At 42.8% G+C, this 57,671-nt stretch carries 52 protein-coding genes (1 of these 52 running past the window's edge); 31 read left to right on the top strand and 21 right to left on the bottom strand.

What is annotated here, in order from left to right:
• Window positions 1-178, bottom strand: the 5' end (the start) of a protein-coding gene (locus R7044_RS00260) for a CreA family protein (protein ID WP_005397614.1). Its footprint begins 293 nt before the window's first position; only the first 178 of its 471 coding nucleotides appear in the window; its start codon is at window positions 176-178; its stop codon lies beyond the left edge, outside the window.
• Window positions 179-323: 145 nt separating this feature from the next.
• Here R7044_RS00260 and R7044_RS00255 point away from each other — a divergent pair, with 145 nt between their 5' ends.
• Together R7044_RS00255 and R7044_RS00250 are read left to right on the top strand one after the other, a co-directional pair.
• A complete protein-coding gene (locus R7044_RS00255; RefSeq protein WP_005376378.1) occupies window positions 324-833 on the top strand; it encodes a hypothetical protein in 510 nt (169 codons plus the stop codon).
• A gap of 195 nt (window positions 834-1,028) precedes the next feature.
• Complete coding sequence (locus R7044_RS00250; protein ID WP_047103569.1) at window positions 1,029-1,697, top strand: HAD-IA family hydrolase; 669 nt, start codon at window positions 1,029-1,031, stop codon at window positions 1,695-1,697.
• A 430-nt stretch (window positions 1,698-2,127) separates the two neighbouring features.
• Here the strand turns inward: R7044_RS00250 and R7044_RS00245 are convergent, their stop codons facing one another.
• The gene (locus R7044_RS00245) at window positions 2,128-3,558 is read right to left on the bottom strand and encodes a methyl-accepting chemotaxis protein (protein WP_005376380.1); all 1,431 of its coding nucleotides are present in this window, start codon (window positions 3,556-3,558) and stop codon (window positions 2,128-2,130) included.
• Between the two features lie 314 nt (window positions 3,559-3,872).
• Between R7044_RS00245 and R7044_RS00240 the strand changes: the two genes are divergently transcribed.
• The 3 genes from R7044_RS00240 to R7044_RS00230 all read left to right on the top strand — a co-directional run bounded on the left by R7044_RS00240 (window position 3,873) and on the right by R7044_RS00230 (window position 6,057).
• On the top strand, window positions 3,873-4,046 hold the full coding sequence (locus R7044_RS00240) for a hypothetical protein (RefSeq protein ID WP_005376381.1): 174 nt from the start codon (window positions 3,873-3,875) through the stop codon (window positions 4,044-4,046).
• 81 nt (window positions 4,047-4,127) lie between these two features.
• Complete coding sequence (locus R7044_RS00235; protein WP_017634181.1) at window positions 4,128-4,730, top strand: ACP phosphodiesterase; 603 nt, start codon at window positions 4,128-4,130, stop codon at window positions 4,728-4,730.
• Window positions 4,731-4,797: 67 nt separating this feature from the next.
• Window positions 4,798-6,057, top strand: a complete 1,260-nt coding sequence (locus R7044_RS00230; protein WP_005376383.1) for a DEAD/DEAH box helicase — start codon at window positions 4,798-4,800, stop codon at window positions 6,055-6,057.
• Between the two features lie 27 nt (window positions 6,058-6,084).
• Here R7044_RS00230 and R7044_RS00225 read toward each other — a convergent pair whose 3' ends face one another.
• Both R7044_RS00225 and R7044_RS00220 read right to left on the bottom strand, forming a co-directional pair.
• Window positions 6,085-6,873, bottom strand: a complete 789-nt coding sequence (locus tag R7044_RS00225) for an EAL domain-containing protein (RefSeq protein ID WP_017634180.1) — start codon at window positions 6,871-6,873, stop codon at window positions 6,085-6,087.
• A 187-nt stretch (window positions 6,874-7,060) separates the two neighbouring features.
• Window positions 7,061-7,693 carry a hypothetical protein gene (locus R7044_RS00220; RefSeq protein WP_005376385.1) on the bottom strand — a complete coding sequence of 211 codons (633 nt, stop codon included), beginning with the start codon at window positions 7,691-7,693 and terminating at the stop codon, window positions 7,061-7,063.
• A gap of 183 nt (window positions 7,694-7,876) precedes the next feature.
• On the opposite strand from R7044_RS00220, the gene R7044_RS00215 reads away from it, so the two are divergent.
• From R7044_RS00215 to R7044_RS00205, 3 genes are all read left to right on the top strand, one after another.
• Window positions 7,877-8,119: a DUF2164 domain-containing protein gene (locus tag R7044_RS00215; RefSeq protein WP_005376386.1), complete on the top strand. Its 243-nt coding sequence runs from the start codon at window positions 7,877-7,879 to the stop codon at window positions 8,117-8,119.
• 174 nt (window positions 8,120-8,293) lie between these two features.
• On the top strand, window positions 8,294-8,833 hold the full coding sequence (locus tag R7044_RS00210) for a cytochrome b (protein WP_017634179.1): 540 nt from the start codon (window positions 8,294-8,296) through the stop codon (window positions 8,831-8,833).
• Entirely contained in the window at window positions 8,830-9,399 is a 570-nt protein-coding gene (locus R7044_RS00205) for a YceI family protein (protein WP_017634178.1), read from the top strand. The genes R7044_RS00210 and R7044_RS00205 overlap by 4 nt, the downstream gene beginning before the upstream one ends.
• 137 nt (window positions 9,400-9,536) lie before the next feature.
• Here the strand turns inward: R7044_RS00205 and focA are convergent, their stop codons facing one another.
• The gene (focA, locus tag R7044_RS00200) at window positions 9,537-10,988 is read right to left on the bottom strand and encodes a formate transporter FocA (protein ID WP_017634177.1); all 1,452 of its coding nucleotides are present in this window, start codon (window positions 10,986-10,988) and stop codon (window positions 9,537-9,539) included.
• Window positions 10,989-11,289: 301 nt separating this feature from the next.
• Here focA and R7044_RS00195 point away from each other — a divergent pair, with 301 nt between their 5' ends.
• Both R7044_RS00195 and R7044_RS00190 read left to right on the top strand, forming a co-directional pair.
• Complete coding sequence (locus R7044_RS00195; protein WP_005376369.1) at window positions 11,290-12,195, top strand: LysR substrate-binding domain-containing protein; 906 nt, start codon at window positions 11,290-11,292, stop codon at window positions 12,193-12,195.
• 227 nt (window positions 12,196-12,422) lie between these two features.
• On the top strand, window positions 12,423-12,905 hold the full coding sequence (locus tag R7044_RS00190) for a DUF1097 domain-containing protein (protein ID WP_017634175.1): 483 nt from the start codon (window positions 12,423-12,425) through the stop codon (window positions 12,903-12,905).
• A gap of 153 nt (window positions 12,906-13,058) precedes the next feature.
• Here R7044_RS00190 and R7044_RS00185 read toward each other — a convergent pair whose 3' ends face one another.
• Window positions 13,059-14,693 carry an ATP-dependent endonuclease gene (locus R7044_RS00185; RefSeq protein WP_017634174.1) on the bottom strand — a complete coding sequence of 545 codons (1,635 nt, stop codon included), beginning with the start codon at window positions 14,691-14,693 and terminating at the stop codon, window positions 13,059-13,061.
• 268 nt (window positions 14,694-14,961) lie between these two features.
• Here R7044_RS00185 and R7044_RS00180 point away from each other — a divergent pair, with 268 nt between their 5' ends.
• From R7044_RS00180 to R7044_RS00170, 3 genes are all read left to right on the top strand, one after another.
• Complete coding sequence (locus tag R7044_RS00180) at window positions 14,962-16,704, top strand: bifunctional metallophosphatase/5'-nucleotidase (protein WP_017634173.1); 1,743 nt, start codon at window positions 14,962-14,964, stop codon at window positions 16,702-16,704.
• A 622-nt stretch (window positions 16,705-17,326) separates the two neighbouring features.
• Entirely contained in the window at window positions 17,327-18,346 is a 1,020-nt protein-coding gene (locus R7044_RS00175; protein WP_213907029.1) for a TerC/Alx family metal homeostasis membrane protein, read from the top strand.
• Window positions 18,347-18,625: 279 nt separating this feature from the next.
• Window positions 18,626-18,817, top strand: coding sequence for a hypothetical protein (locus R7044_RS00170; protein ID WP_005376351.1), 192 nt, complete (start codon window positions 18,626-18,628; stop codon window positions 18,815-18,817).
• A gap of 185 nt (window positions 18,818-19,002) precedes the next feature.
• On the opposite strand, the gene R7044_RS00165 is transcribed toward R7044_RS00170, so the two are convergent.
• The 4 genes from R7044_RS00165 to R7044_RS00150 form a co-directional block, all read right to left on the bottom strand.
• Entirely contained in the window at window positions 19,003-19,560 is a 558-nt protein-coding gene (locus tag R7044_RS00165) for a PhnA domain-containing protein (protein ID WP_005376350.1), read from the bottom strand.
• A 289-nt stretch (window positions 19,561-19,849) separates the two neighbouring features.
• Window positions 19,850-20,059: a YgdI/YgdR family lipoprotein gene (locus R7044_RS00160; protein ID WP_017634171.1), complete on the bottom strand. Its 210-nt coding sequence runs from the start codon at window positions 20,057-20,059 to the stop codon at window positions 19,850-19,852.
• 136 nt (window positions 20,060-20,195) lie between these two features.
• The gene (locus tag R7044_RS00155) at window positions 20,196-22,604 is read right to left on the bottom strand and encodes a VolA/Pla-1 family phospholipase (RefSeq protein WP_225455277.1); all 2,409 of its coding nucleotides are present in this window, start codon (window positions 22,602-22,604) and stop codon (window positions 20,196-20,198) included.
• 20 nt (window positions 22,605-22,624) lie between these two features.
• Entirely contained in the window at window positions 22,625-23,860 is a 1,236-nt protein-coding gene (locus R7044_RS00150; RefSeq protein ID WP_005376347.1) for an outer membrane protein transport protein, read from the bottom strand.
• Between the two features lie 422 nt (window positions 23,861-24,282).
• Here R7044_RS00150 and R7044_RS00145 point away from each other — a divergent pair, with 422 nt between their 5' ends.
• Window positions 24,283-25,311: a site-2 protease family protein gene (locus R7044_RS00145; RefSeq protein WP_021035977.1), complete on the top strand. Its 1,029-nt coding sequence runs from the start codon at window positions 24,283-24,285 to the stop codon at window positions 25,309-25,311.
• Window positions 25,312-25,386: 75 nt separating this feature from the next.
• Here R7044_RS00145 and R7044_RS00140 read toward each other — a convergent pair whose 3' ends face one another.
• Window positions 25,387-26,175 (bottom strand): M48 family metallopeptidase, encoded by a 789-nt coding sequence (locus tag R7044_RS00140; RefSeq protein ID WP_017634168.1) that lies wholly within the window; start codon window positions 26,173-26,175, stop codon window positions 25,387-25,389.
• Window positions 26,176-26,376: 201 nt separating this feature from the next.
• Between R7044_RS00140 and R7044_RS00135 the strand changes: the two genes are divergently transcribed.
• The 5 genes from R7044_RS00135 to cutA all read left to right on the top strand — a co-directional run bounded on the left by R7044_RS00135 (window position 26,377) and on the right by cutA (window position 29,422).
• Window positions 26,377-26,811 carry a hotdog fold thioesterase gene (locus R7044_RS00135; protein WP_005376340.1) on the top strand — a complete coding sequence of 145 codons (435 nt, stop codon included), beginning with the start codon at window positions 26,377-26,379 and terminating at the stop codon, window positions 26,809-26,811.
• Window positions 26,812-26,817: 6 nt separating this feature from the next.
• Window positions 26,818-27,051 (top strand): DUF3389 domain-containing protein, encoded by a 234-nt coding sequence (locus R7044_RS00130; protein ID WP_005376338.1) that lies wholly within the window; start codon window positions 26,818-26,820, stop codon window positions 27,049-27,051.
• A gap of 79 nt (window positions 27,052-27,130) precedes the next feature.
• Window positions 27,131-28,840 (top strand): SgrR family transcriptional regulator, encoded by a 1,710-nt coding sequence (locus tag R7044_RS00125; protein WP_033907082.1) that lies wholly within the window; start codon window positions 27,131-27,133, stop codon window positions 28,838-28,840.
• Complete coding sequence (locus tag R7044_RS00120) at window positions 28,824-29,075, top strand: hypothetical protein (protein ID WP_005376334.1); 252 nt, start codon at window positions 28,824-28,826, stop codon at window positions 29,073-29,075. The genes R7044_RS00125 and R7044_RS00120 overlap by 17 nt, the downstream gene beginning before the upstream one ends.
• A gap of 14 nt (window positions 29,076-29,089) precedes the next feature.
• A complete protein-coding gene (gene cutA / locus R7044_RS00115; RefSeq protein ID WP_005376332.1) occupies window positions 29,090-29,422 on the top strand; it encodes a divalent-cation tolerance protein CutA in 333 nt (110 codons plus the stop codon).
• On the opposite strand, the gene R7044_RS00110 is transcribed toward cutA, so the two are convergent.
• On the bottom strand, window positions 29,384-29,980 hold the full coding sequence (locus tag R7044_RS00110) for a DUF2238 domain-containing protein (RefSeq protein WP_005376330.1): 597 nt from the start codon (window positions 29,978-29,980) through the stop codon (window positions 29,384-29,386). The two genes, cutA and R7044_RS00110, sit on opposite strands and share 39 nt — an antisense overlap.
• 242 nt (window positions 29,981-30,222) lie before the next feature.
• On the opposite strand from R7044_RS00110, the gene R7044_RS00105 reads away from it, so the two are divergent.
• Together R7044_RS00105 and R7044_RS00100 are read left to right on the top strand one after the other, a co-directional pair.
• On the top strand, window positions 30,223-31,062 hold the full coding sequence (locus tag R7044_RS00105; protein ID WP_205391180.1) for an isopenicillin N synthase family dioxygenase: 840 nt from the start codon (window positions 30,223-30,225) through the stop codon (window positions 31,060-31,062).
• A gap of 128 nt (window positions 31,063-31,190) precedes the next feature.
• Window positions 31,191-31,811 (top strand): DNA-J related domain-containing protein, encoded by a 621-nt coding sequence (locus R7044_RS00100; RefSeq protein WP_005376328.1) that lies wholly within the window; start codon window positions 31,191-31,193, stop codon window positions 31,809-31,811.
• Window positions 31,812-31,890: 79 nt separating this feature from the next.
• Here R7044_RS00100 and R7044_RS00095 read toward each other — a convergent pair whose 3' ends face one another.
• The 4 genes from R7044_RS00095 to tesA all read right to left on the bottom strand — a co-directional run bounded on the left by R7044_RS00095 (window position 31,891) and on the right by tesA (window position 37,596).
• Window positions 31,891-33,546 (bottom strand): ABC-ATPase domain-containing protein, encoded by a 1,656-nt coding sequence (locus R7044_RS00095; RefSeq protein WP_225455276.1) that lies wholly within the window; start codon window positions 33,544-33,546, stop codon window positions 31,891-31,893.
• 71 nt (window positions 33,547-33,617) lie between these two features.
• Window positions 33,618-35,531 carry a sensor domain-containing phosphodiesterase gene (locus R7044_RS00090; RefSeq protein WP_047101140.1) on the bottom strand — a complete coding sequence of 638 codons (1,914 nt, stop codon included), beginning with the start codon at window positions 35,529-35,531 and terminating at the stop codon, window positions 33,618-33,620.
• A 180-nt stretch (window positions 35,532-35,711) separates the two neighbouring features.
• Window positions 35,712-36,911, bottom strand: coding sequence for an enoyl-ACP reductase FabV (gene fabV, locus R7044_RS00085; RefSeq protein ID WP_205391178.1), 1,200 nt, complete (start codon window positions 36,909-36,911; stop codon window positions 35,712-35,714).
• Between the two features lie 82 nt (window positions 36,912-36,993).
• Window positions 36,994-37,596 carry a multifunctional acyl-CoA thioesterase I/protease I/lysophospholipase L1 gene (gene tesA, locus R7044_RS00080; protein ID WP_005376324.1) on the bottom strand — a complete coding sequence of 201 codons (603 nt, stop codon included), beginning with the start codon at window positions 37,594-37,596 and terminating at the stop codon, window positions 36,994-36,996.
• Here tesA and R7044_RS00075 point away from each other — a divergent pair.
• From R7044_RS00075 to R7044_RS00065, 3 genes are all read left to right on the top strand, one after another.
• The gene (locus tag R7044_RS00075; protein ID WP_047101137.1) at window positions 37,595-38,287 is read left to right on the top strand and encodes an ABC transporter ATP-binding protein; all 693 of its coding nucleotides are present in this window, start codon (window positions 37,595-37,597) and stop codon (window positions 38,285-38,287) included. The two genes, tesA and R7044_RS00075, sit on opposite strands and share 2 nt — an antisense overlap.
• Window positions 38,287-40,743 carry an ABC transporter permease gene (locus R7044_RS00070; protein ID WP_205391177.1) on the top strand — a complete coding sequence of 819 codons (2,457 nt, stop codon included), beginning with the start codon at window positions 38,287-38,289 and terminating at the stop codon, window positions 40,741-40,743. Before R7044_RS00075 ends, R7044_RS00070 begins: the two co-directional genes overlap by 1 nt.
• 352 nt (window positions 40,744-41,095) lie before the next feature.
• Window positions 41,096-42,535, top strand: coding sequence for an FAD-dependent oxidoreductase (locus R7044_RS00065; RefSeq protein WP_138940264.1), 1,440 nt, complete (start codon window positions 41,096-41,098; stop codon window positions 42,533-42,535).
• A 28-nt stretch (window positions 42,536-42,563) separates the two neighbouring features.
• Here R7044_RS00065 and R7044_RS00060 read toward each other — a convergent pair whose 3' ends face one another.
• Genes R7044_RS00060 through R7044_RS00050 form a run of 3 tightly spaced genes read right to left on the bottom strand, consistent with a single transcriptional unit; the run spans window position 42,564 to window position 44,934 of the window.
• Window positions 42,564-43,499 (bottom strand): biotin-dependent carboxyltransferase family protein, encoded by a 936-nt coding sequence (locus tag R7044_RS00060; protein WP_005376316.1) that lies wholly within the window; start codon window positions 43,497-43,499, stop codon window positions 42,564-42,566.
• Window positions 43,496-44,179 (bottom strand): 5-oxoprolinase subunit B family protein, encoded by a 684-nt coding sequence (locus tag R7044_RS00055; protein WP_005386313.1) that lies wholly within the window; start codon window positions 44,177-44,179, stop codon window positions 43,496-43,498. Before R7044_RS00055 ends, R7044_RS00060 begins: the two co-directional genes overlap by 4 nt.
• Window positions 44,179-44,934 carry a 5-oxoprolinase subunit PxpA gene (locus tag R7044_RS00050; protein ID WP_005386314.1) on the bottom strand — a complete coding sequence of 252 codons (756 nt, stop codon included), beginning with the start codon at window positions 44,932-44,934 and terminating at the stop codon, window positions 44,179-44,181. The genes R7044_RS00055 and R7044_RS00050 overlap by 1 nt, the downstream gene beginning before the upstream one ends.
• A gap of 319 nt (window positions 44,935-45,253) precedes the next feature.
• Between R7044_RS00050 and R7044_RS00045 the strand changes: the two genes are divergently transcribed.
• Both R7044_RS00045 and galE read left to right on the top strand, forming a co-directional pair.
• On the top strand, window positions 45,254-47,212 hold the full coding sequence (locus R7044_RS00045; RefSeq protein ID WP_225455275.1) for a diguanylate cyclase domain-containing protein: 1,959 nt from the start codon (window positions 45,254-45,256) through the stop codon (window positions 47,210-47,212).
• Between the two features lie 54 nt (window positions 47,213-47,266).
• Window positions 47,267-48,283, top strand: a complete 1,017-nt coding sequence (gene galE / locus R7044_RS00040; protein WP_005386320.1) for a UDP-glucose 4-epimerase GalE — start codon at window positions 47,267-47,269, stop codon at window positions 48,281-48,283.
• 335 nt (window positions 48,284-48,618) lie between these two features.
• Here the strand turns inward: galE and R7044_RS00035 are convergent, their stop codons facing one another.
• Window positions 48,619-50,757, bottom strand: coding sequence for a TonB-dependent hemoglobin/transferrin/lactoferrin family receptor (locus R7044_RS00035; RefSeq protein WP_054575183.1), 2,139 nt, complete (start codon window positions 50,755-50,757; stop codon window positions 48,619-48,621).
• A gap of 231 nt (window positions 50,758-50,988) precedes the next feature.
• Between R7044_RS00035 and R7044_RS00030 the strand changes: the two genes are divergently transcribed.
• Window positions 50,989-51,876, top strand: a complete 888-nt coding sequence (locus R7044_RS00030; protein ID WP_017634152.1) for a LysR family transcriptional regulator — start codon at window positions 50,989-50,991, stop codon at window positions 51,874-51,876.
• A gap of 77 nt (window positions 51,877-51,953) precedes the next feature.
• Here R7044_RS00030 and R7044_RS00025 read toward each other — a convergent pair whose 3' ends face one another.
• Complete coding sequence (locus R7044_RS00025) at window positions 51,954-54,587, bottom strand: bifunctional acetate--CoA ligase family protein/GNAT family N-acetyltransferase (protein ID WP_064369252.1); 2,634 nt, start codon at window positions 54,585-54,587, stop codon at window positions 51,954-51,956.
• A gap of 236 nt (window positions 54,588-54,823) precedes the next feature.
• On the opposite strand from R7044_RS00025, the gene R7044_RS00020 reads away from it, so the two are divergent.
• The 4 genes from R7044_RS00020 to yciH all read left to right on the top strand — a co-directional run bounded on the left by R7044_RS00020 (window position 54,824) and on the right by yciH (window position 57,360).
• On the top strand, window positions 54,824-55,393 hold the full coding sequence (locus tag R7044_RS00020) for an SPOR domain-containing protein (RefSeq protein WP_005390018.1): 570 nt from the start codon (window positions 54,824-54,826) through the stop codon (window positions 55,391-55,393).
• A 149-nt stretch (window positions 55,394-55,542) separates the two neighbouring features.
• Window positions 55,543-56,532 carry a D-alanine--D-alanine ligase gene (locus R7044_RS00015; protein ID WP_225455274.1) on the top strand — a complete coding sequence of 330 codons (990 nt, stop codon included), beginning with the start codon at window positions 55,543-55,545 and terminating at the stop codon, window positions 56,530-56,532.
• Between the two features lie 128 nt (window positions 56,533-56,660).
• Window positions 56,661-57,047 carry a DUF3319 domain-containing protein gene (locus tag R7044_RS00010; RefSeq protein WP_005376294.1) on the top strand — a complete coding sequence of 129 codons (387 nt, stop codon included), beginning with the start codon at window positions 56,661-56,663 and terminating at the stop codon, window positions 57,045-57,047.
• A 1-nt stretch (window position 57,048) separates the two neighbouring features.
• Window positions 57,049-57,360 carry a stress response translation initiation inhibitor YciH gene (yciH, locus tag R7044_RS00005; protein ID WP_005376292.1) on the top strand — a complete coding sequence of 104 codons (312 nt, stop codon included), beginning with the start codon at window positions 57,049-57,051 and terminating at the stop codon, window positions 57,358-57,360.
• The last annotated feature ends 311 nt before the right edge of the window (window positions 57,361-57,671 follow it).

Raw genomic sequence — 57,671 nt, 5'->3', positions numbered from 1 at the left:
TGAAATCCGCTTCGATAGAGGCGATGTGACATGTGACACCTGTTACCACCTCGTCTTTCAACTCACCGACTTTGATGTCTTTCAAAGTAAACCAACCGAGCCCCACGTCAGCAACATCGTTATCTGAACAACCAACTAGAGTAGTAGCAAGCAATGCACTTAACAGCATCTTTTTCATTATTTTTGTCCTTAACTAGGAAAGATATTGATGAAATCTATCAGAGGTTTGCACCTAAAACAAAATTTAGCCACGGAAAGGTCTATGTGCGCTAGGTTTGTTGCGGGCTTCATGCTAATGTACTGCTCTAAACGAAGGTATCAAGATGAATGAACAACAGTTAGCCAGTATCGAGCGTAAAAATACATGGCTGTATGATCTGGTCGAAGTTGAATTTCCGACACCAGAGAGTTTGAAAGGGCGCGATGTCTATTTCAAAACGCTAGAAAAAGCAACCTATCAAGTAGTCGACAAAGACACATTACTGGAAAGTGACTCTGAATTTAACCCCGACGATATTTTTCTGGTCGATTTTCATCGACTGACCATTATGTTCTCTATCTTGCAATCTCAGCGCTGGGAACAGCAGTATGATAAAGATATGATCATTGAATATCTGACACAGATTATCCTCACGCCAGATTTTGAATTATATGTTGGTTTTAAATCTGGAGTCCCAATTGGTGCTGCTATTGTTAGCCATCTCGAAGGAAATACACTCATCTCTGATGTTGCTGTTTCTGAATCAAAATACAAAAGCTCGTTTGTGGCTGATCTGGCTAAAAGACTAAGCACCGAGCAAAAACTGTTAGACTCAGTGGTTATCGAAAACTAACTTACACATCAATGTGCATAAAAAGTAAAGCAAGATGACGTTGGGTGATCTTGCTTAGAAAAACTGTAATTGCTCCCTTCTATTTCCATGAAATGCCAAGCTCGTCGTTTCAACAATCCCAAACTCAAATAAGATTAATCCAAACATTCTTAAAATCAGCTTGGGCTTGAGCCTTTAAGACGTCTGGAGATGGCTATGGCAATTACCAATATTAAGTGCGTGATATTTGACTGTGATGGTACGTTGGTCGACAGCGAAAGACTGTGTTGCCAAGCGCTCGTCAATGTATTTAACCAGCATGGGGCTGAGTTAACGATGGAAGAGTGCGTTTCTCACTTTAAAGGAGGAAAGCTCGCTGACATCCTTTTAGATACTAAAGAATTGAAAGATATCAAAGTCCCAATTGATGTTTTAGAGCCGCAATACCGAGAAGAAGTCCAGTCTCTTTTTGTGCGTCACTTACAGCCGATGGATGGCGCAAAACGATTAATTCAGTTTTTGGATTCGCATAATATCGAATATTGTGTGGCGTCTAATGGACCTAAAGATAAAATTGAATACGCTTTGGAGTTAACCGGTTTACTCGATGCTTTCCGAGGGAAAGTGTTCTCGGCATTCGATGCGAATAGTTGGAAGCCTGAGCCCGATTTAATCATGTACAGTGCTATGAGCATGGGCTTTTTACCAAGTGACTGTCTTTATATTGATGACACTCCTAAAGGAGTTGAGGCGGGACTAAACGCCGGTATCAAAACGGTGCAGTTATTTAATGGTGAAGCTATCAATCGTGTTGATGACGAGCGTGTAATTCGCATCCATCATTTAGATGAATTAAAAGAGCAGCTGTGTGGCTGCTCTGTTTGACCTATTAATGGCAAACCGGACTTAAGCTGTGGATGTGCTTAAGTTTAGACTGTAGGTAAGGCGTTTGATGTAGACATTGGATAGATGAGAAGTTTTTTGTATGAAATCCGCAAGCAGCGCATGTGAATTTCTCGCCATCCGATGAAATGAGATATTCATCTCCTTGGCAGAGTGGGCAATTCAGGTTCTCTATGTCTTTTGTGTCTTTGTAATTATTCATATTGTTTTCCAGCAGCAAATTGGAATTGGCAAGATCAAGCATAGCGGAACGCTTTGTTTAAGAACATTATTTCATCCGGTACAGCGAGAACTTGAGATTCACTTCAAATATCCACTTGGATGTCGTAGAAAATATCGAAGGTAATAGTTGAACACGGCTTAAAGAAAAGGGCTCCTTAAGGAGCCCTTGTTGATCATAAGTTCCACAACGTTATGCGGTGCGGTAGCGTTGTAATATCTCACCAAGAGAAACGGAGGCTTGCGTGAGATTAGCGACGCCAGCGGTAGATTGCTCCGCCACTTCTCTGATTGTGCTTGATTGACTACGAATTTCTGAAAGTTCCGATGCAATATCGTTAGCAACTGCGCTTTGTTCTTCAGCAGATGTGGAAATCTGAATGCTCATGTCCATTAATGAGCGTGCTGACTCGGCAATAGAGGTAACATCATGGCCGATTTCATCAATAAGCTGGCTGCTGGTTTGAGCTTGCTGAACGGTTCGGTTGGTGATTGAAGCAATGTTCTGGCTCTCAATTTGAAGCTTCTCAATCATGGCTTGGATCTCTACTGTTGCCTGTTGAGTTCTGCTTGCTAATGTACGTACTTCATCGGCAACCACTGCAAATCCACGACCTTGTTCACCAGCACGGGCTGCTTCGATTGCTGCGTTTAGCGCCAACAGATTAGTTTGTTCTGAAATGGCGTTAATCGTTGTGATCACGTCATTAATCTGCGTCGTATTCTCGTTTAAATTGGTTACTGACGTAGAGGCTTGTTCAATATAGCTAGATAACGTCTCTATCTCGCCAATCACGTTTTGTACACGGCTTCTGCTTAGTTCGATCTTCTGGGCATCTTGGTCTGACTGCGTCGTTGCTTGTTGAGAAATACTTGATACCTCCTTTGCAGAGGCTGTCATTTCTTCCATTGCCGTCGCGACTGAATCAAGCGTTTGATATTGATGAGATATCTGGGTTTCACTCAACTGCATATCTTTTTCGAATGCAGAAGATGTCTCACTCAACATCGTTGCATTATTTTTAACACTATTAACCAGTTCACTTAAGGTATCCATAGACTTGTCTAGCGCACAGCCGATGGTACCGAATTCATCTCGACCAGGATGGAAACCAAGACGAGAGGTTAAGTCACCGTCACCAATTTTTTCGGTTGTTGTATATAAAACCCACAGAGCTCCTCCGATAAACGTTGCCACCCAGTAAGAGAATAGGGCAAAAGGAATAACCCATAAGAAGCTGAGTAATAGTGACGATAGAGCTGATGATTTTAACGATTCGTATTGTGTGGACACATTTTGAGTCAGCTTAATCACTTCTCCAGAATGCAACTTGGCATAAGCGGTGACAGACCCATCGACAAAAGAACTCTCGCTTACGCGGTTCGATTTCGATACGCCGTCAATTTCTGTAGCGCGGTTTGATTGAGCATCAACGATACCAGAAAGCTTCGCTTCGCTCGCCGAGATGGCTTGCTGCTCAAATTGTTGTATTTCATTGAAGTAGCGGCTTCCAGCCACTGAAGTGAGGGCTACTAAAAACAGTAGGAATATAACCCACATTTTGTCGTTGATAGACATCTTGATAAACAGCCTGTCTATCGTTCTAAACTCAACTTCTCTCATTTAAAGCTCCATTAGAGATAAAAGATATTGACCAAATCTATTGCTATATCGAAACAAAATATGCGAAGTTAATCAGCAAAATATGTAACGAAGACTAAATTTAGTTTAAGAAATGAGATCTAAGGACGCCTATAACAGTATGTTATATCTTTAAATTGACATGAATGTTGATAAAAGAGTCATTTTTCTAAAGTGTTAAGCGGATATGAAACCTAATTGCAATCGTTTACTTTTGATTATGCTCATAGGTTTTTAAATCTTTACTTCTCGCTGTCATGAATGTGTCATATAAAGACTATAAAAAGGAGTTGCTGATGTGGATATGGCAAGAGTCAGGCCGTCAGCAAGTAAAAGCAAGAGAGCTTAAAATAAAGGAGGTCACAATGAGCGACCAATACCAAAACGATGAGAGCCTAGAGCTGCTAGATGCGCTTGAAATTGGCATTATCTTGTCGGAATACGTTGGCTCAGACAACGAAGCCGAATAGCGGAACACTCTCATCTCGTCGTAATTGACGTTATACTAGGTTCATGTCACACCAAGCCCTAGAGGCCAAAACTGGCGTCGAATGAACTTTCTAGCCCACCTGCATATCGCAGAACATAGTAACAGCCATTTATTGGGAAACTTGCTTGGAGACTTCGTAAAAGGAGATCCAAGCAAGCTGTATGATCGCGATATCTCAAATGGCATCAGATTACATAGATTTGTTGACCGTATTACTGACCATCATCCAATCGTCAACGAATGTAAGCCTCATTTCACTGGTGTTGCGAGACGTTTTGCGCCTATCGCTTTAGATATGTTTTGGGATCATTGCCTCGCAAAACACTGGAACGACTTTCACTCCGTGTCTCTCGAACACTTTGTAAAAACGGCATACGAGAGAGTAAACCGAGAGGTTCATGAACATTTGCCGCCACGTTTTTTGGTGCTCCACAGCAGAATGTGGCATGGCCGATGGCTTCAATCCTATCAAGATCTAGACAATATAGAATTTGCACTACATCGGATTTCGCAAAGAAGCCCTAGAATGGCAGACTTAACCACAACATTTAAAGTGATTGAAAGTGATTACACCGAATTAGAGGAGAAGTTCTCGTCACTTTATCGAGATGTTTTGCGCCAGTCGTATGATTTTCAGCAACAGCTTAATGACTCAACTCAATGAGATAGAAAAGTAGTATGGCTTTAGGGGCTCTGGTAAACTCTGCGCTCCAAAAATAATGAGGTTACACATGTCTGTTAATTTTGCTGATTTAGGCATCGAACAAAAGCTAATCGAGACGCTAGGCAATCTAAATATCGTGACGCCAACACCAGTGCAAGAAAAGTCAATTCCACACGTCCTTGCAGGAAAAAACTTACTTGCTGCTGCACAAACTGGTACGGGAAAAACGGCTGCGTTTGGTTTACCTATCATACAAACCGTTCAGCAAAAGAAACTTAACGGCACACCTCAAGCATTGATTTTGGTTCCAACACGCGAGCTTGCACAGCAGGTATTTGATAATTTGAATCAGTACTCGGCAGAAACAGAACTTCGCATTGTGTGTGTTTATGGTGGTACAAGCATTGGCGTACAAAAGAGAAAGTTAGAAGAGGGCGCTGATATTTTGATTGCCACGCCAGGCCGCCTTTTGGATCACCTGTTTAATGGTAACGTAAACATCTCTAAAACCGGTATGCTCGTGTTAGACGAAGCCGACCGTATGTTAGATATGGGATTTTGGCCTGACTTGCAGCGCATCTTCCGACGTTTACCTGCAGAGAAACAGATCCTATTGTTCTCTGCGACATTTGAGAAGCGAATCAAAACTATTGCGTATAAACTCATGGAATCGCCAGTTGAAGTCGAAGTTTCACCAGCAAATACGACTGCTGAAACGGTAACACAAATGGTTTATCCAGTGGATAAAAAACGGAAACGTGAATTGCTAGCGTACTTAATTGGCTCGCGGAATTGGCAGCAAGTGCTGGTATTTACAAAAACGAAGCAAGGCAGTGATGAGTTAGCGAAAGAGCTCAAGTTAGATGGCATCAAAGCGGTTTCTATCAACGGCGATAAATCACAAGGTGCCCGCCAAAGAGCTTTGGATGAATTTAAACAAGGTAAGGTACGTGCTTTGATTGCAACCGATGTGGCAGCACGAGGGTTAGATATTCAAGAGCTAGAACAAGTCGTGAACTTTGATATGCCATTCAAAGCAGAAGATTATGTCCATCGAATTGGCCGCACTGGAAGAGCAGGAAAGTCAGGTTTGGCGGTTTCTCTGATGAGTAGAGATGAGGAGTACTTGTTGCAAGCTATCGAGAATCTGCTTGATCAACGCTTACCCCAAGAATGGCTGGCAGGTTTCGAACCAAGTCTTGTAGAAGAAGTTGAGCCTGAACAAAATGGGGGTGGGCGTCGTCGTAGTCGTTCATCTGAGAAGCGTAAGCTAAAAGCAAAATTGGCGATTCATAAGAATCGTGGTAAATCACGTAGCTCTCGCTAAACCGCGCAAACTTTTGCTCTTACATAGTCAGGCTGTTTTTGCCTCTTCATAGGCGTCTAACGTTTGGGGGATAGCAAGTAGGTACCCTTGATACATATCGAAACCGAGCTTTTTCATTAAGCGAAGTTGATGCTCGGTTTCAATTCCTTCGATAACGGTTTTAGAGCATAACGCTTTTGCGAGTGATAATGCATCGTTAAGCGCTTTAAAATCACCGTTTTCATACCTTAGCAATAAAGAGCGATCCATCTTGATTATATCTGGGCAAACGCTTCTCACTCGCTCAGTTGTCGATGCATTGACGCCATAATCGTCAATCGCTAATTTAAATCCTTCAAGACTTAACTCCCGAGCAGCTTGAGACAAAGAGAGTTCATCCTCCACCTTCAATTCAAGTAACTCCATGACGATTTGTTCATTCATCAAATGCGATTCATAAATGGTTTGTTTTAGCAGTCGGTTATACGTGATGTCTTTGACTAGTATCTCTGCCGCTACCGGTAATACATTGAGAAACAATTGTTTTGTGTGAAAACGAGACTGAGAGAAATTTTTGATATGGATTAGGCGACTTAAGCGTTCAACATTGAGCAAATCTTGAGTGGGAGTCGCTTTGGATTGGAAAAACTGATCTGGCCTAACCATGTTGCCATTGGCATTGCTAATTCTTACCAGTGCTTCAAGGCCAACGATGGAAATATCGTTCTTATATATGGGTTGAAAGACACTGCGGAGAGTGAAGTTCGCGTATTTCGCAATATACTGCCCGTCGGCTTGTTTCCGGATGCAACTAAGTAGTTGCGAGATGCTCATCATTGTTACCACAACCTAAATCAATGTCTCAACATCAGCGTTATCGCGCTAATTTTTCTATTTCATTGGCAATGAATCTAAGTGTGCTCATTAACTCAAGCAAGAACGATGGTAATGGATGGGTAGTTTTGTCGAGTGATATCAAACAAATTGATGAAATAATTGATAATCTCAGCACTTCAATTTGATGCTACCATTGCAGTACGGCATACAACTGCAAATATTTTCTGACTAACTGCTGTTTGTTCGAACGCCGTAAAGGATGCCCAAACTTAATGTAACAAGGGCTAATACCGAATCGAGTGTCCAACGATTGCGTGAGTTGCGACTCGCTGGTGTACAGTGTGATTCCTTGTTCTGTGTATTCGTTGATCTGATCGGGTAGTTCACCCATCCACCAATGAAGCAATTCTCGGCTCGTTTTGCTGCGACTTATCCAATGATCACAAACCAAAAAGAGTAGGTCATTAGGCTGTAAGGCATAGCCATATTCACTCTGCCATTCCGTAATTGATGAGAGTAAGTTTTCCCGGCAAGATTTTCCGGCACTGACCATATGGTGACTCAGAACCCAGACAGTGCCGATGTCGGATGAAATTCGATAGTGATGGGGAAGGTCTGGAGAATCCAACACTTCGATTGGCTTTATCACGCAGTTGTATCCAAAGTGACGAAAAGTATGTTCCATCCTTCTTGAAAACGCGAGACCAAGATGATGCTCACTCATGCCTTGGTTATGCACCGCAGGGTAATGCTTTTCACACAGCTTAAGACAGTCGTCTTGAAAATCATTAACACTTTGAATAACTAGGTCGAGTAGCAAAGAATATCCCTTAATAATTACAAAACGAACTGCAAAAGGTTAGCATAGTCTTTTGAGAATAGACTAATTTACTTCGGCAACTTCTTGATCTAAACACCAAATTTCTCACAAATGACCGTGTTTAATCTTTAATAGAGCAACACGAAAGAAGCAGAAGTTGAACAAAAATTTGAAAGGGAAAAAATGATAAAGCTAGAACGCGCACAAAAAGAGGCGTTGGCCACCGCCATTCAAGATTACATGCAAGACGAGCTAGATGTTGAAATTGGCCAGTTCGATAGTGAGTTTCTAATTGATTTTATTACAGAAAAACTAGGGGTAATTTATTATAACAAGGGTGTTGAAGATGCTAAGTTACTGGTTGAACGCAGAATGTTAGAAGTTTCCGAAGAGCTGTATGAGATAGAACAAGAAATTAAGCTGTAAGTTTCAGTTTTACAAACGATTTAAAGTTCCTTCAAAAAATTCGAACAACTTGATAGATACGGTACCATTGGCTGGATGTAAATGATGGTAAATAATCTGTTTCATATGACGTAAATAGGTTAATGTAGTGTTTCTTGCTCAGCATTAACTTAGGAATATATCTAGGAACTTGAGATGGATACACTGGTAAAGAATTACAACCTTACTGCACGCGTGATGCATTGGTTATCAGCGCTGTGCATTATTGGTCTATTTGCAGTGGGTTTGTGGATGGTCGACCTTAGCTATTACAGCGAATGGTATCGAACTGCGCCGCATTACCATCGCTCTGTCGGTATTTTACTCGCTATTTTAACTTTGGCACGCATCGTATGGAAACATGTGACGGCGTCACCAAAGGTAGAAGGCAAACGTTACGAAGTGCTTGCTGCTAAAGCAGCGCATGGTGTCTTGTACCTACTATTGGTCACCATCTTTGTTTCAGGTTACCTCATTTCAACGTCTGATGGACGCGGCATCGAAGTGTTTAATTGGTTCACCGTGCCAGGAGCGGGAGAGTTATTCCCAGGCCAATCAGATATTGCAGGTGAGATTCACTTCTATGCAGCTTGGGCAGTCATCCTGATTGCAGGTTTACATGCTATTGCTGCACTAAAACACCACTTTATCGATAAAGACAACACATTAAGAAAAATGTTAGGAGCTTCAAAATGAAAAAGTCACTTTTCGCTACAGGATTAGCTATCGCTATGGCACTGCCATTTGGTGCGCAAGCTGCAGATTATGTCATCGATACCAAAGGTGCTCACGCTTCAATCAACTTTAAAGTTAGCCACTTGGGTTACAGTTTCATCAAAGGTCGTTTCAATACATTTTCTGGTGACTTTTCTTTTGATGAAAACAACATTGCTGACTCAAAAGTAAATGTTGTTGTTGATACAACCAGCCTAGATTCAAACCATGCTGAACGTGACAAACACATTCGTAGTGGTGACTTCATCGATGCTGGTAAATACAGTGAAGCAACCTTTACGAGCACAAAAGTGGTTGATAAAGGCAATGGCAAACTAGATGTAACTGGTGATCTAACGCTACACGGTGTTACTAAGCCTATTACTATTGAGGCTGAATTCGTTGGTGCTGGCAGTGACCCATGGGGCGGCGAGCGCGCTGGCTTTGTTGGCAACACTCGCCTAGAGCTTGCTGACTTTGACATCCCAGTAATGGGTGCTTCAAGCTACGTCGATATGGAACTTCATATCGAAGGTATTAAGAAGTAATTAGTTCCTTTTAGATACACTAAAAGCGCTCTTCACTTGAAGAGCGCTTTTTTATTATCTTAATCACATCACTAACATCGATAAACCAGTCAGTGATAGCGATTGAAAGCCAATAGACGTTGTAAATGTTTAGCGAATTACGCTGTTTCTAACTCACTTTTTTCCACTAAGTTTAAACGCTCACCAAAAATCGGGCGTAGTGCTTTTAATACTTCAGTACGAGTAACCACCCCGACCATCTGCCCATTTTCAAGCACAGGAAGCACTTGTGGCTTACTTACTTTGATACTTTTAGCGCGTTCTTCGAGAGACAAAGACGTCAAGCGAGTGGCAATACCCATACTGCTCGCTGGGTACAACTGCTCTTTATCGATACATAGGAATTCCACAACATCAACGAGGCGATCATCAGCGTCAATTGCGACCACATCTCTGCTCATGATGTCGACGACTTTTTGGTCTTTCACCGGAATGTAGTCCTCACACCATAGTTCTACCATCACATCGTGAGCAGAGAAGAAGCCAACTAATCGATTTTGTACGTCTACAACAGGTGCGCTAGTTACGTTGTTATCAAGTAACACATCCAGCGCGGCTGCAATTGGCGTTTCTGCACGAATGGTGACTGGTTTTGGGTTCATAATGTCTTTAACAAAAGAGGCATTTTTCATGGTGAAATCCTTAACTGACGACAGTGTTGTAGTTGTAGTGATAGAAGAAATATTCGCTGCTTTTAGTTCTGGTCGGCGAAAAATACACCAGTTTGAAAGGCCAACTAATACCGCTCCGCCGACGATGTTGCCAAGCGTGACAGGAATTAAGTTAGCGGTAATAAAGTGGCTAATGTTTAGGTCTGTGTATTGTGACGCGGGCACACCGACAGATGCCCAAAAAGATTCAGGTGCAAAATTCGCGATAACAATACCAAGTGGAACCATAAACATGTTCGCAACACAGTGCTCAAAACCGCTGCTGACAAACATTGCCACAGGCAAAATTGTCATTGCTGCTTTTGTCATTGCATTTGCAGAACTAAATGTCAGCCAAATCGCTAGGCAGACCAACAGGTTACAGAGAATACCGAGTGCAAACGCTTGAATGAGAGTGTGGTGAAGTTTGTGTTGTGCGATGTTAAGCGCATTTAATCCCCATTGACCGCCATCCATCTGATAAAGACCAGCAGCAGTAACCAGCGCAAGTAGGAACATCGCACCAATAAAGTTACCAACGTAAACTTTGCCCCAGATCGAAAGCATCTTACCGAACGATATTTGCTTATTGGCCCAAGAAATACTGGATAGGACGGCGCTGGTAAATAATTCACCACCGCAGATCACTATGAGGATCAATCCCATGCTAAATGCGAGTCCACCAGCTAGGCGGCTCAAGCCCCAACCAGCGCCCGTACTACCGGTGGTCACCGTGATGTAAAACAAGAATGCTAACCCGATGAACGCGCCGGCCATAATGGCGAGGCTTAATGTCATACTGCTGGTTTTGTTTGCCTTACTTAACGCAAATTTTTCCGCTTCAACCATCATCTCTTTTGGAGAAAAATACTGGTGATTTTGAGAACTGGTCACCGCCATATTGACTCCTTAATTTGTAATCGCATAAAAAATCCTTGGTTATTAACTCAAAAATGAAATTGTTGTTTTTATTAAGAGCCTCAATGACTTCGGTTTCAAAACCATTGAGGCTTGCGGTGTTCCCGAACCGCGTACTCAGAATAGGGAGAGCGGTTAGTAAGGTAAAATTGATAATATTTAGAAACCTCATCAAATTAATTGATAACTTTACGGGGCTAGGTAAAATGAACTCTATTGCTTATTGGGGCATGCTTTAACAATTGTGGGAATTGGGAAATACCCACTAATAATGGAGGACACTTTGCGCTACTCACTTAAGCAATTAGCGGTTTTCGACGCAGTTGCAGATACCGGCAGTGTAAGCCAAGCCGCAGAAAAATTGGCTTTGACACAATCAGCGACGAGCATGTCGCTTGCGCAATTAGAGAAGATGCTTGGCAGGCCGTTGTTTGAGAGGCAAGGCAAGCAAATGGCGTTAACCCATTGGGGGATGTGGTTACGACCAAAGGCAAAACGCTTGCTACAAGATGCATTGCAGATTGAAATGGGCTTCTATGAGCAACATTTATTGAGTGGTGAGATTCGTATGGGAGCGAGTCAAACCCCAGCAGAGCACTTAGTTCCCGACCTTATCAGTATCATTGATAATGACTTTCCAGAAATGCGTATTTCTCTCGGTGTACAAAGTACAAAAGGGGTGATTGATGGGGTATTAGATTACAAGTATGACTTAGGGATTATTGAAGGGCGCTGTGATGATAACCGTTTACACCAAGAAGTATGGTGTCGTGATCATCTTACTGTTGTCGCAGCTTCTCATCATCCTTTTGCGCGTAATCAGTCTGTTAGCCTTGCGCAGTTAGAGCAAGCGAAGTGGGTACTAAGAGAGCATGGCTCTGGCACACGAAAAACATTTGATAGTTCTATTCACCACCTTATTGAAGATTTGGATGTGTGGCGCGAGTACGAACACGTTCCGGTGTTACGTAGTTTAGTTGCTAATGGTCAGTACCTTACTTGCTTACCGTATTTAGATGTAGAGCGATATATAGAAGCAGGTCACCTTGTGGCATTAAATGTACCTGAGTTAAAAATGGAAAGGACGCTTTCATTTATATGGCGTTCAGATATGGCAGAAAACCCATTAGTCGACTGCATTAAAAGAGAGGGGCTGCGAATGATGAAAGGGAAGCCTTCAGTTCTTTAAAGGTTGATTAAATATGCCTACGAGATGAGTTGGTTTATTCCCTAAATCTGTTGATTTATCGGTTGCGTCAAACTTTTAATGTAAATTGTGAAAATAATAATATCTTATTGTGATCAATATCACCGATAAGCTGGGCTGATGTATCTAACATGTGTCCTTGATTTCAATGTATGAAGGCAGTTATTGAACCATATAGGTACGATAATAGCCGAGCAGGTATGACTACCATGACGACACTTTTAGCTATTTCTATCACTACTGGAATTTTATCTGGCGTATGGGGTTGGATCGCCATCTCTTTAGGTTTGCTTTCTTGGGCTGGTTTTTTAGGTTGCACGAGCTACTTTGCAGCGCCAACGAGCGGATTGAAAGGACTAGGTATCAGCTTAATCACCAATATGACAGGCGTATTCTGGGCAATGGTAATTATTCACGGTTCCACTTACGTGGGGTTGGAAATTATTGGCTATGTGATTACCGCTATTGTGGCATTCTTCATGTGTATTCAAGCTAAACAGGCTTGGCTCGCGTACATCCCTGGTACTTTTATTGGTTCATGCGCAACATTTGCGGCTGACGGAAACTGGCAACTTGTCATTCCATCGTTGTTGCTAGGTGGTGTGTTTGGCTATCTAATGAAAGCGACAGGGCTATGGTTGCATACGAAATCAACCGCTACTTCTTCTTCGCTTGCTGAGCAAGCACAGTAGTGAACCCCCGATCTTATTGGTATCCACTGTGTATTGAGTTTTATCCCTCTCAATACCCTTAATCAAAATTAATGATGTTTGATACAAGCACACCAAATTGGTGTGCTTTTTTTGTATTATAAGACAATACGTTGAGTGTAAAATACGCCTAACTCATGTATTGCCGTTGGCCATGGTAACAACGCGTTTAAGTGTCCAGCGCAGAAGAACAGGAATACACTCCATGCCTTTCTCTTCACAATGAGAAACAATAGCCAAAGCTAAGTCCGGTTTTGCATGTTTTTTCAAAACACGATTTACGACTTTTTTAGCAGGGATAGGGTGGTCATGAGGAACTTTGATGATGTCCTTAAAGAAAAGTTCAAAACCATTGTTGTACAGAAAGTGCTCGATGTCTCGGTCGGGTAACTCCGTAAGCCGATGCCTTTCCTGATCATGGTCGAGCTGTGCTCGCACTGCATGCGCGTACTTTTTCCCTGCTGGGTCGCCATCGGTAACGACATGCCAATCAATACCAAACTCTTTTGCTACTTTGATGAGTGATTTTAGACCTGATTGAGCAAACTCAACGATTTGAACCCCTTCGGCAGCCAAGTCATACCCGCATTGACGAGCCAGTTCATGAAAAAGCCAAACTTCGGTTTCGCCCTCAACAAGTAACCAGCACCGTGCAAATAATGCTCCTGAACGATGAAAACGAATATGGAAACCAATTCGGCGCAACTCATCTCGACCAAACTTTGTTGAGTTTAAACTCTTAGCGATGGTTCTGTCTGATAGCCGAATTAAACGTCGAATTGAATACAGTGGAACAGAACCGAGTAACGTGCCACTGTTGGTGGTTAATATCTTTTGCATTGGCAACAATTGCAATAAGGACCACGCTCTCGCTAGATGAGTTGGATGCAGTCGACCTTCTGGATCTTCAATGATCAGTATTGGTCTCGCACAGCGCCTTAAATCGGTGGGACCCTTAGCTTGAAGATAGGCATTGAGTAACCCCATTAAAAGCAAGCGGCTTTGTTTGTCATTGGTTTCTTTCAAGAACTGACTCAAGCCTTTATCAGAGGAAGGGCTTGTATAGAAAAGACCATCACGAGGTTTGCGTGGGTTGCCTTTACTGACACTTCTGAACGCGAAATAGTGTTCAACAAGCGTTTGCATTGAGTCGAGGCTACTACGAATCTCACCTTTATTCACATGGCCAGGCATAGCCAATAAGCGTCGACAGGTGTTGTTGATTCGTTTTTCAATCCGAGCATTTTTACCATCGCCGTTGACATGGTTTAAATCTGGGAAGCGTCGGGAGTCACGTAGTCGAATTACAGGATGAAGTGTCATTAACTCAATAGCGAGTTTCTCTGAGTGGTGAAGTTTTTTGGGTTTGCCGTTATGATCCAAAAACGCGTACTTTGTATTAATGCCGTGCTCATCGCGAGACGCACTAATACGGTAGTAAATGACTTGCTCACCATCTTCGTTGGTGCACCATGTAGGCTTTATGCGTCTGTAGCGTCCCGCTTTTACTTCGTTTTTATCCTGTGCTTTAAAACAAACAATGATCTGTAAGTGTTGTGTTTGTGGATGAGAAATTGAGTAGTCAACGTGAAAATCTTTCAGTTTGAATTGATACAATGAGCCATTGGCAGGTAGTGCGATGGAAAGGGCATCGAGCAATGATGATTTGCCCCACGTGTTTTCACCGATGAGCGTGGTGAGTTCGTCAAAAGAGAGTGAAAGGCGTTTGATGCCTCTAAACCCGGAGATTTCGATGCGTTCTAGTCTCATCTCAATCCTCCTTGCAATTATTTGAATTATCGAGAGTTATTTTGCTACTCCTAAGCATATATGAATTCGGAATTTTTGAGTTAAGCTCAGTTCACAAAATTACGAGAGCCTCTTACTGAATAGAGACCGTTACAAGCGAGGCTTGCTTTCAAAGCCGGGGGACAGCATCGTGATCACTTAAACATGAAATCCTAAATCGCAGTTTCATAAAATTCATGATTCTGTCATGATTCACTTCTTATTATTATAAGGAATGAAAAAAGAGAAGATGAAGATGAATAACAATCATAAGCCAGTGAGAATCAAACTGGCACACATCAATGACACACATTCCTACTTTGAACCAACGTCATTACAGTTAAAGCTTAAGATAAACAATGAACTCACGCTAGAACCCTATGTCAGTGCTGGCGGCTTTTCTCGTATCGCAACCAGAGTCGAGCAGTTAAGAGATGATGCTCAGCGCCAAGGTCATGGGATGTTGTTCCTCCATGCCGGAGATTGCTTCCAAGGTACGCTGTATTTCTCACTATTTAAAGGCAAAGCCAATGCCGACTTATTGAACGCATTAAAGATTGATGCAATGGCGTTAGGTAACCATGAATTAGATATGGGGAATGAGCCAGTTGCATTGTTTTGCCAACGTACTCAGTTCCCATTGCTTGCTGGCAACTGGGATTTATCCAATGAATCACTTAAAAAACCTCACCGTATCAGTGATTGTAAGGATGTATATAGTTACCAACCGGATACACAGAGCGCTCAATACATTGTTAAAGAATTCCATGGTGAGCGGGTCGCGATTTTCGGATTATCCATAGATAAAATGAGCGACATCGCAAACCCTGATGCAGACACGCCTTTTCACTCAGCACTTGAAACCGCCAAGGCGACCGTAAAACAAATCCATTCATCAGGTATAAAAAATATTATTCTTCTGAGCCACTTAGGTTATGAAGGTGATTTAGAGTTAGCTGAGCAAGTCGCAGGTATTGGTATAATTGTTGGTGGACACAGCCACCGGTTGCAAGGTGATTTTTCATCAATAGGGTTAGGACAAGACGATCCCTACGGTATCAAAATTAATGATACCTATGTGGTGCAAGCGGGTTTCCATGCTTTGACAATGGGGCACTGCGTCATTGAGTTTGATGAACACGGTAAAGCAACGATGTTGAGTGGACAAAATGAACTGTTGCTTGGTCGACGTATTTTTTGGGACTCAACGCTAAACCAACAGCTCGACCAAGGTGTATTCGAAACCGCGTGCGACTTCATCCATGGTCAACCGAATGTCGTGGTTTGTAAGAAACACCCGGAAACTCAAGCGATCCTGAGCGATAAATATATTCCTCAGGTCAGGCAGTTACAGTCACAAGTCATTGCTAGTGTTGACACCAAAAAGCGTCATGTGAGAATTCCCGATGAATTTGGTGAGAGTGAGTTGGCTTCCTCCGTTGCCCGATCATTTCTGCACTGTTTAAACAAACGTGGATATGACGTTCAATTTGCAATTCATAATGCGGGTGGCGTGCGAACCTCTTTGAACCCTGGCAACATCACAGTGGCAGACATTGCCGGACGGCTGTTGCCTTTTGCCGTTCCTATCGGCTTTTACGATGTAAAAGGCAACGCTATTCGCCGTGCACTTGAAGGCGCGATAAATAATGCACTCAACAATGGCGTAGAAGGCACTGGATCTGGCAGTTATCCGTACACTTACAATTTAAACTTCGAGTACCACGCAGATGCCCCAAAAGGTGAAAGAGTTCAATCATTAGTGATTTTTGATGGTAAACAATGGGTAGGTGTTCAAGATGATGTTTGGTATCGAGGGACTTCTTCTGCCTATACGATGAAAGGGAAAGAGGGGTACGACGCATTGCAGGAGATGAAAGGAGAAGGGCGTGTGACCAGTTTGTCCATGGCTGATTGTTTTATTGAACTCCTGACCGATGAGCCAAACTGTTTGAATCAAAGTCACAAACTTTACACAAAGCGACGTCGATAATAGATATTGGTATTGATTTTGCTGCTCTCCACTTACTACATGGGTTGATGAGGATGGCAGTATGTGGAATAAAGATTGGGCAGATACGGCAGTCGTGGTTGCCTGGATCGCAATTTGGTCAACACTGGTCTACTTTGTGCCTCTAAGCGGCTTTTGAATTGCTAAGAATGTGGATGCTACAAAAGGGAGCAGTAATGCTCCTTTTTTGTATCTATCTTCCCCGTTAGGCCTCTAACCAATGAAGAGTTTGTCTTGAGCCATTTGCTGCTTTTTGTCTGTTTACTATAGTTGCGGTGGTTGAATCCATTTCTTTCTTTTTATAGTGCTTCTTGATTTTTAATAAGAATTTTATTTCGATAAGACAAGGTTTTTTTGTTGGAAAGCCTGACGCTCGGCGTTATTATGTCGACGTTTGGGGAGTAGTTAGCGCAAGTTTACTTATCGTCATCTCGTTAAGCATCAGCTTATCCGGTAAGTAAAGGTGTTACGTGGTTTATTCACATCAACACTTCAACGAGACCAACGCATTCATTGACTAGCAGCACATAATCGTTATGTGGCTGTTGGTTGTTATTGTATGCGGAAGGTCACCAAACGAAGTCCTTCCGCCATGGGAGGAAATATGTCTCTTATCGAAAATACCACCCAATTGAGCCAATCGGTGCCTCTTCAAGAATCATTAGCGATGTATGGTGCTTTTGGTTTATTTACCCTTGTTCTTGTTACGCTTGATATCTATCAAACACGTGGTGGCGCTATCACGATGAAAAAAGCCATCGTTTGGAGTGTTTTTTGGTTCTTGCTTGCCTTTGTTTTTGCAGGTTCTATTTATTTATTCTGGGACTTTTACGCGCCACATAGCGCTTATACGAACGACAAAGCAACGATTTCATTCTTAACTGGTTACTTACTAGAGAAGTCGTTAAGCGTTGATAACTTGTTTGTGTTTGCCATCATCTTTGCACAATACAGTGTGCCGGAGCATTTGCGTCCGAGAGCATTGCTTTTGGGGGTGATAGGTGCGCTAGTTTTACGCGCTGTCATGATTGCGGTTGGTGCTCAGTTACTTGCACAGTATCATTGGGTATTGTACTTATTTGCTGCTTTCCTTATTTGGACAGGTGTTAAGCTAGCTCGCGACAAAGGCGAAGCAGAAGAAGTTAATCCATATCCGGAGCAGTTGATTCGAAAGGTATTGCCAGTTACAGATGACTACCAAGGAAATCACTTAATCTTAAAGCAAGCTGGTAAGTGGGTGGCAACACCGATGCTGATCGTTGTTGGTGTCATTGCAGTAATGGACGTTATGTTTGCGTTGGATTCTATACCAGCTATATTCGCGGTAACGCGAGAGCCATTTTTAGTCTTAGCCGCGAACGTATTTGCATTATTGGGTTTGCGATCGCTGTACTTTGTTCTTCAAGCAATGTTAGACAAGTTTGTATACTTAAAACCAGCATTATCAGTAATCATGATGTTTATCGGGGTAAAAATGCTATTGGTTGGAACAGAATATGAGATTCCGACAACATGGTCTCTCACATTTTTAGTTGTTGTGATGACATCGGCAGTGGTGGCATCACTCCTAAAAAATAAAGCGAAGCGTCAAACTAGCGTTAATATTACTAATCAAAAAATATAAAGTAAGCACTAAAATCAAAAGAAATAACGAAAAATATTGTTAAATATATGTTATTGCTTAAGGAGCGATTATGCAGGTAATGTTCAGTTATTCAATGTAATTACAGCAATTGTGATTATTTATGCCGTTATTATTCATTTGTATTTTTGAGTTTTGTAATGAGTTTGTTTTATTAGAAATTCTAATTTGAATGGGTAAAATTTGTCATTTCTTAAACAATAAGAAACTGACTAATATACAACCAACTAAACAGACTACTGCTTTTAAAGAGAGGCAATCATGGCACAAGCAATGCAAATGACAAATGTAGCTTTACCAACCTCTATGGATAAGAAAACCTACGCGGTTAACTTCAAAGGACTGATTGCTCACTTACTGGACATTCTATTTGTAGATAACACTGCGCCACGCAGTTACTACGCAGAAGACTTGTCAGCACATATTCAAAAAGACATCGGTATGTACCGTTAATATTGAAATAGTGTAAGAAATACCGGCCTATGAGCCGGTATTTCTTTATTTGTAAAACATGCCTACTCAACCTACGCCCTAGAAAAGAAACACTCTAGAGGAGGTAGACATGATAGTAGATTAAGTGTTGTATAGAAAAACGGGGCACCATTGGTGCCCCGTTTTGACATGACTGAAGTGCGATATTACTTCTTGCGGCAGTATTCTGCGATCACGTACATCGACTGACCACCATTTGCCTTACCCGAAACTAGCTTTGGATCATCGCCAAGGCTAATACCACGAATCACTGTACCTTGTTTGATTACTTGGTTAGTGCCTTTTACTGGTAGGTCTTTAATTACTGTTACATCGTCACCTTTCTTAAGTTCAGTGCCGTTACAGTCAACCGTTTTATCGTCAGCAGACATCCCTTTCATTGCCCAGTTCATTTGCTCTTCTTCCATGTACATCATGTCAAGAGCATCTTGAGCCCAGCTTTCTGTGTTTAGGCGAGTGAGTTGGCGCCATGCAGTCACTTGTACAGCAGGAACCTGGCTCCACATGCTTTCGTTTAGACAACGCCAGTGGTTAATGTCTTTTGGCTCATCGATCTCACCCAGACACTTATCACAAACCATGATGGCAGTATCAACCGTCACATTACCGTGAGGTGGGACAGCGTATGCAGTTAGTTGAGATTCAGAAGAACACAGTTCACATTTTGACTCGCAGCGCGCAAGCAGAGTAGCTTCAATAGACATAAGGACTCACCTTAGTAATGTTATTTTGTGGCGGTATTATCCACTTTATCCTGAGAAATAAAAGGGTGTTAGCGAATTAAAGACTAGATTTTACAATACTCCAACCTGATTAAGGTGAAGATGTAAAATATTCGCTAAATAAATAATACGGAAGTATAAAAGACACTATTAATTGTTTTGGCTTATGAATTAGTTGTGTCAATTTCTACAACGATTACAAGCTTAAAAGAGGTAAATTTAGAGAGAGGGTGGCTAGAACATAGCCCTCTAATTTACAGAGGGCCTGTCGTTAACGTTCGACAATCTGGACAATTTGCTCTTTTGAAATACTCATTTCTTTACCATCCATGTCTTCATATTCGTACATACCCGTTTCCTCGTTCAGGTCTGGTTTACCGTAAGAGGTAATAATTTTCCCTTCATTTGTCGACATCAGATATTGGCTACTTCCGCATGCAGAAAGAAGTAATACAGTGGCAATAACAGTCAATACGCGCATAGAGTTTTCCTTTTAAACAAGTGAGTTAGGCAAAGACATCGATTTAACTATAGCAGAGGAAATATGAGTGGGTTTGAATAGAATTGAAATGAAAAAGCCCAGTAGAAACTGGGCTTTGGTAGGAAGGGTGTTGCGATTACTTCAAAACAGAAGTGTTAGTGACACCTGTTAGTGCGTCATCCATTAAGAAGTCAGTGTTTTCCATCTGCATCTCTACATGATGATCAATATCAGACAAAGTGCCATTTGGCGAAGCAAAAGTACTGTGCGATGCAGTAGCATTAAACTGTACAAAGCTCGCAGTTGCATTCACAGTAGTGTCCGTACTGTTCACAGTCTTCAACCCTAGCTTATTAGCAAGCGGTTCAGTACCCGCGAATGGTGCATTTGGAACGCTGTTTGGTACTGTGCTATCGCCATCCACTTCTGTCATAAAGAATGGTGTCGTTAGCGAACCAGATGCCACTAAATCTGAAGCGTTTGTGAACGGATCGACAGTGTCTAGTGTAGTCTGTGCTGCATAGATAAATTGTGAGAAACCTGCTTCTAGCGCTGCTACTTGAGCTTCCGTTGCCGCAGCCTCAAATGCTTCGTAACATGTTTTATCTTCTAGATCCGCACATGATGCATCAGCGTAAGTCGCATAGTCTTTTGATGCTGCATAAGCGAGGTTATGTTTGATCTGAGGGCCGTAATTGTCTGAACCCAGTAACAAATTACCAATTTGTCCACCAGAGTTCTGTACTGATGCAGAACTAAAGGTGTACAGCGCATCGGCAGTAGGGCTGCCCAATGTATTGTTTGCTGCTGCGACGGCAGATGTAGCTACAATACCGCCAAGTGAATGACCTAGCATTTTGACCTTTGAACCCGTCATTGGGTTGAAGCCTTGCAGAGGACCTCCAGCTAAAAGACCGCCTTGAGCAGATACTACCAAGCTAGCGCGCAAACCTAACACATCCAGAACACTTTGACGTAGGTTGTCACGCGCAACGGCTAAGTTGGAAAGATTTAGATAAGCCAGTACATTCGCATTTGCGGAACGTTGTTCATCTAAGCTGCGCGTACCATGAATAGGTAAGTCAATAGCGATAACTGCCACACCTGCTTTTACCATATTGAACGCGAACGCGTACGCATTCTCTTTCGCTGAGGTGATGCCGTGTTGATAAATCACAACGTCTGTCGCGACGCCAGATTTAGGTGTGAAGACCAGTACTTCGACATCTTCAACCGATTTCACTACGGGAACAGGCGAGTAGCGAGTAATGATACGCTCACTATCAAGCTGGGTACCATCGGTAAGAGTAAGCTTAGCTCCAACAAGTTTTAGCTGCTCTGTAGGATCTGTAGCAAGCTTTGTCACATCAACAGGATCATTTGCAAAAACGCCTGTTGATAGCTGCTGAACCATGTTTGCTTGCTCGTTCGGATCCGCTAATGCTGCGCTTAGCTTCGCTAGGCTTGGCATCGCAGATACCATTGGTTGCATGTTCCAGCTTGCGCCTTTTTCCAGGTAATGAGGCAGTCTTACCACACCTTGTGTCACGCTTACATCGGCACCTGATTGCATGTAAAGGCCTTTAATTGCCGTTTTAGCTGCGTCTAGATCGCTAATGTATTTACTAAAGTCATCGTCAGAGTCTAGCGCAGTGCTAAAGTCTTGGGTTTCACCGAGCGTTATTGTGTAGGCCGTTGATAAGTCAACTGAACCTTCGTTTGAGTCATTTTTGTAAACGGTATTTAGTGTGTTTGCGCCAGTAGAAAAACCAGTAGCGGTTACTCCTTTGACTGCCGCTAACGTATCACCTACAGACTGGGTACTGAACCATGAGGAGTAAACGATGTCGTTAGGATTAACTTGAGCTAGACCAAAAATGCCTTCAACCGCCTGAGTGACTGCTTGAACAGAAGCAAGGTCGCCAGTTTCATAAACGATTTCTTTCGATTTACCTGTCGCATAACTGGCTGATGTACCAATTGGCTCACCATTCACGTCAGTAACATCTTGTGTAACCGCAAAAATGTACTCGCTTGACTCATCAAGTGCAGCCAAGAACTGGATGTATAGAGAGCTACCTTTTGCTTGAACTACGTAGTCCTGATTCTGAACGAGTACCTCTTCGATTGGGTTAGATTTACCGTCCCACTCGGTTAAGCGTTGGTTAATCTTGATGACTTTAACACCAGACGACAGCATGCCCGTTGCAAAACCGTCGCCGTTGAAGTTAAGAACGATTGGCATAGACGTTGACCATCCATCCATCGTGTTCATTGAGGCTCTAGGGTTGGTTAAAGCATCATCGCCATCAGTTGGCAGACCAAGCGTACCATCGCTTGAGTCCATTAATAAGTAAGACGGTGCCGGTACATCTGCGTTCGCTCCTTGAAGCGTAAAACTGATGGATGTTTCGCGATCAAGCAATGCTTGGACTTCATCTTCAAATTGAACTTTGTCGGAAGTACCAGAACTGGAGGTATCATCACCACAACCAGCAAGAAGGATTGCAGAACAAAGCATTGATAATTTAAACGTGTGTTTCATTGGTTTACTCCGTAATCCCATTATTTGAAGGTGTAGTTCATCTGTACCGCGCTGATGTAAGCAGTACCTTCTGAGTCAAACTTAATCTCTTCACCCAGAGCATTTGTCTCAGTGAAAGAGCCTGATTTACTCTTAACAAGTGCAAAGCCTGCATCGAAAGTTAAATTCTCACTCATTGCGTAAGTTAGGCCCGCGCTGTACCAAAAACGGTCACTGTCAGGAATACTCAATGTCGCTTCACCTGCTTGTTCGTCGTACGCAAAGCCTGCACGGAATGTCCAGTCTGTATTAAGTATGTAAGTTGCACCAATGGAGTAGCGATTGTTGTCTTCATATTTCTCAGGTTTAAAGAAACATACTCCGTCATTACATTCGTTACTGGTCGCTTTTAGTTCTTTAAATGTGCTCCAGTCGGTTTGTTGCCAGCCGTAATGTACAGCCCATTGTTCATTCAGTTGATGGAAAGCCGATAATTCGATAATTGAAGGGAGAGAGATTTTTAAACGGCCATCAACTTTTGGTGATGAAGCTCGACCAGAGTCGTAACTACTAAACTCACCGTCATCAAAATCTAGATCAACCTTAGAGCGGTAGCCAAAGCCAAAACGGTTGTTTTCATTTAGCTCAAATAAAGCGCCGACATTCCAACCCCAAGCGAAAGTTTCACCTTCCATGCCGACAAGGTTATCGGACTTATTACCACCTAAAATACCGGCGAGTGCGCCTTTGTGGCGAGTCAGCTCTGCTTCAGCGTATACGAGGTTGATACCACCACCGACACTGAAAGACTCGTTGATACGGTAAGCGACATTAGGGTTGATGTTTACTGAAAGTAGGGAAGTGTCACCCGCCATATCACCTGCGGAAATATCATTTGGATAGTCAGTAGCAACACCGTATGTTGTGAACATACCGATACCCCAAGCCCAGTTATCATTGATAGGGCTGATGTAATAACCTGCTGGCACGATCTGTAAAGGGGCGACATCTTTCGCGTGTTCATTGTTTACAGTGTCGTACACATCGACTTCAGGGTCGATGATAGATAACGCGCCCGAAAATTGAGCTTCTTTGAAAAGTGTCATTGCTGCAGGGTTACGAGCAAGGACGCTGGCATTATCTGCGACAGCCCCTTCACCTGAAAATGCTCGACCAAGACCAGATGCCGAATGTTCAGCTACCTGGAAGCCCGCTGAGTGGGCATTACACGCAAACAATATTGAAATTGTAAGCAGAGAGCAGTGCTTCTTGTTCATCCTTGACCCTCCTAGGGTGTCATAATGCTGGACCGAAGTCCTTGTAATTGTTGTGTGGTACTTACACCAATTGTTAATACGCGAAATACAACGGTGATGTAAATGCAATGTTAATTGTATGTTTAATAACTTGTCAAAGTTTGAGCGTATTTTGCGTTTTAAATATGATGCATAGGTCAAACGATGGCTTGTAAGGGCATGTATTATCGTTATATTTTTGAAGAGAATGGTACGACCAGAATTGTTTTACGAGCTTTATAGTTAAATAACGATCAAATCAAGAGATAGCTCGCTTTGCTGTTTCTTCACTTCACAGGCATAATTCGCGCTCGCTATGTAGTTATTCAATAGACGCAATAGGAACCGCATTGGAATTACTGAATGTTGAATTTTTAGGTCGTTCGCTAAGGCTCGAAGGATCGATGGCTGGGTGGCAGCAGTTATATTGGGATAATACGTTGGTGTCTCAAATCGATGCCAGTGACAATACCGCAGAGACTTGTCTACACCAGTTTAAGCTCTCTGCGGGTGAGGAAATCCTGAACTGTCATTTAGAGTGTTCTTTAACATGGCAACCGTTTGAATTGAGTTACAAGGTCACAATTAACGGTGAGCTCGTCAACGAAGGTTGTCGAAATGAAAAAGACATCGAGCGCCAAGTGCCAGAAGTTACGCCACCATCCGAAAAGCGTTTAAGTGTAATAGGCCTCGTATCTCTTGGGATGAAAGCACTTAAAAGTGCGAAAGTTATTAAAGTGGCGTTAGCGTCTGCAAGTCTCGCTGCATATTCTTGGCTATTTTCCATCGAGTTCGCGCTAGCGTTGATCGCTTGCTTGGTTTTTCATGAATATGGTCACATTAGAGCGATGAAGTATTTTGGAATGAAGACCAAAGGGATCTATTTGATTCCATTCCTAGGTGGTTTGGCGCTAAGTGACGAAAAGATAAACACGCGCTGGCAGGATGTGGTTATCTCAATCATGGGACCATTTTTCGGTTTAGTACTTAGTATAGTTTTTACTTTGCTTTATTGGATGACTGGTGAGGTGATCTTCGCTGGGCTTGCTGTGTTTAACGCCTTGCTAAACCTATTTAATCTGCTGCCTATTTTACCATTAGATGGTGGCCATGTGCTCAAAAGTATTACCTTCTCAATGAATACTTGGGTCGGGTTAGTTGGCAGTATTGCGACCGCTTTATTAGGCATTTTTATCAGTTACTATTTCGGTCTGACGTTGCTAGGGTTTTTATTGTTAATGGGAATGTTGGAAGTGGTGATGGAATGGAGAGCTCGACATCAAAGCCATTTATTGCCATTAACCCGTTATGGGCAACTATTTTCACTTGCTTGGTACTTGGTCTCTGTCGGAGGTTTTGTTTCTATCATCTGGTATTTTGCCACTCTCGGAGATAGTTTGTTAAGTTTGCCGCTACAGATATTGGGCACTTGATTAGAATCATTAAAAAGCTCCCTAGGGAGCTTTTTTATTTGGCAAGCTTAAGTAGTAGACGATAGTAGCAATGAATTAGCCACATCTTGGTGCTTTCGCGTTATACGCAGGCAGCTTATTTATGGTTGCTTGTAAATCTTTAATGCGCGTACTGTGCGATGGGTGGGTTGAGAAGAATTCAGGTGGTTGAGAACCACCTGATGCAGCACTCATATTTTTCCATAAATCGACACTTTGACGTGGGTCGAAACCTGCTTTTGCCATGAATTCCAGCCCGACAATATCAGCCTCGGATTCCTGAGTACGACCGTATGGCAAGATAACACCGTATTGAACACCGACACCAAGTGCCGCCATCGTCATTTGTTGATACTGTTTGTACTCGGAAGCTCCAATGGCAACGTTTGCTAGAGACAACCCGGCATTTGCTAACTGACTTTGTGAAAGACGTTCATTACTGTGGTCAGCGAGGACGTGAGCGACTTCGTGACCAATAACTGTTGCCAACTGATCTTGGTTTTTCGCGACATCTAAAAGCCCGGTATACACGCCGATCTTCCCACCTGGTAGAGCAAACGCATTGACTTGTTCACTATCAAAAACAACGACTTCCCAGTCTTTAAATCCAGATTGAGCGGGAATGGTGTCAGTGATGTGTTTGGCAACGCATTGAACGTAGGCATTCGTTTTGCGATCTTTGCTGATTGGGATATCTTTCTTCATTTGTTCGAAAGATTTAGCGCCAAGCGATGACATTTCCTGATCTGAAAACATCAGGATCTGGTTGCGACCCGTCGGTGATGCGCTACACGCTGTTAAACCCGCGATAGTTAAAAGAGCAGAGGCTTTCATCCATACCTTCATAACAGGCTCCATTTAATTTTTTGTTTTGAAGCAATAGTATATACCCAAATAGTAACATGATGCATGGATCAAGTTATTCATCTGATTAATAAAGAAGGTGAGATGTTACGTCTTGAAGTTATGCCCAAGTAGCGTCTATGCTAGCTTCCTAGCACATCGTTACAACCTAACAAACCAGTTTGTGAAACTAAGAGTAAAACAATGAGTATATGGAAAAAGCCCGTAAGCATAGAGATTCTGAATGCCACGTCAAAAAATACCCTGATCGAGCACCTACAAATTAAATATACAGATTTCACTGACGACTCCCTTACAGCAACCATGCCCGTATGCAGCTTTACTCATCAACCTTTAGGAATGCTTCACGGTGGTGCATCAGTCGTGCTCGCAGAAACATTAGGCTCATTGGCTGCAAACTTCTCTGTCGATGAGGGCAGCTACTGCGTCGGTTTAGATATTAACGCGAACCATGTGCGAGCCATGCGAAGTGGTCATGTGATTGGTACGGCAAAACCGCTTCATCTGGGTATTTCAACGCAAGTGTGGCAAATCGATATCACTGATGAGCGAGGCCGTTTAGTGTGTACCAGTCGCTTGACCATCGCTGTGAAACAACACAAAACAAAGTCGGTATAAACTAAGATGGTGATTGAGTTTTCATTAGGAAAAATCATTGCAACCCAGCGTGAAATAGTGATTAAGCTCTCCGGTAGTGCAATGGTAACCTTGCAAGCGCAAACCGATGCAATTCAGTTGCTGGGTAGAGGAGCGAACGTTGTTTTATCTCATGGAGCAGAGTGCAAATGGTCTATCAAGCTGGACAACGAGGAACAACTGGCCGAACTTTCGCGAGAAATTGGTATCGATATTCAATAATTTATAGTGTGATGTTTGCACTTTTTGGTAAAAATGAGGAAACTTAGCTTATCGACAACAAGATAAGAATTTCCTCTTTATGAGTAGCCCTCGTTTACGTGTTCAGTTCGAAACACTGTTTGAAAAATTTTCCGGTCACGATACGGACGTTCAGCTCGAAGACATCACCGAAGCGTTGTTTTGTACACGTCGTAATGCTCGTATTGTTCTAAATAAACTTGAAGAAGAGGGCTGGATTGAGTGGCATCCGGCAGCGGGTCGAGGAAAACTTTCGAAACTCGTTTTTAAACGTAATCGAAGCGACGTCAGCGAAAACCTCGCCAGGCGTTATCTCGATGAAGGGAAAATCGGTCAGGCTCTAGATGCGCTTGATAACGATGCGGCACGATTAACGCAGGTTATCCAAGGTTATTTAGGGCTTCAGCATCGACAGGGCGAGCAGGTCGTGCGTTTGCCTTATTATCGACCATTGTCGATGTTAAACCCGCAGAAACCGATGCGGCGTTCTGAACAACACATCGCCAGACAAATTTTTAGCGGACTCACTCGCCTTGATGAAAATGAACAACTTCAACCAGATTTAGCCCACACGTGGGAAGCAATTTCTGATACACATTGGCGTTTTTATCTTCGTCGTGGAGTACGCTTTCATAACGGTGAACCGTTAACAACCAGTTGTGTTCTTGAAAGTGTGCTTGCGTTAAATAGCTTGAACTTGTTTTCTCACATAAAGCGGGTGTCTTCGCCACAAGAGTGGACCGTTGATATTGAGCTCATCCGTCCTGATCGCTACCTGCCTCTGGCTCTGAGTGAGTCGCAAGCAAAAATTTTGCTACCGAGTGCTTTGCGTTCTGAAAGCTTCGATAGACAACCGATAGGGACTGGGCCGTTCCAAGTTAAAATGAATGATGATAAGCGTCTTATTTTGACTGCTTTTGATGGCTACTTTGGTTTTCGCCCTTTACTTGACCAAGTGGAGGTGTGGGTAATCGATGAAGCCTATTCTTCAATGGTTTATCCAAGCCTGTCAAAGCCGAAGATGGATAAACAAGGTTCATCCGATGAAGTCGAGCTGGACCCTGGATGTACATTCCTATTACTAAACAAAAACACCGGGATTGCAAAAGATCCACGTTGGGCAGAGTTCCTCTCGCAAACCCTCAACAGTCACCAGATTTACGCGCATGTTCCACAAGATAAAGTGATGGAACTGGGAGTATTGCAAGCCTTTGGCCTTAAGCCCGGTTGGATTGATCTCAGGCCAGCGGAAGCGGGCAGCGTACCACAGGCTAATAAGGTAATTTCCGTAGCGTATCAGAAAAAGCATCCGATGTTTCCAGTAGTTGCCAAGGCCATCAAGACACTCTTAAAACCGCACGGTATAGAGGTTGAGTTTATTCGTTATGATTCTCAACCGCCCGCACCGGAGGAAGTGGATATCTGGGTGAAAGCTATGGGCATTGCAACGAACCGAAATGACGCGTTGGCGGGCTGGCTCCTGGATTACAGTGATATTGAGAAGTTCAGTTCAGGTTACGATTTTAGTGAATGGGCTAAACTTGTCGATCAATGGCGTGCCGGCATGCACACAGACTTTCCTGCGCGTGAGCTAGGACGACAATTAGTAAAAAGCTGTCAGGTGATTCCTATGTTTCACTGCTGGCTAGGCGTGAATAAAGACCACAGCGGTGCGTTACAAAATGCAAAGTGTAATGCCTTAGGTTGGTTTGATTTTAATAATGTATGGGTCAAACCGGATATAGAAAGTAACCATGGCGAAACCGAATAAAAAACAACCGACGAAAACCGTCGATATCTTTTGCTCTAAATGTAAAACTCAACTATTTAAGTACCGTAAAGGCGGGAAAGGCGCACTGGTTAAATGCTTCAAAGAGCGCATTGTTGACGATTTCACACAAACCCCATGTATTTGCCCCGCTTGCGGACAAGAGTTTGCAAGAGACACTTTAGTAAGAGGAACCCCCGCTTACAAAATGATTGGCGGCAAAGTGACGATGAAATAATAAAGGGCTAGAAAATGAGTATGAAACATGACTATTGCATGGTTTTAAGTACAACCAGTAATGAAAAAAATCGAGATCAGATCATTAAAGGTTTGCTAGATGCTCAATTAGCCGCGTGTATTCAAACGATGCCTATTGAAAGTCACTATGTGTGGAAAGGGGAGATTTGTACTGACAACGAATGGTTGCTGGTGATCAAAACTCGTCGAGAACTTTATGAATTGGTGGAAGAGAAAATAGAAAACCTGCACGAATACGAGGTAGCTCAAATCGTACAGGTTCCAATTGTTGATGGGTTTAACCCTTATTTAGAATGGTTGAGAGAATCGACGTTGAGCCGACATTAAGAATAACGACAACACTGCACCAACGGTATCGCACAACATATCTTTCTGGGCGTCCCATATGTCACCTTGCGAGCCCAGAAAGGCAATTCCCTCATCGCCACCAGCCAACTCCGCATACCACCATTCGATAATCTCATAGCCAGCAGCAAGTGACATGATAGCAAACAAAGCAAACCAGCAAGAGAACGCTTTGTTGAACCGTTTTTTGTTTATCAAGTATTCAGCGATCGGATATGCGTAAAGGCCAATTGAAAAGTGCGCAACGCGATCAAAATTATTTCGCTCTGAACCAATCATGTCGTTAAACCAGTCAAACGGCACTTCGGAGAACGTATATTTCGCACCGATAGTGTGCAAACAGAGCCAGATGAACATTAAAAAGTAAGCCGTATTACTGAACTGATAGCGAATCGAAATCGCCCAAATAGCAACAAGAATACCAATCGCCGGGATAATCTCCGCAAACCAAACTGCGCGTGAGTTAGGTTCCAACGCAGAAAATAAAAACACGATGGCATAAAAAATCGTTAATCCTAAGAGTGTCGAGGTGCTTTTCATAGAGTTACTTGATCCTTCAATTTATCTTACAGTGGGACTCCATAGATTGTGTTAATGATTGCACTTAATTGAACGCTGTGCAATTGATATTTTAATGGGTTTTTTGATCACTGAAAATGTTGATTTATTGGCAAACTGCTCAACATTAAAACGTTTGCGCGTGCAGTTTTCATTAAAGTTTGATTTACAACATGCCCATCCATAGAATCCATGATTCAGTCTAATAAAAAAGAAGTAAAGCCATGAAACTGGAAACTGTCGATTATCTTGCTGACGATGCTGCTCAACAGTTCGTTACCTCTCTACGCGAAACGGGGTTCGGTGTGTTGAAAAACCACCCGATTCCACAAGAGCTTGTAGAGTCAATTTACAAAAACTGGCATGAGTTTTTCTGTTCAGATCAAAAGAATGATTTTCACTTTAACGTAGACACCCAAGATGGCTATTTCCCACCCTCAGTGTCTGAAGTGGCGAAAGGGCACAAAGTGAAAGACATCAAAGAGTACTTTCATGTTTACCCTTGGGGGCAGATCCCAGAGCCGCTTAAAGCTGAAATCTTAGAGTACTACGAGCGTGCCAATGCATTTGCTCAAGAGCTATTAGGTTGGGTTGAAGCGTACGCACCTAAGGACGTTCAAGAGAAGTTCTCTATCGCGTTGTCAGAAATGATCAATAACAGCGACAAAACATTACTACGCGTGCTTCACTACCCACCGATGACAGGCGAAGAAGAGCCCGGCGCTATTCGCGCTGCTGCGCATGAAGACATTAACCTGTTAACGGTTTTGCCTGCTGCTAATGAACCTGGACTGCAAGTAAAGAGTAAAGAGGGTGATTGGATCGATGTACCATGTGACTTCGGGAACTTAATCATCAACATTGGTGATATGCTTCAAGAAGCGTCAGGTGGTTATTTCCCTTCAACGACTCACCGTGTAATCAACCCTACGGGTGGCCGTCAAGAAAAGTCACGTATCTCATTACCGTTGTTCCTGCATCCAAAGCCGGAAGTGGTGTTATCTGAGCGCTACACTGCACATAGCTACCTTATGGAACGTTTACGTGAGCTAGGGGTTATTTAACCTTTACGTGATCTCCTTACAAAGGCCGATGGTGAATGACTATCGGCCTTTTTGCATTTATGCTACAAAGTGGAAACTATGTTTTTTGTGCCGTGAATGGGGCCCTAAACTCGTGTCAGAGAGGATGAATGGAAGGACAACGTACTGTCAATAGTATTGAGCCTCATGCAATAGAAAATCCGCTGCTTTGGCCAATGTTAGAAATTCTGAGAAAACAGCCCTCTAATTGGAAAGTGCACACCTTGGCAAGCTCGTTGGGTGAACAAGGTTATATTTCAAAGCTGGACGACTCTCCCGATAAGGATTTATTCAAAAGAAATTTCCTGATCATGAATGCATTATATCAACTGCAAGACACTCTGTATCCGGATAGTTGGCTTCAAGTCGAAGCCATGGATATTCAGCTCATGTCTTCGATGGAAGCTTTGAGGCATAAGATCGATATTCATGATCCTTTGCGTGAGTATTACTTAGATTGGCGCAATTACGAAGCGGACGAAGATGAAGTGCGTCGACTGTTGAATGAATTTTGGACAACTTATCAAAAGTTCATCGGTGGTTCGTCAGTAGCCAGCGTAGATAAGACAAAGGCACTGTCACTATTTGAACTTAACACTGACGCTACGCCTGCGGAAATTAGAAAACAATGGCGAAAACTCGCGCTTCGTTGGCATCCTGATCGAGAAAATGGCGATGCAGAAAGATTTAGAGTTCTTTGTGAAGCGTGGAATGTACTGAGAAACGAATGATTCGCTAAGAATAAAGATAAAGGAAGGCAGCTAACTATAGCTGCCTTTTGATTGAACTGTCTCTGTCAGCGTATCAAAACTAGCATGATGACTTAAACTGAGATTTTCGCATGCGGTTGAGGGCAGCCATAACGTCTAGTGTGCGTGGTTTGGCTAAGTCGCCTTGTTTAGGAAGAGCGGCATGCCACTCACCAGACAGCATTTCTTCAATCTCCTTCGCCGGATGATTACACCAACCTGGAAGTTGAGCAATTTGGAACCATAACCAGCCAATTGTGTTGACTTCATCGGCTGACTCTATCTGTTCCAAAGCGCTAAGATCAGTAAACTCTTTACCAAATCGAAGTGACTCTTTGCCTTTCGCATTCACACGGAACTTGCCGTCAGTCAGAATATTCATCAACGCAACGCGGTTCAGTGCTCGAGGTGGGAAGGTCTGTAAACGTTCTTCTGACTCGTTATGGCGTTGAGTAGGGTGCTGAGCGATAACTTCTTTCGCTTTTTCAGTCACGTCAACGGCTTGGTAGTCGTGCATTTGAATGACGGTATCGGCAACGTCTAAGTAGTCGCCCGACCCACCCATAACGATAATGGTAGAGATATCAAGATCATCTCGTAATTGACCAATGCGGTCGACGAGAGGAGTAATTGGCTCATCACCTTTTGCCACCAATGCCTGCATACGCTCATCTCTAATCATGAAGTTGGTAGCAGAAGTATCTTCATCAATCAATAATGTGCTTGCACCCGCTTCAATAGACTCTTGAAGCCAAGCGGCTTGCGACGTTGAGCCTGATGCGTCTTGAGTAGAAAAGTCCGCCGTATCTTTACCCATCGGTAAATGGTTGATGTAGTTCGACAGGTTCAAGTGGTGTACGCATCGGCCATCTTCGGCACGAATCTTCATAGCCTTGTTATCGGCAACAATGTATTCGCGACCATCTCCTGGAATATGATCGTAAATTGAACGCTCTATTGCATTTAATAAGGTAGATTTGCCGTGGAAGCCGCCACCTACGATCAGTGTGATACCTTTTGGAATTCCTAATCCTGTGACATGGCCCTTGTTTGGCGCATGTAAAGTGACTTGTAGAGATTCAGGGGCTTTAAACTCAACGGCTTCTTTCATTGGAAGGTCGCAATTACCTGCAATTCGAGGAAGAATACTGCCGTTTGCGACAAACGCGACTAAGTTATTGGCCTCCAACTGTTCTCGCAGGGCATCTTGGTCTTCAACAACTTGGCAGTGCTTAATTAAAGCGGCTTTGTCGAGTTCACGCTCTAAAGTTGCTCGACGGATAAACTTAGGCAGGTGGAAAGTCAGTATGTTGTTGGCTTTTTTCCCCAATACTGAACGACCTTCGGCTGGTAAGTTAACTCGAAAACGCAGTTCAATACCTTCTTCAGTAAACAACACCGCGGTGCTATCAAGTACAGTTTGGCCTGTCAGTGAAATTGACACTGAGTTTTCTTGTTTAGCAAACTGTTCAAAACTACGCGCAATGAAATCACGTGCAGCTCTTTGAAATGCAGGAGACTCGTCTCTTAGCCACTCAAGACCAGTCAAAGACCATGAGCGAGTCGCACGAAAACGTGACGCCGATGCATAAGGGTCACCCTGTACATGATCGATAAACAAAGTGAAATCAGTGAAGTCGTATTGACCTTTGATTTGCTGATAAGCTCGGTAGTTCTGCTTTTCAATTTTCTTAAGCGTGGCAGTCAACTGATCCATGAAGATATTGGCCTTTTAATAGAAGCGGGCGGCGATTATAGAAACCACCGCCCTCATAGTAAAGAGAATGCTTAGGAAGAGTAGGCGTATTGCCCGCCAGAAAGGCGCTGATTAAACAAACTTTGCTCAAATTCATTACAAGGCATAGGTTTACCATAAAGAAAACCTTGTCCGATATCACAACCCTCACCAATAAGAAACTGCTCTTGTTGGTGGGATTCAATGCCTTCGATCACGACTTGGAGTTCCAGTTTTTTTGCAATGTGTATGATTGAACAAATGATCTCGCGATCATCATCTGACTTTTCCATTTGCTGGACGAAGCTTTTATCAATTTTGATGGCATCAAACGGATATTTCTTTAAATAGCTGAACGAGGCATATCCTGTACCAAAATCATCAAGTGACAATGTCACACCTAGTTTGTGCAACTTATTTAACGTTGTGCGCGCTACTATTTCATCGGCAATTAGAGCGCTCTCTGTTACTTCGAGCTCGAGAAAGTGTGCTGGCAAATGGAAAGTGTCGAGTAGGTGTTGCACTTGTTCTGCAAAATTTACGTTTTGTAATTGAATGGGAGAAACGTTGACGGCAATTTTGAAGTTATCGATTAACTCAGACCATTGTTTCGCTTTGTCTATCGCGGTACGCAGAACAAAAGAGCCAACTTCAAAGATAAGCCCGTTTTGTTCGGCCATATGTATCAATGCTTCGTTGGAAACGTCGCCAAGTATTGGATGTCTCCAGCGAAGCAAGGCTTCTGCGCCAATCCATTTACGTGTTTTGGAGTCTACTTGAGGTTGAAAGTACAACACTAAATCGTCGTTACGCACTGCTTGTAAAAGGTAACTTTCCAGTTCATTGTGACTATTGAGATCCGCCGAATGATTTTCTCTAAAATAACTAAAAGGTTCGCCGGATTCTTTACATAGAAGCATCGCGTAACATGCATGTTGAAGGATACGCTTAGCATTGCTGCAATCTTTGTAAGCTTGAACTATACCGATATACGTGTGCAAATGTATTTCTGTTTTGTTGAAGACAAATCCATCTACGCTAATTTTAGTGATATCATCTAATAGTTGATTTAACCGAGCTTCAATATCCTCTCCCCAAATCAATAAAACCATGTCATTCGAACTTGGTCTACCAGTGATAAATCCGCTAGCACCGTGTCTGGTTAATCTGGAGTGAAATTCTTTTAAAATGTTGTCAAAGACCTCGAACCCGTGCCTGGTCTGAATACTGCGAGCGTTACTAAAACCAATGTTGATGACCACAAGCGATTGCTGATCACTATCAAGGGACTGTAAGGTGTATTGGACAATGTTCTCAAGTGCAGAGCGATTTAGAAACCCAGTTCCCTGATCATGTGTTTTTTGGTAGCTCACTTGTTTTTCCGCGGCTTTACGGCGATCAATCTCTTGTGTTAAGGAGTAACTTAACTGGGCTAAATCCGTGGTACGATTTTCAATTCGACTCTTTAGCTCGGTGTTAAGTCGCTGAAGTTTATGTTGTTGGTACACAACTGAAAGCTGTGCTTCGATTGAATCTTTGAAAGTTTCAAGCAACTGACGGTAACTATCGTTGTACTCGTTTCTCTCAGAGTCAAGCATACAGATTGTTCCAAATGTCTCCCCATTTGGCCAGAATAGCGGTAAGCCGCAATAAGAAATCATGCCTAGTTTGATGTCTGGGTTATTTTGCCATTCTTCATCTTCAAGCGCATTGGGGATTACAAGCTCGCCTTTCTGTTCTATAACTTGCTCGCAATACAAACCGTTACCAAGCTGCTCTGCATCGCCAGTACGATAAGGATTACCTAGAGTTTCGCTAGATGTATTTACTTCTATGCGATCCGGATGGATACGCATAATTAATGTGGTGGGTACGTGTGTTATTTGAGCCAGTAAGTTGACGATTTCCTGCCAACTTCTTCGCATAGACTCAGGGATTTCGTAGTCTAATGTTTGCAATCTCCCCATATAGGTCATCCTTTACGTGGTTTCACTTCCTGTGAATTAAAAATGCAGACTGCTCTATTTTGTTCTCGCTTTTTAATTAAGTATAGGGTGGCTAGGGCTCGAAACAAAAAAAAGTCCTGAAAAGTGTTCAGGACTAGGAATAGTTGTCACATATCTCATCCTTGAAACAGGTAACAAGTATCAAGGCTTAAGCGACATTAACGATTCAATAGAAATGTCTTGCGAATAGTCGACATCTTCAAAGTTAAAGCCATTGAGCTTCATAAACTCATCTTTAAAACCTTGGTAATCACCAATCTCTTTAAAGTTTTCAGCATTCATCTGTTCTAAAAGAGCGTGGACTTCTTGTTGAACTTGCGGTTCAAGTTCCAAGTCATCTATTCGAATCAAGCGTTCGCCGTCAACTGGCACTTTCTCTTGATCGTATAACTTCGTAGTAAACAGTCGCTGCATTTGTTCAATACAGCGTTCGTGAGTACCTTTTTCCTTCATCACTCGATAAAGCGCTAACAGGTAGGGACTTAGCGCAGGGATGAATACACTGGCTTTCGTCACCAACGCCTTACACACGGTTGCGTAAGCACCGCCGTCAAAGTTGGCGAGTTTGAGGTTTAATGAATGACTGGTTTGGTGTAAATCGATTTTCGCTCGACCTAACGTACCATCGAGATAAATTGGGTGCGTAATGTCAGGGCCCATGTAAGAAAAGGCGATGGTTTTGCAGCCGTTTGCGATAGAGTCGTTATTGATGAGTGTGTCAATCCAGCTTTCCCAGTCTTCGCCGCCCATTACTTTAATGGTGGCATTGGCTTCCTCTTCTGTTGCAGGCGTTAAGGTGGTTTCTATCCACTTATCGTTCTCCAGCATGATAGAAGCGCCAGTGACAGGTTCACCAATAGGTTTAATGACACTGCGCCAAAACTCATCAGATTCAGGTTTAGGTCGAACACCGGTTGCCAAGCTATAGATGACTAAGTCAACTTCACCCTCAAAGTACGTTTCAATGGCTTCAATCACTTGATTGCGCACCGAACCAGAGAATGCATCGCCAACAATATTTATTGCGGTACGCCCGGCTTGATTTGCTTCTCGCTTAAAAAAGACGTTGTTATACCAACCCGCACTCCCAACCCCTTTCTCTGAAGGGCCACGCTCAAATGAGACGCCAATGGTATCGGCGTTAGCGCCACCGAACGTTAGGGCTATTCGTGCCGCTAGGCCGAAACCAGAGGAGGCACCAATAATCAAAACCCGTTTTGGGCCTTTTTTGATCTGTGGGGCGTGCTTTACGTATTCAATTTGCTCTTTAATAGATGCATGACACCCTTTGGGGTGCGCAGAGCGAGCAACAACACCTTGAATTAACGGTTCTATTCGCATGTTGTTATCTATCCTCGATGAGTGGAATTGAAAATAGATTAACGTAAAGTTACGTAAAACTTATTGAGCTAGACCATTAAAATTAGAGATGTTTAATTAATTCTTGAGCAACGAAATCAGCGATCCAAGGTTGTGCATCTGGTTTTGGGTGAAGGCCATCATCCATCATCCATTCTGGTTTGGTGACAACATGCTCTAAGAAGAATGGCATCAAGGCAACTTGTTGATGCTGTGCAAGCTTAGGGTAGATATCGTAAAACATATCGCTATAGCGCTTACCATAATTAGGCGGAACCCGAATTTGCATCATGACAACGTCCGCACCAGAATCTTTTATCATGGTAATCATTTTTGAAAGATTCGACGTAATAAGTTTAGGAGGGAAACCTCTTAGGCCATCGTTGGCACCTAACTCAATAAGTACCATGTCAGGGCTATGCTGAGTTAGCAACTGAGGTAACCGTGCTAAGCCATTGCCGGTTGTATCGCCAGAAATGCTGGCATTAATAACTGTTACATCTTGACCATGTTCTGACAACGCATCAGGGAGTAAGCTAGGCCAACTCTCTTCGATCGGCATCTGATAGCCTGCACTCAAGCTATCACCCAAGACAAGTAGCTTTTCGCTCGCATGTGCAGTAGCGGAAAAACAAAAAAATAGAACTAAGGAAAGTATACGAATCATGCAAACACCTGTACTTAATGCACCTATTGTTCAAGCCAATTTGGTTTCTAAACAAGTCTCTACTAATCAAGAACAATTAACAATCCTCAAAGACGTAAATGTTGACATCCGAAAAGGAGAAAAAATCGCCATCGTCGGAACTTCCGGTGCAGGTAAGTCAACATTGATGACGTTGCTAGCTGGTCTTGATACGCCGACATCAGGCGAAATTACTTTATTAGGTCATGAATTATCAAAACTGGACGATGAAGCACGTGCGAAAATTCGGGCTGACTCTTTAGGTTTCGTTTTCCAAAGTTTCTTGTTAATCCCGAGTTTGAGTGCATTACGTAATGTCACGCTTCCTTGTCTTTTACGTGGTGAAGCCGAAGATGAAGCAAGAGCAGCGGAATTATTAGCTGCTGTTGGATTGGAAAAACGTGTCGACCATTTACCAAGCCAGTTATCTGGTGGTGAACAACAGCGAGTTGCGCTAGCGCGTGCATTTATGACACAGCCTGAGCTGTTGTTCGCAGACGAGCCTACCGGCAATCTTGACCATCAAACCGCAGACAAAGTGATTGAGCTGCTATTCGATCTTAATGAACAGCACGGGACAACTCTGATTTTAGTAACACACGATGGTCATCTAGCAAGCCGATGTGACCGTATCTATCGTATGGAGGCGGGTGAGCTTAAGGAGGAGATGTAATGTCTGCAGTATCATCAAGTGAAGCAACATCCACAGAGCAAAACACTACAACACAGCACTCGTCGAATAAAAGTTTGATACGTTGGAGTTTCGGCGAAATAAGGCAGGGGAACCTTTGGCCTATTAGCGTTGCTCTTATTCTCGTGATTGCGAGTATCTTTGCGCTTTCTGCATTAGCAGAACGAATGGAGCAGGTGATCGTCAAGCAGGGAAAGGACGCATTAACGGCAGATGCGGTGTTTGTGTCTGCTAATCCCATTCCGGACACGTTGTTAACCTCGACTGAAAACCTTGAACGTTCGATGATGACGCGATTTGCCACTATGGCATTTAGCGATAATGGTATGCAGCTTATTTCTGTAAGGGCGGTGGATGATAATTACCCTTTAATGGGAGAGCTCGTTCTTGAAAATAATCCGGCCGGTCGCGTTAAAGAGAACCAACTCTGGCTTGATGAGCGGATTATGACTCAACTAAACGTAAATTCAGGTGACAGCGTCACGATAGGCGATGCCGAGTTTACTGTATCAGGCGCAGTATTGATGGAACCAGGCTTGAGCTTTAATCCATTTCAGCAAATGCCTTCTGCATACATTCATCAAAGTGACGTAGATAAAACAGGAGCAATTCAAGTTGGGAGTCGAGTTCAATACCGTCTATTTTTACAAGCCGATGATAAAACACTAAAGAGCTTACAAGATGATACGCAGCTTTCTCCGAGCGATCGCTGGCGCACGCAAGATACTGCCAGTCGTAGTAATGAGGTTTTTGAACGCACGACGCAGTATCTGTCGTTGACAGTAGCAATTGTCATCATTATGGCGGCGACAACATTGGTTCTTACTTGTCAAAATTACGTGAACAGCCGGACACAAACTATCGCGATGTTGAAAAGTCTTGGTGCGAGCCGCCGATGGATTGAAAAGTGGTTATTTATTCAAGTCACAATCCTTCTCATTAGTGCCAGTGTCGTCGGTCTATTGTTAGGGAGCGGGCTGGAATATTTATTACGCATTCCACTCAAAGACTTATTACCCGAGCCACTCCCTGGTTACGGTGTCACACCATTTTTGGTGGCATTTATCTCAGCAGTCTTGATTACGGTGCCTGCTCTCGGTATACCATTGTTAGGCTTGATTAAAACTCCCGCGTTAGAAGTGCTACAGCAGGGTAAAGCGCAACGTTCTTGGAAGCGAATGTTACTTGTTCTAGTTCCCGTTGTTCCACTGCTTTTACTGTATGCAGATAACACCTTAGTTTGGATCGTGCTCACTGGTATAGCGGTACTGTTTGTGGTACTCGCAGCAGTTAGCGTCACACTCACAAAGCTGTTTGCACGTGTGTCAACCCATCCTGCAATGAAGCTTGCGTTGAGTCGTATCAACCGGACGCCAGTAACCAGCGGCCTACAGTTTGGTGCTTTGGCATTATCTTTGATGTTGCTGTCTATCATTTGGCTTGTGCGCAGCGATATTCTCGCTGATTGGGAGAGAACCTTACCTGCAGACGCGCCAAATGTGTTCGCTTTGAATATTGGTGATTATGAACTCGATAACTACCTAGAAACCCTAGACAAAAATGGAGTTACGCGGTCACAAGCTTATCCAATAATTCGTGGACGACTAACAGAGATCAACGGTCAAAACGTCAAAGAGATTGAGTACGAAGGAGAAGGTTCTGACGCGATACGTCGAGAGCTAAACCTGACATGGGGAGATAGCCTACCAGAATATAATGATGTGCTTTCGGGTGAATGGACAAACAAAGGGAGTGTATCTGTAGAAGCGGATGTAGCAAATGACTTAGGCATCAAACTCGGTGATACGCTGCGCTTTGTAATAAACAGTCAGAATTACGATGCAGTAGTAGATACCATCCGTTATGTCGAATGGCGTGACATGAAGCCTAACTTTTATTTTATTTTCTCATCTGACGTGATGGCTAATTTACCTGGTTCTTACCTCATCAGTTATAGGATTGAAGAAGGAAATGAAGCGTTGTTGACGTCAATGTCACGTGCTCACCCAACGGTCTCTGTTTTAGATATCCGAACTATGGGCGAGAAAATTCAGGCTTTGATTCAGCAAATCGTATCAGCAGTCACCATCCTTGCTCTTTTAGGCGTTGTTGCTGGTCTGCTGCTCATCTTTACTCTACTGAGGTTAAGCTTGTCCCAACGTCAACAAGAGATTCGTTTGTATCGCACATTAGGTTCAAGTAAGAAACGGATCAACACAACCCTGTGGGCCGAGTATGGAATTATGGCGTTGATTGCTAGTGGTGTTGCGGTATTCGCTGCGGAAGTTTGTGTGGCAGCAGTCATGACATATGGATTCGATCTCAATGCACAAATTCACCCCGAATTGTGGATAGCTTTACCGCTTGTAACATTTGTTACGTTGGCACTTGTAGTGATGAGTTTGTTGAAAAGATTGTTAACGCCAGTAAACACTTAATCGCAGCGAGTGTTATCAAGTTTGGAACACTCCATGACACTTTTATTTTAGTTATCCACAAAAACAGTGGATAACTTTTGGGATAACTAAATGGGGTAAAAAGTGGGGTGTTTCTGCAGGCTTTGCGCCATGGGTCTTACAGTGAAATTCTTATTCACATAGACACAAAAAAGTGTCTTCTTAACCATGTAGTCAAGTACTTTTTCGCAAATTTTTTCTACTTTAATGCACTTTACAGGCGCTGTTGGATATTTCGCAAACCCATGAACTTTTTGTGATTTTAATCAAGTCCAAACACGAGTAGAATCCACCGTTAGTAAAGAATTTTCCTTATAAAATTTTTAGTGAAGCAATGAAGTCTGAGTTTCCAAGTTATAAAGATAAGCATATCGCTGTTGTTGGTGGCGGTGTAGCAGGTGCAACAGCAGCAATTCATTTTGCGGAGCTGGGTTTTAAAGTTTCCGTAATAGAGAAGGGCGTATCACTAGTAAATGGTCCACCCATTTGTCATTTGCATGCTGGTGGTAATTTATATCGAGAGATTTCCGAGCAACAATGCTTAGACTTGTTAGCACAATCTATTGATACTGTTCGCCTGTATCCGCTTTCACTGAATATTCGTCCGACAATCATCGCGGTTCCTCATTCCGATGGTGGAGACCCATCCACACTAATTCCGCGATTAGAGGTTGTGAAAAGTGCTTATCAGACGCTCGTTGATAAAGATCAGAGTAATAAAGTGCTCGGCGAACCAAGCGAATACTACAAACTGTATTCAAAAGCGGAGCTAGAAGCTCTCGCGCAACGTACTCAACCAAGTCATCCTACAAACTTCGATGAGTGGTGTATTCCTTTTGCTCAACATGCTGATCTTGAAGCGCTAAAGTATCCTGTTGTCGCAGTTCAAGAATATGGTTGGAGTGTTTTTCGCCTCGCTGCAATTGCCAACTTAACACTAGATACGCTTCCTAATGCTTCAGTCTTCACACAAGCAACGTTCAAGCAAGCCGATTGGATGGGGGAACACTGGCAACTTGGCTATGAACGTGAAGGTATCGATTACCTTATGACATGCGACTACTTGGTTAACGCGTGTGGCTTTGAAACAGGCTCAATTGACAACACAGTTGGTGCCAAGCGAGACAGGTTGGTGGAGTTTAAAGCCGCTTACGTTACGAGGTGGGCAGACTGTCAACAACAATGGCCAGAAGTTATTTTTCATGGCCCGCGTGGAACCGATAAAGGAATGGCTCAATTGACGCCTTATGGCGATGGTTACTTTCAACTTCATGGTATGACAAAAGGAATCACGCTGTTTGAAGATGGTTTAGTGGAGAGCACGAACTCATCTGCTCAACCTGAACTGCCTATGCCTTTACTCTCGAAGATCCGTAACGGCTGGAGAGAAGAAGTGTTAGAAGAGCGAACGAACAACGCCATCAAACACATGGCACAGTTCATTCCCGACTATCACTCTGCTGTAAAAGGAGGAAAAGCATTATTTGGCGCTCAGCAAATTCCCGGCACAGATCCAGTACTCAGAGCGGCAGATGTGACTTTTGAAGATAACCACTACGCGAGAATAGAGGTGGTAAAAGCGTCATCGACACTACTCGCAGCGCAAAAAATGCTTCAATTCTGGTTTGACATCGATCCTAACCAAAATGTGGAAACACAGCATCCGGTCGCTGTGAAGTGGTCTGAACAAGAGGTCGAGCAGTACGCGATTAAACTCACTCAAGAGCGAGGCTATCCACAAGCTTTAGCAGTGCGTTATGGTATGCCTGCATAATCGGCTGTGTTTGGGCTCAGTGGTTGTATTAATACCCAAAAAACTGAGCCCATTGGCACCATACTTCTTGCAAGCCTAGTCTATCTCCTTTCACAAAATTGACTTTTTGTCCGGGTTTCGCCTGTGCCAGTCTAGGTAAGTCAATACGAGCTACGCAGCCAAATTTAGGATACCCGCCAATAGTCTGGTGATCGTTGAGCAGCACAATAGGGTTACCATCGCTAGGTACTTGAATTGAACCTAATGCAATTCCCTCTGATAGGACGCCTTCGTAAGGTGGACGAATGTTATTGCCCTCAAGACGGTAGCCCATGCGATTCGAATTTGGGGAGATGATGAATGCTTTGTTATAAAATGCTTGGCGAGCGTCTTCATCAAAGTCCTCGTTCTGATAGCCTTCAATCACTCTCAGCTTAATGGGTAAGTTGTAATCTGGCTTAAAGCGAAACGTCATTTGCCTTGGTTTACGTTTCGGTAAGTTATGAGGGACAAAGGGAAGAATATCACCAGCTTTCAAAGCGCCACCATTTGAATCATAACCACCTAGAGATTCTCGCAAGACGGTCGATGCGCTTCCTAAGTGCTGAGCAACATTGAATCCACCTTTAACCGCTAGGTAGGAGCGAAGTCCATTCCTTGCGACTCCGAACTGAAGCTTCTGTCCTTTTTTCAACGTAAAGTCAGACCAATTTGAAATAGGTTCACCATCTATTTTCGCATTTAAGTCACCGCCACATATAGCAAGGTGGCAGTTATGCAATGCAATAAAACAAGCGTTACCCAGAGTAATTTCAATCGCAACGCAATTGACTACGTTACCAAGCAAATGGTTGGCCCAACTGTAAGCATAGTCGTCGACCGGGCCACCTTGAGTCACACCGACATGCGCTAAGCCAAAACGACCAAAGTCTTGAACTAAAGAGAGCGGTCCTGGCTTTTCCACCAGTAATCCACCGTAACTCATAGTACGCCTCCTAAATCGATAAACTCTTGTTTTGAAATAGCATTAAAGGTGACCTTGTCACCCACTTCAAACGGTATAAAAGGAGGAGAGTCGGAGAAGAGCGCAAGCGGGCTTTTACCAATAATGTTCCATCCGCCAGGACTATCTGATGGATAGACGGCCGTTTTAGAGTCTGCGATTCCGACACTTCCGGCCGGCACTTGAGTTCTTGGTGTGGCAAGCCTTGCCATGTGCAATTGAGTATCAACGTCCGAGAGAAATGCAAAGCCTGGAGCAAAGCCAATTGCAGAAACCGCGTACTCGGTTTTCGTATGCAGGGTAATAAGATCGTCTAATGACAGACCTCGCTTTTGAAAACGAGATAGATCTAACGCGGTTTCTTCAGAGTAATACACAGGGATAGTAATGTGATTCGGCTGGGAAAGCTTAAGTGATTGAGTATCAAACTGGCTCACGATTTGTTGCAGCTCATTGACTAAGTTCTTTTCGTTGATTCGAAAAGGTAAGTAATCAATGAGAATAGTTTGATAGGAGGGGACAACGTTCATAACAATTGAAGCGAAAGTTTCTCTTATGCTGCGAGCAAGCTCTCCGACTGCATTTTCAGAAATACTCTCATCAAACTTAATGAAAATACTGCACTCGGAGATCAAAGAGATATTAAATTTCTCTTTATGCATTAATTTCCTCCAGCGTATAGGCTTTGGCGGATCTTTTGGATCAGCGCGATCGACTCTTCATTGTCACCATGAACACAAATTGTGTCGGCTTCCAATAATATGTAACCGCCTGAAGCGGTTTTGACACGCCCAGAGTCAGCTAAGGTCCGGACTTGCTCAAGTATCGCGTGCTCGCTTTTTAACACGGCATTGGGCTGTGTTCTAGGAGTCAGTAAGCCGTCATCTTGGTATAAACGATCTGCAAATGCTTCAAATAGCAAGGGAACATCATAATCGTCTGCGATTTCTAAGTATTTTTCGTTTTCCTGTGAAGCTAGGATCATTAACGGTACTTTGAACAGTGCTGCCGCCTTTACTACCGCTCTAAATATCGCATCACTTTTCATCATGTCGTTGTATAGAGCACCATGAGGCTTTATGTAACTGATGTCTGTGTATTGCGCCCGGCATAATGCTTGTAAAGCACCAACCTGATATATAACCATGTTCGTAATTTCATCACCCGTCATGCTTATGCTTCGTCTGCCAAAGCCTTGTAGGTCGGCGTAACCTGGGTGTGCGCCAATATCAACATCGTTGTCATTCGCTAGGGTGATGGTGTCGTGCATGACATTAGGGTCGGAGGCATGAAAACCACACGCGATGTTCGCCATATCAACATGGGGCATCACGTCTTCATCTGCGCCCATACTCCAAGAGCCAAAGCTCTCGCCCATATCACAGTTCAATGTAAGTTGCTGTTTATTCAATGTCATACGTTTTATTTCTACACAAGCAATGGGTTTACGATGCAGGAAAATGCATCTAGGTTCAGTGACTCACTTCATTCTTCTATCATGAAAACGAAGCTTTTTGAGCAGATAGCTGACGAAAAAGATCACGTTAGTCCATAAAGATGTTGCCGTTATTTGAGTTGATCCGAATTTTAAGGTATTTCGTTTCTTTTCCATCCAATTTTTGAGAATTTAAGGTTATTTTGCATTAGCATCGTGTTAATCTTGTCGCCCTTCATGGGTGATAGATTGCATAATGGTTCTTCTGTCATTTTTGTGGTTGTCTGCGACAGGAATATATATGTCATTACGAGCGAAGCTTATTTGGCCTCTTCTGGTCTTTTTAACGGCTATCTTTGTTATCTCAAAAGGTTACACCTCGTATACTGTATACCAATCGTCTAAGCATGAACTGGTCGAGCAGACAAGAAAGTTGATTAACAACGTTTCTTTCTCAATTAAAGATGCGCTGACGACAAAGGACAAGCAAAAAGCTCAAACTATTCTCGCCAACTTTTTAAACCAGCCAAATGTAACGCGGGTCAAACTTTATGACCAAGATGACCAACCATTCGCTGTTATGGAGATAAGTGGGGCACTGGCACCCGTTCCAAGTCAAACCGAAAGAAGTAGGTTGCACGCTCTAGGGTATGCCTTATCAACCAAATTTCTTTATGTTCTAGAGCCGATTATCCATGATGGCTATGTCATTGGTAGCATGAGAGTTACGCTTTCTCATCGCCCAATTGTAGAAGCCATACAATCTTTACTTCAAGATGGCGCTTTACTTCTTCTGTTTCTGATCGCTGGTGGCACTGTTTTTTACATAAGTATCGAGAGGCTTGTTCTCAAGCCCGTGATGGAACTCAACCGCGTAATAGAGAATGTGACACACGGACGAAACACGGAAAATCAAGCTCGCTATTACGCCAAGGATGAAATTGGAGACCTCGCGAGCTCTTTCAATCAAATGATGAATAGGTTAACAGTACGTGAGAAGCAGCGGCAACATTCGCTAGACACACTAGAACAAAAGCGCGCATTTTCAGAAGAGGTTATCGAATCTGTTCAGCATGCATTAGTTATTACAGACAATTCCGGACGTGTTATTCATTGTAATACGGCGACCCAGCAAATATTTCAAAAAAAATTAGATGAACTTAAATATGCCAATATTCGTGATCTAATTAAAACCAAAACACCGAATGAGCTGAGTCAGATCCTGAGTCGAGGCCTAGAGTGCGATGATATTCACCTCAAAAATGCAGATAACGAACAGCAGTTGAGCCTAACCAGTCGTCGCCTCTCGACACATGAATACTTACTGTTTTCGATTCAAGATATCACCGAAATTGAAGAAGCCATAAACCGGCAACGTGTTGCGGGACGCGTTTTTGAAAGCAGCCAAGATGGTCTCATTGTTCTTAATCATCGCGGTGTCATTACGATGGCAAACCCTGCCGTCACTAAGTTAGTCGGCTTAGAGGTGGATCAGCTTATTGGGAAATCATTCATCCAAACGCTAAAGTGGCGCAAGTTACAGGAAATGATGCCTAGTATCATCGAGTCGATAGAAAATTATGGCGTTTGGCAAGGTGAAGTTATCGAGAAGAACCATATTGGTCAGTTTGTACCGATGTTTGCTCGAGTCAATCGTATCGTTAAGTGTGAAGACTATGGTTTCTATGATCTGGTTATTGTTCTTACCGACCTTTCCGGCGCAAAAGAGATGGAACGATTGGAGCATTTAGCTCATCACGATGCTTTAACGGGGTTAGCAAATCGATCTAAGTTCTATTTAGAGTTGGAACAACTAGTACAACGCTCTGGATACTTGCGTGACGAATTTGCAGTTTTGTACCTCGATCTGGATGGATTTAAAGAAGTTAACGATACCTACGGTCATGATGCAGGTGATGAAGTTTTGAAAAAAGTTTCCGAGCGTCTAACATCTGCGACGAGACATAGTGATTTAATCGCAAGACTTTCTGGTGATGAATTTGTCATGTTGGTTAATCCCGCCAATCAAAAAGTGGTCACCCGAATAGCAGAACAGTTGCTCGAGAGCATATGTGCTCCAATTGAGTACAAAGGTCACTTACTCAAAGTTGGCGTTAGTATCGGCGTAAAATTAGTCGGCGTAAATGAGCGCGATGCTACTCGAGTTTTAAAAAGTGCGGATACGGCAATGTATCAAGCAAAGAAAGCCGGGAAAGGCCAAGCAATATTAATGGGATCCGAATTACAAGAGACAGTTTAAATCGTAACGTCAAAGCTTTAAACTAACCCGATTCGCGTCAGAAGGAATAATAAAATGAAAGTACTCGTTACGGGTGGTATGGGTTATATCGGTAGTCATACGTGTATTCAAATGATCGAAGCTGGCATGACGCCAGTAATTCTAGACAACCTGTACAACAGTAAATCTACGGTATTAGATCGAATTGAAAAGGTATGTGGTGTAAAGCCAACCTTCATTCAAGCCGATATCAGAGACAAATTGGCGATGGTAGAAGCACTAAAGTCGCACAATATTGAAGCTGTTATCCATTTTGCAGGTTTAAAGGCCGTCGGTGAGTCTGTAGCAAAACCTCTAGAGTATTACGACAACAACGTTAATGGCACGTTAGTATTGGTTGATGCAATGCGTGAAGCCGGAGTTAAATCGTTGGTATTTAGTTCATCAGCGACTGTATACGGTGATCCTGCATCTGTACCCATCACTGAGGACTTTCCAACTAGCGCAACTAACCCATATGGGCGCAGCAAATTAATGGTAGAAGAGTGTTTAACCGACTTCCAAAATGCGAACCCTGACTGGAGCATTACACTTCTTCGTTACTTTAACCCGGTAGGTTCACATCCAACAGGCGAGCTAGGTGAAGATCCTCAAGGTATTCCCAACAACTTAATGCCGTTTGTTTCTCAAGTTGCGGTAGGGCGCAGAGAGTTCCTTTCTGTGTTTGGTAGTGATTATCCGACCAAAGATGGCACAGGCGTACGTGATTATATTCATGTAATGGACTTATCCGATGGTCACGTTGCTGCATTAGAAAAAGTAGGTAGCAAAGCTGGCCTTCATATCTATAACCTCGGTACTGGTAACGGCTACAGTGTACTGGACATGGTGAAAGCATTTGAAGCCGCAAGTGGTAAAGATGTCCCATACCAACTTGTTGAGCGTCGTCCAGGTGATATTGCAGAGTGTTGGGCGGATCCATCAAAAGCGATGAATGAGTTAGGTTGGAAAGCAACTCGTACTCTAGAAGAAATGACTGGCGATACATGGCGCTGGCAGTCTACTAACCCTCAAGGTTATCCAGATGCCTAATCTTTAATTTACATAATAGTAACAAAAAGGCGCATAATTGCGTCTTTTTTGATCCAAATCGGAAAAAATCGTAAATTACTGGTTAAAAGGTAGCAAGTATATATAGAGCTGTTAAACTATGCCCGACTCTTAATTTGGGTTATAAATTTTCTCGTAGCTATTGGGGTAGTTCATGGAACTCGGTCTGATCATCACTTTCATCATTGCAGCAGCAGTAATGGTGAAAAAAGAGATGGCAAAACAGTAAACTTTCATTTTTCATACTTTTCTTTACATTTTTGAAATGAAAGCCATAAAAAAAGCCAGCATTACGCTGGCTTTTGTGTTTTTAAGGTTTAGAACTCGTATTTAACACTAATGTTGTAATTACGCTCAGCTTGCGTTTTGTCTCGACTTAACTCAGTCTTACCGCGAACATCGTTCCAAAGATGGTATTCTTCATTCGTTAGATTCATAACACCAGCACGAATGGTTATATCTTTCATTGGTTTGTAGTACGCCGTTAAGTCAACGACTGTCGCAGACGGCAAAGCAACTTGGTCTTTGATTCCGCCTTTATCACCATCAGAGTTGATATCACTGTTCGATTTCTTAGCCGTGTAGTTTACTTTTAGGCTTGTCCCCCAAAGTGCATTTGGTGAATCGTAATTTACAGCAGCCACGGCATTCCATGGGTTTACACTGTTCAAAGGATTACCATCACCATCTTCACCTTCTGTGTATGCTGCAACAAAGCGAGTTGTCACGCCTGATGGAAGACCAGCAATGGCATGCCAATCAAGACGGTTAGAGAGCTCAACCCCTTTAATGTTTGCTTCACTAATATTGATATTTGTGAATTCAGTTAAACCACCATTGTTTGATGACGTTTGCTCAATAAAGTCACTGTAATCACTGTAGTAGAACGCTACTTCAGTTGCAGATGCTGCAGTGTTATGACGGTAACCAAGCTCATAAGACAAACTCTTTTCAGATCCCAAATTTGGGTTAGGGCGATTGGTATAGCCATGAGCCGGATTATCGTAGGTGTAGTAAAGCTCGTCGAACGATGGCGCTCGGAACCCTTGGCTCACTTGCGCGAAGATCGTGCCAGGTTGCGATACAGAGTAAGTTGCTCCTAAACGACCAGTTAATGCAGAGTCGCTAAACTTCTCGAATGACTCTTCAGAAGTATTTGAAGGATTAGTAGAGAAGTAATCGTAACGCACACCTGGAGTCAGAATTAGCTTGTCATTAAGAAGCGAAATTTCATCTTGCAAGAATAAACCAAAGCTTTCTTCTTTTGCATCCGGTGTGTAAACGTAAACAGTATCTGGCGTTCCAGGATCGGAATTAAACTCGCGATTGGTATTACTGATGTCACTATGTTTGTACGATATTCCGTAAACAATATAGTGATTTTGAATCTCTTTATCTAACTGAGTTTCGAATTCAAATTTGTCTTCAGTATATTCGTAATCTTTTTTCTGTTGGTTGTCACCACTAGGCGGTACGTAAGGTGGGTAACCAGGGCTAGCTTCGATAAAGCGATTAGAGACGCCGTTTTCTTCTTTACCAATCCATGTAAGCTTGGACGTGATCGTATCCGAGATAGCTGCATCTGCAAACCAAATGTGCTTGAGCCCAATGCGATTTTGCTTGGTTGTGTCTTCAGCGTTGAAGTTTTTGTAACTTTTATGTGCGATCTCTGAGTCAGTCTCGTTGTAAATAACTTCTCCCAAAAACTCCAAGCGATGAGCGTCATTCAATTGAGATTGAAGTTTTACCAATAGATCGTTTTTGTAATAATCTTGGTTGTCCACAGAATAGTTATCGTAAGGCGCCTTAGAGAAATTTTGTAGCTCTGCACCATCACGGCGTGTAAAGGCTACAAGTGCTTCTGTACTACCGAAACGCTTTGCTAAAGCTACATGCTCACTAAAAGAGTTATCTTCCGATGAATAAGAGAGTTTAGCTTGACCACCAAAGTCTTTGCCATCTTTGAGGAAATCCTTCGGATCTTTTGTTTCGAATGCGACAACACCGCCAATTGCATCACTACCATGTAGGCTAGAAGCTGCTCCTTTAACAATTTCGACACTCTTTAGCATATCGGGGTCGACAGTAACGGCACTAGAATTGATAAACGAATATGGTCCACCGCTGAATACACCTGGTTGAGATGCACCGTCTACTAAGATTTTAACTCGTTTACCTTCCATCCCGCGAATGTTAATACTTTGGACGCCTTGGCGTTGAGTGCCATTAACAGTAACACCTGGCGTATACTCGAATAGATCATTCAAGTCCTTTACCATGTTTTCTTCGATGTCTTTCTCTGATACAACAGCAACAGAAGCAGCAACAGTGTTTATGGTTTGGTTGGTACGGGTGGCCGACACAACGACTTCTTCAAACTTAGAAGCTTCTTCCGCATAAGCAGTATGGGAAAGGGCAACTAAAATGGAGGCTGACAAAATTGATTTTTTATACATTGGCTTCAATACCTTAGATCCATAATAGGTAACAACACGCGGATATTAATGGATCTAAATGGTAATTACTATCATTACCATTGTCATTTATTGATTTGTATTGAATCTTCTTCTTAGGCTATTAGCATTCCTAGTCTTTAGTTATCAATATGTTATATAATTTGTCGTTAGTTCTTGATAAGTTCATCCAAATACAACGAATGTGATAAATGTCACATTAAGAGAGGCCATGTGCAGAGTCCAATTACGTTAGAAGCACTCCATATTCTAGATGCTATTGATCGAAGAGGGAGTTTTGCTGCTGCTGCGAATGAGTTAGACAGAGCCCCGTCATCGCTGAGCTATCAAATCCAGAAACTCGAGCAAGACTTAGACATTATTATCTTCGATCGCTCTGGTCACAAAGCCCATTTTACTGAAGCAGGTAAGCTTATTCTTGAAAGAGGAAGAGCCATTTTACAAGCCAGTGAAAAGTTAGTGAACGATGCAACGTTATTGGCGAATGGTTGGGAACTGGATATTACCATTGCCTTTGATGGCATTATTCCTATATCCAATTTTTTCCCGATGGTTGATGCGTTGGCCGAGGTCAGCTCAACTCGAGTCAGGCTGCAAGAGGAGATTCTGGCTGGTAGCTGGGAGTCTTTGAATACGGGGAGAGCTGATTTACTGATTTGCCCATCACTGGATACGCTTCCTCAAGAAGTTAAGTCAGAAAAAATTGGTAAAATGAGTATGTATTGGGTAGCTTCCGCTGATCACTATGTTCACAAGCGTAGTGGTAAGTTTGATGAAGCAGCGCGAGAAAAGTATCGGATTATTGCTATTGCAGATACCGCACGTGAGCAACCCGCGCTCTCAATTAATATCATTCAAAAACAACCTCGCTTGACCGTCACCAACTTTACGGCAAAAGTAGAAGCGCTAACTGCAGGTTTAGGCATTGGTACATTACCAAGCCAAATTGCACAACCTCTTATTGATAGTGGTGTATTGAAACGAATCGAAGGCACTGAAGAACAGCCGATGGATATTATTTTGGCATGGCGCCGGAACACTATGGGTGAGGCAAAATCCTGGTGTATTCAGTACTTAAAAAAGAATTGGAAACTAAAGTAACAACGTAACTTTTACTTCTTAGATTCCCATTGATTATCGAATGTAAGAAGTAAAAGTCATCGCTAATGCTGCGCTTTTCAATTTAAAGGGAGCACCATATCTGCCGTACCGTCTGCAAACTGGACATCGATCTCAAACCCCAAGTTCTGAGCCAACATCAACATTCCTCTGTTTGTTGGCATGGTCATTCCAGACATTTGCTTTGTGCCTTTAATTTTGCAATAGCTGATTATTTTCTGCATCAGCACTTTGCCTAAACCTTTTCCTTTCAAATCTGAACGAACCAAAATAGCAAACTCAGCGTCACTATTGTCTGGTGTAATCAATGCGCGGGCTACCCCTATGATAGACGGTCCGTCAGTATTAAACGCTACCGCAACAAACGCCATTTCGCGGTCGTAGTCGATTTGAGTAAAGTTTGCCAAAGCCTCATGGTTGAACTCTCCAACTTCAGAAAAGAAACGTTTATAGAGATCTTCTTTCGATACGCTATTAATGAATTGAGCATGCAGCGGCTCATCCTCAGGCAAGATAGGGCGAAGCAGGATAGGTTGGCCATCTCGAAGCGTTACAGTTTCGACAAACTCTGCCGGGAAAGGGCGAATCGCTAGCCGTTTTTGGGCGTCTCCTTCGTATTTACACAGTGTGACATCTGCATCAAGGATAGTTAAATCGCTTCCGGACACTAGTACTGGATGGATATCCAGTTTTTGTATTTCTGGTAACTCAACTGCCATTTGGGAGATACGAACCAAGAACTTCGACAACTCAGTAATATCGAGCGCATCTTTGTGTTTCTGCAGGCGAATCTTTCCAGACTTTAGGGCAACAACGACAAGGTAGCGCGCAAGCGTCATGTTCAAAGGAGGAAGTGCAGCGACGGCATCTTGGGCGATATTCCACTCAGAGCCGCCTTGACCAAGCAAGATCACTGGTCCAAAGACTTTATCTACTGCAATACTAATCCGTAGCTCTTCAGCGCTGCCGAGCTTTGCCATCCCTTGTACCAACAGCCCATGTACATTGGCGGAAGGGTAGCTGAGCTTTACGGTATCTAAAATGGATAGCGCTGCGTTGGAAACTTCTCGACTGTTTCTTAAATTTAGAGCGACACCGTGAACATCCGATTTATGAGGAATGTCTGGAGAACGCAATTTAACCGCAACAGGATATCCAATATTTTCTGCCATATGAACGGCTTCAATGTCGTCAGATGCAATCCACGTAGGCAAAACGTTAAACCCGAACAGCTTAAATAATGGGCTGGTTTGATGCGTATCCAAGGTAACTGTGTTTTTATCCAGTAGTCGTTCGTTTACCCATTCTTTTGCTGAACTCACACTTCCAGAATGTAATGGCTCTGCCGTCGTTGGCGTTTCCATTAGTTGTTTCTGGTTTCGTCTGTATTCGACCAAGTGCATGTATGCTACAACCGCACTTTCAGGTGTTCTATAGGTTGGAATGCCTGCTTGAGTAAAGGCCAGTCGCGCTTCTCTCGACGTTTGTTCTCCTGACCAGTTGGTCAAGATATTAAAATGCTTATGCCGAGGGTGAGATTTGATGGCATTAATAACGGCTTGAGCAGTTTCAAGAGGATCAGAAACAGCAGAAGGACTATGCATAATCAATATCGCATCTGCACAGTCGTTATTCATCAGTGCGTTAATGGTATCAATATAGCGTTTTTGGGTTGCGTCACCAGACAGATCAATTGGATTTCGAGCACGCCAGTTGGATGGAAGTACTGCTTGTAATTGCTCAATGGAAGCGTCATCAAGCGTTGCGAGTTGGCCACCACGTTCAATCAAAGTATCAACGGACATAACAGCAGGGCCGCCGCCATTGGTGATGATCGCTAAACGCTCTCCACGAAGTGGCACAGAATGCGTGAGTGTTTCTACCGCGGCAAAAAGCTCATGCGTATTGCTGACTCGTAACATACCAGTTCTGCGAATAGCAGAATCGTAAATTACGTCAAGTGTATCTCCGTCTTGCTGCTCAAAAGTATTCATCTCTTTAGAGCGGCCCGCTTTTAGCACCAATATACGTCGGTTACGTGAAGCGGCGCGCGCAGCAGACATAAATCGGCGAGCGTCTTGGATATTATCAACATAAAGCAGAATAGCTTCAGTGTTTCCATCCATACTCAAATAGTCGAGCAAATCTGCAAAATCGATATCTTGTCCGCGCCCAATCGAAATGAACGAAGAAAAACCAATGTTCTTATCATTTGCCCAGTCTAAAACCGTGGTACAAACCGCCGCGGATTGTGAGATGAAAGCAATTTTTCCGGGTTTAGCTGCAACAGGGGAAAACGTGCAGTTAAAATTGTGCCAAGGAAGGATGATACCTAAGCTGTTTGGGCCTAAGACTCGAATGTTCAATGATGAGATATCTAAAGGATTAGGGTCATCAGAGATAACAATCGCAAACGGTGTGCCTCTCTCATCTAGCTCTTTAAGCAATTGCTCGTTACGTGAAACGTTCGTACACAAAATTGCAATATCTGGCGTATAGGGCAGGGAAGCTACATCAGGGTAAGCGATCACGCCAGATACGGCTTTATATCGCGGCGTTACTGGCATAATCGCGCCACCAAATCCACTTTGTAGAAGGTTGCGTATCACAACATGTCCTGCTCGCAATGCTTTTTGAGATGCCCCAATAACGGCCACAGAGTTGGGTTTAAAGAGTTTATGTAATTTATTCATGCTGACTCCTGGCCGTTTGTAAGTCACGTTGGCTTCTCGGTTTCATATCAATCATAAACGAATAATTTACTGATAAAACATCTTCAGACCAGACATTGCAGAAAATGTGTACGATGCTTATGGAGTTTGTGTTATTCATCACATCAAAATCACAGATTATTGTATTTGATGCTTGATAAACGGCCCTGCTATCGGCATGATTTATCGTAATATTTATCCAGAGCATTTGTTACTTCATGAAAAAAATCGCAATCATCGGCTTGTCAGTTCTGCTTTCTGCTTGTGCATCTGAAACTTACATCACGGATGTGACCTCAGAAAGTTACCGAGAGGACTACAAATCAGATCGTATCTCTAAACCAATTATGGCGTCTGAAAACGCTGTAGTAGAAAAAGACGTACAACCAACTGTTGTGAAAATGACGGCAAAGCCTGAAGAGAAGAAAGTAGTCAAGCTAACGCCAAAAGAGCAGGCGAAGCCAGTTAAGATCGTACCACCAAGTAAAAAGCAAGCTGGCATTCAACGATTCGGCTATACCATTCAAGTCGCAGCTGTGGGTAGCCAAGCGAAAGTCGATCAGTTTGCAAATAAGCTGCCACAGAACGGTCAGCCAATTTGGGAAAACTACAAAGTTGTAAACGGTACTAAGTGGTTCTCAGTTTTGTACGGAGACTACGCAACAAGCGCAGAAGCCAAGCAAGCGATTTCGACTTTGCCAGCTCAATTTCAGCAGTTAAGGCCATTTGTTAAAAGCATTGATGCAATCAAAAACTCAGCTTACCCAACGCTTAACAAATTAAATTAACACATCAAATAAGGGAGCGAATAGCTCCCTTATTTATTTGCTCAAATCCTATTCGAACAACATTCCTCACATTAAAATTACTGTACGTCACACTTCAAAGGTTTATCATAATAAATAGTATCTTTTGTAGGTCACGGAAAGATGGATTCATGATTAAAAATATTCTTTTACTATGCGGCGGTGGCTCTTCTGAGCACGAGATTTCATTATTGTCTGCAAATTTTGTCGAACAACAACTAAATCTTATTGAAGACGTTCACGTTACACGCGTAGAAATAAAAAACGAAGGTTGGATGACCAACCAAGATGAGTTGGTTTACTTGGATCTCAATACCAAGCAGTTGTGCTCAAGTGAATCTAATCAAACCATTGATTTCATCGTGCCTTGTATACATGGTTTTCCTGGCGAAACAGGCGACATTCAATCTCTGTTTGAAATCGCAGGTATTCCTTATCTTGGCTGCGGGCCAGAAGCGAGTAGCAATAGTTTCAATAAAATCACATCTAAGCTTTGGTACGACGCTATCGGCATACCCAATACGCCATACTTATTCTTAACGCGAAACGATGAAGAAGCTCACGTTCAAGCTCATAAAGCCTTTGAAAAGTGGGGAAAAGTTTTTGTTAAAGCCGCTCGCCAAGGCTCTTCCGTTGGCTGTTACAGTGTCACAGAAAAAGACAAGCTTTCTAATGCAGTAAATGATGCTTTTGGGTTTTCTGACCAAGTGTTGGTTGAGAAAGCAGTAAAACCTCGAGAACTTGAAGTTGCTGCATATGAGATGAATGGCCAACTACATATCACTAAGCCAGGCGAGGTCATCGCGCCTGATGGTGCTTTTTACTCGTACGATGAAAAGTACAGCAGTTCAAGTCACTCGCTCACAGAAGTTGAGGCGAAGAATCTAACTCAAATACAATTAGATTCCATCCAACACGCGTCTGAGACGGTATTTAAACAAATGAATCTTCGTCATTTATCTCGTATCGACTTTTTCCTAACGGAAGATGATGAGATTTACTTAAACGAAGTAAACACATTTCCAGGAATGACTCCGATCTCAATGTTCCCTAAAATGCTTCAAAACAACGGGCACAAATTTCATGAGTTCTTGGAAGATTGTATAAACAGTGCAAAGTGATTAACGTTATCGAGACGCGTTTTATGATACAAGTTGTTTTCTAGAGCAAGGTTTATTCAAGCCGTATTTGAATATTGCTCAGTAGCAATTATGATTATATCAACGCATTAAACAGATGACTCAGTGGTATGGCGATTTCAAATTATAGAGGTTTTAACCTGCAGTCAGTCGGATCAGATGGCAGTGTTTGGAAGGTTAAAATCAAGAACCACGTCTTACAGGGAAGTTTGACGGCGGTAAAGAAAAGCATTGATTGGTGGTGTGACACCGCATCGATTATTGATCCCAAAGAGTTTGCTTCACTCGGACAGAGAGTGCAGCAAACAGGTGTTGCAAAATCAGAGGTCTTTAACGGCTATACTATTCAAAATGATACAGGCCAACCTAACTCTTGGTACTGTATGTTTAATGGTAAACTGATTAAGGGCAGTAAAGCCGCTATTCAACGCCATATCGAAGCTTATTTGGTTGCAAAGCAAAAAGCGATGCAAGCTCAACAACAAAAGAAACAATAGAATGACTCTGGTATATTCAACAGAAACCGGTCGAATTAAACCGGAAGAAGAAAAAGTATCTCGCCCTAAAGGCGATGGTGTTGTTCGGATTCAGCGCCAAACGAAAGGCCGTAAAGGTAAAGGCGTATGCATTGTTACAGGTTTAGACTTGGATGATGCACCTTTAAAGTTATTAGCGGCAGAACTCAAAAAAGTCTGTGGCTGTGGTGGCTCTGTAAAAGATGGCAATATCGAGATTCAAGGTGATGCTAGAGACAAGATCAAGGCACATCTTGAAAAGAAAGGCATGACAGTCAAATTAGCCGGTGGCTAATTTAATATTTCCAGTAAACAAAAATGGCGTCTAAAGAAATAGACGCCATTTTTTATAAGTTGCTAATTGAAGAGCAAGCAATCGTAGATTGATAGATCGATATTAGCTATTTTATGGTAAATAACCATTATGTTTAATGCTCACCGTAAGGCCCTTAAATTTAAAATCTGCAGGGGAATAGGAGCATACTCAGACAACATTTAGCGTACGGCTATATGTGATTTAACATAATATACATAATGCGCACTTAAGGCGTTGTATTTGATGGTCTAAAGCGCCTTATAAATATGGTAACTAAGAAGCATAAAAAG

The sequence above is a fragment of the Vibrio sp. 1402 genome (genome assembly GCF_033340275.1).
This window is presented reverse-complemented; position numbering and strand designations above follow the sequence as displayed.

Excerpts from the sequence above, each read along its gene's own strand:
- R7044_RS00255 (WP_005376378.1), top strand. The coding sequence starts at position 324 with ATGAATGAACAACAGTTAGCCAGTATCGAGCGTAAAAATACATGGCTG.
- R7044_RS00250 (WP_047103569.1), top strand. The coding sequence starts at position 1,029 with ATGGCAATTACCAATATTAAGTGCGTGATATTTGACTGTGATGGTACG.
- R7044_RS00245 (WP_005376380.1), bottom strand. The coding sequence starts at position 3,558 with ATGAGAGAAGTTGAGTTTAGAACGATAGACAGGCTGTTTATCAAGATG.
- R7044_RS00240 (WP_005376381.1), top strand. The coding sequence starts at position 3,873 with ATGTGGATATGGCAAGAGTCAGGCCGTCAGCAAGTAAAAGCAAGAGAG.
- R7044_RS00235 (WP_017634181.1), top strand. The coding sequence starts at position 4,128 with ATGAACTTTCTAGCCCACCTGCATATCGCAGAACATAGTAACAGCCAT.
- R7044_RS00230 (WP_005376383.1), top strand. The coding sequence starts at position 4,798 with ATGTCTGTTAATTTTGCTGATTTAGGCATCGAACAAAAGCTAATCGAG.
- R7044_RS00225 (WP_017634180.1), bottom strand. The coding sequence starts at position 6,873 with ATGATGAGCATCTCGCAACTACTTAGTTGCATCCGGAAACAAGCCGAC.
- R7044_RS00215 (WP_005376386.1), top strand. The coding sequence starts at position 7,877 with ATGATAAAGCTAGAACGCGCACAAAAAGAGGCGTTGGCCACCGCCATT.
- R7044_RS00210 (WP_017634179.1), top strand. The coding sequence starts at position 8,294 with ATGGATACACTGGTAAAGAATTACAACCTTACTGCACGCGTGATGCAT.
- R7044_RS00205 (WP_017634178.1), top strand. The coding sequence starts at position 8,830 with ATGAAAAAGTCACTTTTCGCTACAGGATTAGCTATCGCTATGGCACTG.
- focA (WP_017634177.1), bottom strand. The coding sequence starts at position 10,988 with ATGGCGGTGACCAGTTCTCAAAATCACCAGTATTTTTCTCCAAAAGAG.
- R7044_RS00190 (WP_017634175.1), top strand. The coding sequence starts at position 12,423 with ATGACGACACTTTTAGCTATTTCTATCACTACTGGAATTTTATCTGGC.
- R7044_RS00185 (WP_017634174.1), bottom strand. The coding sequence starts at position 14,693 with ATGAGACTAGAACGCATCGAAATCTCCGGGTTTAGAGGCATCAAACGC.
- R7044_RS00180 (WP_017634173.1), top strand. The coding sequence starts at position 14,962 with ATGAAGATGAATAACAATCATAAGCCAGTGAGAATCAAACTGGCACAC.
- R7044_RS00175 (WP_213907029.1), top strand. The coding sequence starts at position 17,327 with ATGTCTCTTATCGAAAATACCACCCAATTGAGCCAATCGGTGCCTCTT.
- R7044_RS00170 (WP_005376351.1), top strand. The coding sequence starts at position 18,626 with ATGGCACAAGCAATGCAAATGACAAATGTAGCTTTACCAACCTCTATG.
- R7044_RS00165 (WP_005376350.1), bottom strand. The coding sequence starts at position 19,560 with ATGTCTATTGAAGCTACTCTGCTTGCGCGCTGCGAGTCAAAATGTGAA.
- R7044_RS00160 (WP_017634171.1), bottom strand. The coding sequence starts at position 20,059 with ATGCGCGTATTGACTGTTATTGCCACTGTATTACTTCTTTCTGCATGC.
- R7044_RS00155 (WP_225455277.1), bottom strand. The coding sequence starts at position 22,604 with ATGAAACACACGTTTAAATTATCAATGCTTTGTTCTGCAATCCTTCTT.
- R7044_RS00150 (WP_005376347.1), bottom strand. The coding sequence starts at position 23,860 with ATGAACAAGAAGCACTGCTCTCTGCTTACAATTTCAATATTGTTTGCG.
- R7044_RS00145 (WP_021035977.1), top strand. The coding sequence starts at position 24,283 with ATGGCTGGGTGGCAGCAGTTATATTGGGATAATACGTTGGTGTCTCAA.
- R7044_RS00140 (WP_017634168.1), bottom strand. The coding sequence starts at position 26,175 with ATGAAGGTATGGATGAAAGCCTCTGCTCTTTTAACTATCGCGGGTTTA.
- R7044_RS00135 (WP_005376340.1), top strand. The coding sequence starts at position 26,377 with ATGAGTATATGGAAAAAGCCCGTAAGCATAGAGATTCTGAATGCCACG.
- R7044_RS00130 (WP_005376338.1), top strand. The coding sequence starts at position 26,818 with ATGGTGATTGAGTTTTCATTAGGAAAAATCATTGCAACCCAGCGTGAA.
- R7044_RS00125 (WP_033907082.1), top strand. The coding sequence starts at position 27,131 with ATGAGTAGCCCTCGTTTACGTGTTCAGTTCGAAACACTGTTTGAAAAA.
- R7044_RS00120 (WP_005376334.1), top strand. The coding sequence starts at position 28,824 with ATGGCGAAACCGAATAAAAAACAACCGACGAAAACCGTCGATATCTTT.
- cutA (WP_005376332.1), top strand. The coding sequence starts at position 29,090 with ATGAGTATGAAACATGACTATTGCATGGTTTTAAGTACAACCAGTAAT.
- R7044_RS00110 (WP_005376330.1), bottom strand. The coding sequence starts at position 29,980 with ATGAAAAGCACCTCGACACTCTTAGGATTAACGATTTTTTATGCCATC.
- R7044_RS00105 (WP_205391180.1), top strand. The coding sequence starts at position 30,223 with ATGAAACTGGAAACTGTCGATTATCTTGCTGACGATGCTGCTCAACAG.
- R7044_RS00100 (WP_005376328.1), top strand. The coding sequence starts at position 31,191 with ATGGAAGGACAACGTACTGTCAATAGTATTGAGCCTCATGCAATAGAA.
- R7044_RS00095 (WP_225455276.1), bottom strand. The coding sequence starts at position 33,546 with ATGGATCAGTTGACTGCCACGCTTAAGAAAATTGAAAAGCAGAACTAC.
- R7044_RS00090 (WP_047101140.1), bottom strand. The coding sequence starts at position 35,531 with ATGGGGAGATTGCAAACATTAGACTACGAAATCCCTGAGTCTATGCGA.
- fabV (WP_205391178.1), bottom strand. The coding sequence starts at position 36,911 with ATGCGAATAGAACCGTTAATTCAAGGTGTTGTTGCTCGCTCTGCGCAC.
- R7044_RS00075 (WP_047101137.1), top strand. The coding sequence starts at position 37,595 with ATGCAAACACCTGTACTTAATGCACCTATTGTTCAAGCCAATTTGGTT.
- tesA (WP_005376324.1), bottom strand. The coding sequence starts at position 37,596 with ATGATTCGTATACTTTCCTTAGTTCTATTTTTTTGTTTTTCCGCTACT.
- R7044_RS00070 (WP_205391177.1), top strand. The coding sequence starts at position 38,287 with ATGTCTGCAGTATCATCAAGTGAAGCAACATCCACAGAGCAAAACACT.
- R7044_RS00065 (WP_138940264.1), top strand. The coding sequence starts at position 41,096 with ATGAAGTCTGAGTTTCCAAGTTATAAAGATAAGCATATCGCTGTTGTT.
- R7044_RS00060 (WP_005376316.1), bottom strand. The coding sequence starts at position 43,499 with ATGAGTTACGGTGGATTACTGGTGGAAAAGCCAGGACCGCTCTCTTTA.
- R7044_RS00055 (WP_005386313.1), bottom strand. The coding sequence starts at position 44,179 with ATGCATAAAGAGAAATTTAATATCTCTTTGATCTCCGAGTGCAGTATT.
- R7044_RS00050 (WP_005386314.1), bottom strand. The coding sequence starts at position 44,934 with ATGACATTGAATAAACAGCAACTTACATTGAACTGTGATATGGGCGAG.
- R7044_RS00045 (WP_225455275.1), top strand. The coding sequence starts at position 45,254 with ATGTCATTACGAGCGAAGCTTATTTGGCCTCTTCTGGTCTTTTTAACG.
- galE (WP_005386320.1), top strand. The coding sequence starts at position 47,267 with ATGAAAGTACTCGTTACGGGTGGTATGGGTTATATCGGTAGTCATACG.
- R7044_RS00035 (WP_054575183.1), bottom strand. The coding sequence starts at position 50,757 with ATGTATAAAAAATCAATTTTGTCAGCCTCCATTTTAGTTGCCCTTTCC.
- R7044_RS00025 (WP_064369252.1), bottom strand. The coding sequence starts at position 54,587 with ATGAATAAATTACATAAACTCTTTAAACCCAACTCTGTGGCCGTTATT.
- R7044_RS00020 (WP_005390018.1), top strand. The coding sequence starts at position 54,824 with ATGAAAAAAATCGCAATCATCGGCTTGTCAGTTCTGCTTTCTGCTTGT.
- R7044_RS00015 (WP_225455274.1), top strand. The coding sequence starts at position 55,543 with ATGATTAAAAATATTCTTTTACTATGCGGCGGTGGCTCTTCTGAGCAC.
- R7044_RS00010 (WP_005376294.1), top strand. The coding sequence starts at position 56,661 with ATGGCGATTTCAAATTATAGAGGTTTTAACCTGCAGTCAGTCGGATCA.
- yciH (WP_005376292.1), top strand. The coding sequence starts at position 57,049 with ATGACTCTGGTATATTCAACAGAAACCGGTCGAATTAAACCGGAAGAA.